The organism is Bacillus sp. ILBB4 (assembly GCF_035064545.1).
Taxonomy (GTDB): Bacteria; Bacillota; Bacilli; order Bacillales; family Bacillaceae_H; genus Priestia.
In genome coordinates, this window is record NZ_JAIQVD010000018.1 from 1 (window position 1) to 49,409 (window position 49,409).

At 37.7% G+C, this 49,409-nt stretch carries 51 protein-coding genes and 2 tRNA genes; 50 read left to right on the plus strand and 3 right to left on the minus strand.

Going from position 1 to position 49,409, the window contains the following annotated elements; genetic code table 11:
* Positions 1 to 177 precede the first annotated feature (177 nt).
* From LAV82_RS29635 to rsmI, 10 genes are all read left to right on the plus strand, one after another.
* The gene (locus LAV82_RS29635) at positions 178 to 360 is read left to right on the plus strand and encodes a sigma factor G inhibitor Gin (RefSeq protein ID WP_013054842.1); all 183 of its coding nucleotides are present in this window, start codon (positions 178 to 180) and stop codon (positions 358 to 360) included.
* Between the two features lie 158 nt (positions 361 to 518).
* Positions 519 to 1,943, plus strand: a complete 1,425-nt coding sequence (locus LAV82_RS29640) for an aminotransferase class I/II-fold pyridoxal phosphate-dependent enzyme (RefSeq protein ID WP_211079542.1) — start codon at positions 519 to 521, stop codon at positions 1,941 to 1,943.
* Between the two features lie 16 nt (positions 1,944 to 1,959).
* A complete protein-coding gene (tmk, locus tag LAV82_RS29645) occupies positions 1,960 to 2,586 on the plus strand; it encodes a dTMP kinase (RefSeq protein ID WP_013054844.1) in 627 nt (208 codons plus the stop codon).
* A 63-nt stretch (positions 2,587 to 2,649) separates the two neighbouring features.
* Positions 2,650 to 2,979, plus strand: coding sequence for a cyclic di-AMP receptor DarA (darA, locus tag LAV82_RS29650; RefSeq protein WP_211079543.1), 330 nt, complete (start codon positions 2,650 to 2,652; stop codon positions 2,977 to 2,979).
* Positions 2,980 to 3,012: 33 nt separating this feature from the next.
* Positions 3,013 to 4,005 (plus strand): DNA polymerase III subunit delta', encoded by a 993-nt coding sequence (gene holB, locus LAV82_RS29655; RefSeq protein WP_499717511.1) that lies wholly within the window; start codon positions 3,013 to 3,015, stop codon positions 4,003 to 4,005.
* Positions 4,006 to 4,009: 4 nt separating this feature from the next.
* Positions 4,010 to 4,837, plus strand: coding sequence for a PSP1 domain-containing protein (locus LAV82_RS29660; protein ID WP_013054847.1), 828 nt, complete (start codon positions 4,010 to 4,012; stop codon positions 4,835 to 4,837).
* A gap of 14 nt (positions 4,838 to 4,851) precedes the next feature.
* Complete coding sequence (gene yabA / locus LAV82_RS29665) at positions 4,852 to 5,217, plus strand: DNA replication initiation control protein YabA (protein ID WP_013054848.1); 366 nt, start codon at positions 4,852 to 4,854, stop codon at positions 5,215 to 5,217.
* 78 nt (positions 5,218 to 5,295) lie between these two features.
* Positions 5,296 to 6,042, plus strand: coding sequence for a tRNA1(Val) (adenine(37)-N6)-methyltransferase (locus LAV82_RS29670; protein ID WP_499717512.1), 747 nt, complete (start codon positions 5,296 to 5,298; stop codon positions 6,040 to 6,042).
* Positions 6,029 to 6,316: a GIY-YIG nuclease family protein gene (locus LAV82_RS29675; RefSeq protein ID WP_013054850.1), complete on the plus strand. Its 288-nt coding sequence runs from the start codon at positions 6,029 to 6,031 to the stop codon at positions 6,314 to 6,316. Before LAV82_RS29670 ends, LAV82_RS29675 begins: the two co-directional genes overlap by 14 nt.
* Positions 6,294 to 7,166, plus strand: coding sequence for a 16S rRNA (cytidine(1402)-2'-O)-methyltransferase (gene rsmI, locus LAV82_RS29680; RefSeq protein ID WP_499717513.1), 873 nt, complete (start codon positions 6,294 to 6,296; stop codon positions 7,164 to 7,166). The genes LAV82_RS29675 and rsmI overlap by 23 nt, the downstream gene beginning before the upstream one ends.
* A gap of 32 nt (positions 7,167 to 7,198) precedes the next feature.
* On the opposite strand, the gene abrB is transcribed toward rsmI, so the two are convergent.
* A complete protein-coding gene (gene abrB / locus LAV82_RS29685) occupies positions 7,199 to 7,489 on the minus strand; it encodes a transition state genes transcriptional regulator AbrB (RefSeq protein WP_170836841.1) in 291 nt (96 codons plus the stop codon).
* A gap of 565 nt (positions 7,490 to 8,054) precedes the next feature.
* On the opposite strand from abrB, the gene metG reads away from it, so the two are divergent.
* From metG to LAV82_RS29810, 25 genes are all read left to right on the plus strand, one after another.
* Positions 8,055 to 10,037, plus strand: coding sequence for a methionine--tRNA ligase (gene metG, locus LAV82_RS29690; RefSeq protein WP_211079545.1), 1,983 nt, complete (start codon positions 8,055 to 8,057; stop codon positions 10,035 to 10,037).
* A gap of 71 nt (positions 10,038 to 10,108) precedes the next feature.
* Positions 10,109 to 10,879 (plus strand): TatD family hydrolase, encoded by a 771-nt coding sequence (locus LAV82_RS29695; protein ID WP_013054854.1) that lies wholly within the window; start codon positions 10,109 to 10,111, stop codon positions 10,877 to 10,879.
* 223 nt (positions 10,880 to 11,102) lie between these two features.
* On the plus strand, positions 11,103 to 11,666 hold the full coding sequence (gene rnmV / locus LAV82_RS29700) for a ribonuclease M5 (RefSeq protein WP_013054855.1): 564 nt from the start codon (positions 11,103 to 11,105) through the stop codon (positions 11,664 to 11,666).
* Positions 11,660 to 12,538: a 16S rRNA (adenine(1518)-N(6)/adenine(1519)-N(6))-dimethyltransferase RsmA gene (gene rsmA, locus LAV82_RS29705; protein WP_013054856.1), complete on the plus strand. Its 879-nt coding sequence runs from the start codon at positions 11,660 to 11,662 to the stop codon at positions 12,536 to 12,538. Before rnmV ends, rsmA begins: the two co-directional genes overlap by 7 nt.
* A gap of 77 nt (positions 12,539 to 12,615) precedes the next feature.
* Positions 12,616 to 13,488: a sporulation peptidase YabG gene (gene yabG, locus LAV82_RS29710; RefSeq protein ID WP_013054857.1), complete on the plus strand. Its 873-nt coding sequence runs from the start codon at positions 12,616 to 12,618 to the stop codon at positions 13,486 to 13,488.
* 273 nt (positions 13,489 to 13,761) lie between these two features.
* Positions 13,762 to 13,995: a biofilm formation stimulator Veg gene (gene veg, locus LAV82_RS29715; RefSeq protein ID WP_013054859.1), complete on the plus strand. Its 234-nt coding sequence runs from the start codon at positions 13,762 to 13,764 to the stop codon at positions 13,993 to 13,995.
* 194 nt (positions 13,996 to 14,189) lie between these two features.
* Positions 14,190 to 14,360: a small, acid-soluble spore protein, alpha/beta type gene (locus tag LAV82_RS29720; protein ID WP_013054860.1), complete on the plus strand. Its 171-nt coding sequence runs from the start codon at positions 14,190 to 14,192 to the stop codon at positions 14,358 to 14,360.
* 198 nt (positions 14,361 to 14,558) lie between these two features.
* Entirely contained in the window at positions 14,559 to 15,428 is an 870-nt protein-coding gene (gene ispE / locus LAV82_RS29725) for a 4-(cytidine 5'-diphospho)-2-C-methyl-D-erythritol kinase (RefSeq protein WP_013054861.1), read from the plus strand.
* Positions 15,429 to 15,484: 56 nt separating this feature from the next.
* A complete protein-coding gene (purR, locus tag LAV82_RS29730) occupies positions 15,485 to 16,306 on the plus strand; it encodes a pur operon repressor (RefSeq protein WP_013054862.1) in 822 nt (273 codons plus the stop codon).
* Positions 16,307 to 16,327: 21 nt separating this feature from the next.
* Entirely contained in the window at positions 16,328 to 16,705 is a 378-nt protein-coding gene (locus LAV82_RS29735; protein ID WP_013054863.1) for a RidA family protein, read from the plus strand.
* Positions 16,706 to 16,860: 155 nt separating this feature from the next.
* Positions 16,861 to 17,151, plus strand: a complete 291-nt coding sequence (gene spoVG, locus LAV82_RS29740; RefSeq protein ID WP_013054864.1) for a septation regulator SpoVG — start codon at positions 16,861 to 16,863, stop codon at positions 17,149 to 17,151.
* A 195-nt stretch (positions 17,152 to 17,346) separates the two neighbouring features.
* Positions 17,347 to 18,726, plus strand: coding sequence for a bifunctional UDP-N-acetylglucosamine diphosphorylase/glucosamine-1-phosphate N-acetyltransferase GlmU (gene glmU, locus LAV82_RS29745; RefSeq protein ID WP_013054865.1), 1,380 nt, complete (start codon positions 17,347 to 17,349; stop codon positions 18,724 to 18,726).
* A gap of 18 nt (positions 18,727 to 18,744) precedes the next feature.
* Positions 18,745 to 19,698 carry a ribose-phosphate diphosphokinase gene (locus LAV82_RS29750; RefSeq protein ID WP_013054866.1) on the plus strand — a complete coding sequence of 318 codons (954 nt, stop codon included), beginning with the start codon at positions 18,745 to 18,747 and terminating at the stop codon, positions 19,696 to 19,698.
* Between the two features lie 186 nt (positions 19,699 to 19,884).
* Complete coding sequence (locus tag LAV82_RS29755) at positions 19,885 to 20,514, plus strand: 50S ribosomal protein L25/general stress protein Ctc (protein ID WP_211079548.1); 630 nt, start codon at positions 19,885 to 19,887, stop codon at positions 20,512 to 20,514.
* Positions 20,515 to 20,653: 139 nt separating this feature from the next.
* Complete coding sequence (gene pth, locus LAV82_RS29760; protein WP_052500310.1) at positions 20,654 to 21,211, plus strand: aminoacyl-tRNA hydrolase; 558 nt, start codon at positions 20,654 to 20,656, stop codon at positions 21,209 to 21,211.
* 59 nt (positions 21,212 to 21,270) lie between these two features.
* A complete protein-coding gene (gene fin, locus LAV82_RS29765) occupies positions 21,271 to 21,501 on the plus strand; it encodes an anti-sigma-F factor Fin (protein WP_013054869.1) in 231 nt (76 codons plus the stop codon).
* A 69-nt stretch (positions 21,502 to 21,570) separates the two neighbouring features.
* Positions 21,571 to 25,101, plus strand: coding sequence for a transcription-repair coupling factor (gene mfd, locus LAV82_RS29770; protein ID WP_013054870.1), 3,531 nt, complete (start codon positions 21,571 to 21,573; stop codon positions 25,099 to 25,101).
* A gap of 436 nt (positions 25,102 to 25,537) precedes the next feature.
* On the plus strand, positions 25,538 to 26,074 hold the full coding sequence (spoVT, locus tag LAV82_RS29775; RefSeq protein ID WP_013054872.1) for a stage V sporulation protein T: 537 nt from the start codon (positions 25,538 to 25,540) through the stop codon (positions 26,072 to 26,074).
* Between the two features lie 229 nt (positions 26,075 to 26,303).
* Positions 26,304 to 27,917 carry a putative polysaccharide biosynthesis protein gene (locus tag LAV82_RS29780; protein ID WP_211079549.1) on the plus strand — a complete coding sequence of 538 codons (1,614 nt, stop codon included), beginning with the start codon at positions 26,304 to 26,306 and terminating at the stop codon, positions 27,915 to 27,917.
* Positions 27,918 to 27,921: 4 nt separating this feature from the next.
* The gene (gene yabN, locus LAV82_RS29785) at positions 27,922 to 29,382 is read left to right on the plus strand and encodes a bifunctional methyltransferase/pyrophosphohydrolase YabN (protein WP_499717514.1); all 1,461 of its coding nucleotides are present in this window, start codon (positions 27,922 to 27,924) and stop codon (positions 29,380 to 29,382) included.
* A gap of 20 nt (positions 29,383 to 29,402) precedes the next feature.
* Positions 29,403 to 29,669 carry an RNA-binding S4 domain-containing protein gene (locus tag LAV82_RS29790; RefSeq protein ID WP_323619467.1) on the plus strand — a complete coding sequence of 89 codons (267 nt, stop codon included), beginning with the start codon at positions 29,403 to 29,405 and terminating at the stop codon, positions 29,667 to 29,669.
* Between the two features lie 99 nt (positions 29,670 to 29,768).
* A complete protein-coding gene (yabP, locus tag LAV82_RS29795; RefSeq protein WP_013054876.1) occupies positions 29,769 to 30,074 on the plus strand; it encodes a sporulation protein YabP in 306 nt (101 codons plus the stop codon).
* A complete protein-coding gene (gene yabQ, locus LAV82_RS29800) occupies positions 30,071 to 30,694 on the plus strand; it encodes a spore cortex biosynthesis protein YabQ (protein WP_029325203.1) in 624 nt (207 codons plus the stop codon). Before yabP ends, yabQ begins: the two co-directional genes overlap by 4 nt.
* A 4-nt stretch (positions 30,695 to 30,698) precedes the next feature.
* The gene (locus LAV82_RS29805) at positions 30,699 to 31,070 is read left to right on the plus strand and encodes an FtsB family cell division protein (RefSeq protein ID WP_013054878.1); all 372 of its coding nucleotides are present in this window, start codon (positions 30,699 to 30,701) and stop codon (positions 31,068 to 31,070) included.
* A gap of 88 nt (positions 31,071 to 31,158) precedes the next feature.
* Positions 31,159 to 31,626 (plus strand): S1 domain-containing RNA-binding protein, encoded by a 468-nt coding sequence (locus LAV82_RS29810; RefSeq protein WP_013054879.1) that lies wholly within the window; start codon positions 31,159 to 31,161, stop codon positions 31,624 to 31,626.
* A 120-nt stretch (positions 31,627 to 31,746) separates the two neighbouring features.
* Here LAV82_RS29810 and LAV82_RS29815 read toward each other — a convergent pair.
* Together LAV82_RS29815 and LAV82_RS29820 are read right to left on the minus strand one after the other, a co-directional pair.
* Positions 31,747 to 31,818: transfer RNA gene (locus LAV82_RS29815), tRNA-Glu, on the minus strand.
* A gap of 10 nt (positions 31,819 to 31,828) precedes the next feature.
* Positions 31,829 to 31,902, minus strand: a tRNA-Met gene (locus tag LAV82_RS29820).
* A gap of 312 nt (positions 31,903 to 32,214) precedes the next feature.
* Here LAV82_RS29820 and spoIIE point away from each other — a divergent pair.
* The 15 genes from spoIIE (at position 32,215) to lysS (ending at position 49,147) form a co-directional block, all read left to right on the plus strand.
* Entirely contained in the window at positions 32,215 to 34,692 is a 2,478-nt protein-coding gene (spoIIE, locus tag LAV82_RS29825; protein ID WP_013054880.1) for a stage II sporulation protein E, read from the plus strand.
* 71 nt (positions 34,693 to 34,763) lie between these two features.
* Positions 34,764 to 35,504 (plus strand): VWA domain-containing protein, encoded by a 741-nt coding sequence (locus LAV82_RS29830; RefSeq protein WP_013054881.1) that lies wholly within the window; start codon positions 34,764 to 34,766, stop codon positions 35,502 to 35,504.
* Positions 35,473 to 36,438: a serine/threonine protein kinase PrkT gene (gene prkT, locus LAV82_RS29835; RefSeq protein WP_211079553.1), complete on the plus strand. Its 966-nt coding sequence runs from the start codon at positions 35,473 to 35,475 to the stop codon at positions 36,436 to 36,438. Before LAV82_RS29830 ends, prkT begins: the two co-directional genes overlap by 32 nt.
* Positions 36,439 to 36,534: 96 nt before the next feature.
* Positions 36,535 to 37,911, plus strand: coding sequence for a tRNA lysidine(34) synthetase TilS (tilS, locus tag LAV82_RS29840; RefSeq protein WP_013054883.1), 1,377 nt, complete (start codon positions 36,535 to 36,537; stop codon positions 37,909 to 37,911).
* A gap of 27 nt (positions 37,912 to 37,938) precedes the next feature.
* Positions 37,939 to 38,478 carry a hypoxanthine phosphoribosyltransferase gene (hpt, locus tag LAV82_RS29845; protein ID WP_013054884.1) on the plus strand — a complete coding sequence of 180 codons (540 nt, stop codon included), beginning with the start codon at positions 37,939 to 37,941 and terminating at the stop codon, positions 38,476 to 38,478.
* A gap of 93 nt (positions 38,479 to 38,571) precedes the next feature.
* The gene (gene ftsH, locus LAV82_RS29850; protein ID WP_013054885.1) at positions 38,572 to 40,482 is read left to right on the plus strand and encodes an ATP-dependent zinc metalloprotease FtsH; all 1,911 of its coding nucleotides are present in this window, start codon (positions 38,572 to 38,574) and stop codon (positions 40,480 to 40,482) included.
* A gap of 217 nt (positions 40,483 to 40,699) precedes the next feature.
* Positions 40,700 to 41,467 carry a type III pantothenate kinase gene (locus LAV82_RS29855; protein WP_013054886.1) on the plus strand — a complete coding sequence of 256 codons (768 nt, stop codon included), beginning with the start codon at positions 40,700 to 40,702 and terminating at the stop codon, positions 41,465 to 41,467.
* Between the two features lie 12 nt (positions 41,468 to 41,479).
* A complete protein-coding gene (gene hslO, locus LAV82_RS29860; RefSeq protein ID WP_013054887.1) occupies positions 41,480 to 42,358 on the plus strand; it encodes an Hsp33 family molecular chaperone HslO in 879 nt (292 codons plus the stop codon).
* A 201-nt stretch (positions 42,359 to 42,559) separates the two neighbouring features.
* Positions 42,560 to 43,498: a cysteine synthase A gene (gene cysK / locus LAV82_RS29865; protein ID WP_499717515.1), complete on the plus strand. Its 939-nt coding sequence runs from the start codon at positions 42,560 to 42,562 to the stop codon at positions 43,496 to 43,498.
* Positions 43,499 to 43,595: 97 nt separating this feature from the next.
* Positions 43,596 to 45,011 carry an aminodeoxychorismate synthase component I gene (pabB, locus tag LAV82_RS29870; protein WP_211079554.1) on the plus strand — a complete coding sequence of 472 codons (1,416 nt, stop codon included), beginning with the start codon at positions 43,596 to 43,598 and terminating at the stop codon, positions 45,009 to 45,011.
* Between the two features lie 2 nt (positions 45,012 to 45,013).
* Positions 45,014 to 45,595: an aminodeoxychorismate/anthranilate synthase component II gene (pabA, locus tag LAV82_RS29875; RefSeq protein ID WP_013054890.1), complete on the plus strand. Its 582-nt coding sequence runs from the start codon at positions 45,014 to 45,016 to the stop codon at positions 45,593 to 45,595.
* A gap of 4 nt (positions 45,596 to 45,599) precedes the next feature.
* Positions 45,600 to 46,463: an aminodeoxychorismate lyase gene (gene pabC, locus LAV82_RS29880; protein ID WP_499717516.1), complete on the plus strand. Its 864-nt coding sequence runs from the start codon at positions 45,600 to 45,602 to the stop codon at positions 46,461 to 46,463.
* Between the two features lie 21 nt (positions 46,464 to 46,484).
* The gene (gene folB, locus LAV82_RS29885; RefSeq protein ID WP_013054892.1) at positions 46,485 to 46,844 is read left to right on the plus strand and encodes a dihydroneopterin aldolase; all 360 of its coding nucleotides are present in this window, start codon (positions 46,485 to 46,487) and stop codon (positions 46,842 to 46,844) included.
* Positions 46,845 to 47,390 carry a 2-amino-4-hydroxy-6-hydroxymethyldihydropteridine diphosphokinase gene (gene folK, locus LAV82_RS29890; protein WP_013054893.1) on the plus strand — a complete coding sequence of 182 codons (546 nt, stop codon included), beginning with the start codon at positions 46,845 to 46,847 and terminating at the stop codon, positions 47,388 to 47,390. It abuts the gene before it with no gap.
* Positions 47,391 to 47,662: 272 nt separating this feature from the next.
* Entirely contained in the window at positions 47,663 to 49,147 is a 1,485-nt protein-coding gene (gene lysS / locus LAV82_RS29895) for a lysine--tRNA ligase (RefSeq protein ID WP_013054894.1), read from the plus strand.
* The last annotated feature ends 262 nt before the right edge of the window (positions 49,148 to 49,409 follow it).

Below are 49,409 nucleotides of genomic sequence, written 5' to 3' on the forward strand. Positions count from 1 at the left end.
TGGGACTTTGTCCCTGTGAGAGTAGGACGTTGCCAGGCACCTGAAAAAGGACTAGCTATTTTAGCTAGTCCTTTTTTTATTATTCACAGAGTATAAGCTATCTACATAAAATGGGTTAAATGAACTGCATAAAGAAGTTGCATCTTGTCGATACTTATTTAGTGGAGGTGGAGAGTAATGGAAAAACAAATTAAAACATGTTCCGTTTGTCATGAACAGCATACAAAGGGTATTGAGGTGTTTTCCAGCTTTATATGCCAACACTGCGAGGTAGAGATTGTAGAGGTGGATTCATCGCATTTTCGTTATCAATTGTTAGTAGATCAATTAAAGAGAATATCAGGAGCGTTTTCTTACTAAAAGCCCTTTTTTATAAGGGCTTCTTTATATGGTTCAAAAAAATCATCTAAGTTTGTTATAATGAAAGAAAAATGAATTTTGATAGGAAAAATACTTACATATTATATTCTTTTATCAAGTTACCAATGTTATATTTACAAAAAGTAAGGAATGGATGTATGGATACATATTTACCTTTATATAACTGTTTAGTAAGGCACAGCGAAAAGAGGTCACTCTCTTATCACGTGCCCGGCCATAAAAATGGTCAAATTCTACCTTCACATATTCAATCTTTTTACGCAGACTTTTTGCAATACGATCTAACAGAAATTAGCGGATTAGATGATTTACATGAAGCAGAATCTGTTATTAAAGAAGCACAAGAGTTAACGGCAAAGTTGTATGGAGTAGATGAAAGCTTTTTTTTAGTTAATGGTTCTACTGTAGGCAATCTCGCAGCAATTTTATCTCTTTGTCAAGAAGGAGATAAAATTGCTGTCCAAAGAGATTCTCATAAATCTATTTTTAATGCTATTGCTTTATCAAAGGCATCACCTATTTTTTTAGCTCCTGAAATAGATTCAAAAACACATCTTAGTACAGGTGTATCCATTAAAACAATTAAGGCGGCTTTAGAGCATTCTGAGGATATAAAAGCATTTGTGTTAACAAATCCTACTTACTACGGGGTGGCGCGAGATTTAAAGGAGATCATTGACTTTATTCATGGCTACAATATTCCTATAATTATTGATGAAGCTCATGGAGCCCATTTTATTTTAGGCAATCCTTTTCCTTCTTCAGCTGTTACGTATGGAGCCGACCTTGTCGTTCAGTCAGCACATAAAACGCTGCCAGCTATGACAATGGGTTCTTATTTACATATGCAAGGAACATTAGTAAATAAGCAAGCCGTGCGGCATTATCTACAAGTACTGCAGTCAAGCAGTCCTTCATACCCTATTATGGCTTCTCTCGATTTGGCACGGTATTATCTTCAGCAGTTTACACAGCATGATATCGATAGAATGACTGACAATATTCATTCGTTTGCTGAAAAAATTAATGAGATTGATACACTTTCAACTATCGATGTGGAAACAGATCAAACTGCTACCGACCTTTTGAAAATGACGTTGACTTGTTCGGCGGCAACAGGATATCATTTGCAAAAGGAACTGGAAAAGCAAAATATTTATACAGAACTAGCTGACGTTAACTATGTATTGTTTGTTCTACCGTTAAGCAGCAGTTGGGATTTTAATGATACAATTAAGCGGGTTAGACAAGCAGTAGAGAATATACAGCGTAAGTCATATGAAAAACCACTAATCAAACCATTTCGTTTTTCAAGAGCAACCGTTCTCCTGTCTATGGAAGAAAGAAAACTAAGATCAAAGCATATGTGTTCGTTTGAAGAAGCGATTGGGTGTGTAAGCGCACAATCTGTTATTCCATATCCTCCTGGAATTCCTATTTTAATGGAGGGAGAAACGATTACGAGCAATCATATTGACTATATTTTGCATATTCAAAGGTTAAACGGTCATATTCAAGGCGGCTCTTGTATGGAAAAAGGAAAGATAGAAGTATTTAAATAGAGAAAGGAATTTATACATGTCAGGAACGTTTATTACATTCGAAGGGCCAGAGGGTGCTGGTAAGACGACCATCATCCATATGGTTCAACAAAAATTAATACAAGAGGGCTATACCATTGTATTAACAAGAGAGCCTGGAGGCATACGAATTGCTGAACAAATTCGTGAAATCATCTTAAATCCATCTAACACGGAAATGGATGCCAGAACCGAAGCACTTCTTTACGCTGCGGCTAGAAGACAACATCTTGTGGAAAAAGTGATTCCTGAGCTAAATAAAGGGAATATAGTATTATGTGACCGTTTTATTGATAGCTCACTTGCTTATCAAGGAAATGCGCGGGGTATAGGCGTAGAAGATATTTTTGCTATCAATCAATTTGCTATTGAGCAAACGATGCCACAGGCCACTTTATATTTTGATATTGAGCCTGAGGTAGGGTTAGAAAGAATTAATAATGGTCGAAAAGATGAGATTAATCGATTAGATTTAGAATCCTTAGACTTTCATTACAAAGTACGAGATGGATATTTATCTCTTTTGAGTGAATTTCCAGAGCGTATTCGACGAATTGATGCAAATCAATCCGTTGAAAAAGTCTGTGAAGAAGCTTATAAACAAATAAAATTGATTTTAAAATAAATACAGATGATCGTTATTCTTGCTATACTATTCTTAACAAAAAAGTAAAATGAGGTGTTATTCATGAAATTAGTAATGGCCGTTATTCAAGATTCAGATAGCTCAAAGCTTTTAAATGCACTTGTAGAAAGAGGGTTTCGTTCAACCAAATTATCAAGTACGGGCGGATTTTTAAAATCAGGGAATACAACAATTATGATTGGTACAGATGATCATAAAGTAGATGAAGTACTTGATATTATTAAGGGCCAATGTGAAAACCGCAGACAGATGATTTCTCCTGTGGCACCGATGGGCGGTAATGCAGATTCATACATTCCGTATCCTGTTGAAGTTGAAGTGGGCGGAGCTACAGTATTCGTACTACCAGTAGATCGATTTCATCAATTTTGAGAGAGAAGATTTTAAATAGAAAGTGATGATTGAATGGGAAATACATGGGAACAGCTTGAAGCTCTTCAGCCGAACGTATTAAAGATTTTGCAAAACAGCTTACTTAAAGAGCGAGTTGCTCATGCTTATTTATTTGAAGGAAGCAAAGGAACAGGTAAAAAACAAATTAGTTTTTTGTTTGCTAAAGCGCTGTTTTGCCAAAATCCAGTTAATCATAGGCCATGTCATGAGTGCAGTAACTGCCGGCGAATTGATTCAGGTAATCATCCAGATATTCACTTGATTGAGCCAGCTGGTCTATCGATTAAAAAAGAGCAAATTCAATTCTTGCAATCAGAATTCACAAAAACTGGTGTTGAATCTAATAAAAAGTTATATATTGTGAATCATGTTGATAAAATGACAGTAAGCGCAGCAAATAGTTTACTGAAATTTTTAGAAGAGCCTGGCAACGGAACTTATGCAATTTTATTAACAGAAAATATACAGCGCTTATTAGATACGATTATCTCACGTTGCCAAGTAATATCATTTCGATCTCTTACACCAGAACAGTTAGCTGAAAAACTAGTAGAAAATGGCCTTTCGGCAGTAGATGCGTCCATCTTGTCTAATTTAACAAACAGCATTGATGAAGCAATTGAATTAAGTAAAGATGAATGGTTTGGACTTGCAATAAAGTTAGTGATACAATTATATGAAGTGTTAACAACGAGACCTCAACAAACTCTTCTTTTTATTCATGAAAAGTGGGTAACACATTTTAAAGAAAAAGAACAAGCTCATATTGGTTTAACTTTATTGATGCTTCTTTATCGTGATTTGTTGACGCTGCAAGTTGGACAAGAGTCTAAAATCGTCTATCGTCATAAAATAGAAGAATTAAAACAGCAAGCTCTTCAGACAACGCAGGAAAAAGCGATTTATCGCTTAGAGGTTATCTTGAAGGCCAAAAATAAATTAAATTCAAATATGAATCTACAGTTATTAATGGAACAGCTGGTGTTGGATTTGCAGGAGGGATAAAAGCTTGTATGATGTAGTAGGCGTTCGCTTTAAAAAAGCGGGAAAAATATATTATTTTGACCCTGGAGAACTTACAATTCCAGATGGTGAGTTTGTTATTGTAGAAACAGTTCGTGGTGTTGAATTTGGCAGAGTGGTTATTAATAAAAAGCAAGTAAGTGAACATGATGTCGTACTTCCTTTAAAAAAAGTAATCCGCATTGCCGAACAAAAAGACAGGCTGATTGTGGATGAAAATAAACAAGCTGCTAGAGAAGCGTATGACGTATGCGTGCAAAAAATTCAATCACACGATTTAGATATGAAGTTAGTAGATGTAGAATATACGTTTGATCGTAATAAAGTCATTTTTTATTTTACAGCAGACGGCCGTATTGATTTTAGAGAGTTAGTTAAAGATTTAGCTGCTATTTTCCGTACGCGAATTGAGCTTCGTCAAATCGGTGTACGAGACGAGGCAAAGCTGTTGGGCGGGATAGGTCCTTGTGGACGTATGCTATGTTGCTCAACGTTTTTAGGTGATTTTGAGCCGGTTTCTATTAAAATGGCCAAAGACCAAAACCTATCGCTTAATCCAACGAAAATTTCTGGTTTATGCGGACGTTTAATGTGTTGTTTAAAATATGAAAATGATGAGTATGAAACGGCAAAAGAACAGCTTCCTGATATAGGCTCAACAATTAAAACTTCAGATGGTTCAGGACGTGTAGTGGGGTTGAATATTTTGGAAAGAATTATTCAAGTGGAACTGTCAGATCACGAACAAATTTTAGAGTATACTCTGGATGAGATCAATAATGAAGGTGCTGTTTCGTTTCAAGCCACAGATTAACGAGGTGGGCAAAGGTGGATAAAAAAGAGATTTTTGATTCGGTGACAAACATGGAGGAACAAATTGGTCATTTATATAAGCAGTTAGGTGAGTTGAAAGAGCATCTTGCTGAGCTAATTGAAGAAAATCATCACCTGCAAATAGAAAATGATCATTTGCGCCGTCGCCTTGACCAGACAAACTTCGAAACGAAGCTGAAAAATAGACATTCAAAAGCAAGCGCTCAAACAAAAGAGCAAAAACAAATTGATATCGGAGAAGGATATGACAATTTGGCTCGCCTTTACCAAGAGGGTTTTCATATTTGTAACATTCATTATGGAAGTGTGCGTAAAGATGGAGACTGTTTGTTTTGCTTGTCATTTTTAAATAAAAAGTAACAACACCTCTCCCTTTTGGAGAGGTTCTTTTTATGAGTGAAAGATATAAATAATAGATGTACAAGGAGAAGAACGACTATGGTTGAGTTATATGGAGATGAACGTTTAGATTATCTATTAGCCGATGAGGAGATGCGCATTATTCAAAGTCCGTCTGTCTTTTCCTTTTCATTGGATGCTGTGCTTTTATCTCACTTTGCTTATGTCCCAATTCGTAAAGGTAGCTTGGTTGATTTATGTTCAGGAAACGGTGTAATCCCACTGTTTTTATCTAAACGAACAAAGGGAAAAATCATTGGTGTAGAAATTCAAGAGCGGCTACACAGTATGGCGCAAAGAAGTATTGTGTATAATCAGCTGGACGGACAGATTAAAATGATACATGGCGATTTAAAAAATGCGCCTCAAGAACTGGGTTATGGAAAATATGATGTTGTAACATGTAATCCTCCTTATTTCACCACATCCAATAAAGAAGAGATAAATGAAAACGAACACTTTGCAATCGCTCGCCACGAAATTCATTGTTCGTTGGAAGATGTGATTAGAGCCAGCAGTCAACTAGTGAAGCAAGGCGGAAAAGTGGCATTAGTTCACCGTCCAGGAAGACTATTAGATATCGTTACGTTAATGAGGCAGTACCGTTTAGAGCCAAAGAGACTTCAGTTTGTCTATCCTAAAGATGGGAAAGAAGCAAATACACTTTTAATTGAAGGTACGAAGGATGGAAGTCCAGATTTAAAGATTCTTCCTCCGCTTGTGGTCTACCAAGATAATGATGAATACACGGACGAATTAAAAAGGATTTTATATGGAACAAAATAATCATTATTTTTATGTAGTTGAATGCAAGGACTGTACGTATTACGCTGGTTACACGAATAATTTGCAAAAACGTATTTCTGTCCATAATGAAGGAAAAGGGGCAAAATATACGAGAGCAAGAAGGCCTGTTTCACTAATTTGGCATGAGGTGTTTACTTCTAAAACAGAAGCTATGCAAAAAGAATATTGGTTCAAACAGTTAAGCAGAGTGCAAAAACAGGCTTACATTCGAAGGGAGCAAGAAAAGCAGAATGAAATCACAAAAAAGCTATGATGTATCAAATGAACGAGGCGTTTTATATTTAGTTCCCACTCCTATTGGAAACTTAGAGGATATGACATTTCGTGCGATTCGAATTTTAAAAGAAGTTGATTATATTGCCGCAGAAGATACGAGACAAACGAAAAAACTATGTAACCACTTTGAGATCGATACGCCTATTACAAGTTATCATGAACATAATAAACATACAAAAAGTGAACAGCTGTTAAGCGACTTAGACGGTGAAAAAAATATTGCTTTAGTAAGCGACGCGGGCATGCCTTGTATTTCAGATCCCGGTTATGAGTTAGTGGTAGCTGCCGTTAAAAAAGGGTATGCGGTTGTTCCGCTGCCGGGGCCTAACGCAGCATTAACAGCTTTAATTGCTTCGGGACTACCTACAGGGCAGTTTTATTTTTATGGATTTTTAAACAGAAATAAAAAACAGCGTAAAGAACAGCTTCAAGAGCTTCAGTATATTAAGGAAAGCATGATATTTTATGAAGCCCCTCATCGATTAAAAGAAACACTAAAGAGTATAGAAGAAATTTTAGGGAACCGATCTATTGTGTTATGTAGAGAGTTAACAAAACGCTATGAAGAATTTTTAAGAGGAAGCGTATTAGAAGCAATTGAATGGACGAATGCCACAGATATTAGAGGCGAATTCTGCTTAATTCTTGAAGGGACAAATGAAGAAGCGCCAGATGAAAGTAATCTATGGTGGGAACAGCTCACCATTATCGAGCATGTTGATCACTATGTAGAAGAAGGACTTTCAAACAAAGAAGCTATTAAGCAAGTGGCAAAAGACCGAGATGTGTCAAAGCGAGACATTTATAGTGAATATCACGTACATTAAAAAAAGCTGTCTATCATAGACAGCTTTTCGTTTTATTTAGAAGCTTGTAAAGAATCTTGAAGTTCTTTCATGATTTGTTCTGCACCTTCACGGCTTAGAATTAATTTGCCGCTAGCAAGTTGAATGTTATCATCAGATACTTCACCTGTTACTTGGCAAGTCATGTTTGGTTTGTATTTTTTTAAGATGATGCGCTCTTCATCTACATAGATTTCTAGAGCATCTTTCTCTGCAATTCCTAATGTACGACGTAATTCAATTGGAATTACTACGCGTCCTAATTCATCAACTTTACGAACAATACCTGTAGATTTCATGTTCATCGTTCTCCTCTCAGTAATCATTTTTCTATGTTATTACTTTCGTCATTATTCGACAATTTCAACGTACTTTCATAATACCAGCGTTTCCAAAACTAGTCAATCATTTTATATGTAAAAAAATGTAGCTGGTAAAAAAATTTTTTTCGACTTGTTTACAAGCTAATTGTGACCGTCAGTCAAGGAATGACAAGGGGTTTCATTGGAAAAAAGATTAATCGTCTAAATAGCTTGATATTAACTATTTTGAAGATAGGGTAAATATAATTCGACATAAAACGACAAAATTAGACCTATTTGTCGTTTTCATCAAAGTGACTTTTTGAATGAGGGTATATTTTATATAAAAATAGGGCGAAGCTGATACAATTAACAGGATTATTTTTTGGAAAAATAACGATTATTTAAAAATGAAGTGAATCAGTCATATTCCCGTGTATATAGGAAGAGAATGTTTTGAAATTATCATGTAAAATAGTATGATAGATAGTAGAATAAGAAGACAGGGTTTATATGATTACATACATATAAATCAAAATGTTGAAATGGAATGTTGGAGGTTATGAACATGGCAGATGGAAATAATACATTTTATATTACTACGCCGATTTATTATCCGAGTGGTAAATTACATATAGGGCATGCATACACGACGGTAGCGGGAGATGCAATGGCTCGTTATAAACGTTTGAGAGGGTTTGACGTACGTTATTTAACAGGTACAGATGAACATGGTCAAAAAATTCAGCGAAAAGCAGAAGAGAAAAACGTGACACCTCAGCAATACGTAGATGATATTGTATCTGGAATCAAAGAGCTGTGGGATAAGATGGATATTTCGTATGATGATTTTATCCGTACAACGGAACCAAGACATAAAGAAATCGTGGAAAAGATTTTCGCACGCCTTTTAGAACAAGGTGATATTTATCTTGATGAATATGAAGGCTGGTATTCAGTTCCCGATGAGACGTACTATACAGAGCATCAGCTAGTAGATCCAATCGTTGAAAATGGAAAAGTTGTAGGCGGAAAAAGCCCGGATAGCGGACACCCTGTAGAGCTCGTTCGAGAAGAGTCCTATTTCTTTAAAATGGGGAAATACGTAGATCGTTTACTAGCTTTTTATGAAGAAAACCCTTCATTTATTCAACCAGAGTCCCGTAAAAACGAAATGATCAATAATTTTATTAAGCCTGGCCTTGAAGACTTAGCTGTTTCTCGCACGACGTTTGATTGGGGGGTAAAAGTTCCAGGTAACCCAAAACACGTTATTTACGTATGGATTGATGCGCTTTCTAACTATATCACCTCTCTTGGGTATGATACAGAGAACGATGAAAACTATCGAAAATATTGGCCGGCTAACGTACATTTAGTAGGAAAAGAAATCGTACGTTTCCATACTATTTATTGGCCAATCATGTTGATGGCACTTGATTTGCCACTTCCTAAGAAAGTATTTGCTCACGGCTGGTTATTAATGAAAGATGGAAAAATGTCGAAGTCAAAAGGGAATGTAGTAGACCCAGTGACATTGATTGACCGCTATGGATTAGATGCCCTTCGTTACTACTTACTTCGTGAAGTTCCATTCGGTTCAGACGGTGTATTCACACCAGAAGCGTTTGTTGAACGTATTAACTTTGACTTAGCAAATGATCTTGGCAACCTAGTTAATCGTACAGTGGCGATGATCAATAAGTATTTTGATGGTGTTATTCCGACTTATGAAGGCAATGTAACAGAGTTTGATGCACTTATCGTCCAAGCTCAAAAAGATACAGTGAATAAATATGAAGAAGCGATGGAAGATATGGAGTTTTCAGTGGCTCTTGCTTCTATCTGGCAATATGTAAGCCGCACGAATAAATACATTGATGAAACGCAGCCTTGGGCGTTAGCAAAAGATGAGAATAAGCGTGCAGAACTTGCTTCCGTTATGACACATCTAGCTGAATCAATTCGTCACATTGCGGTATTACTGCAGCCATTCTTAACGCGTACGCCTGAGAAAATTTTTGCTCAGATTGGTGTAAAAGAAGATGTATTAAAAACGTGGGAAAGCACGACGCGTTTTAATATGCTTAAAGAAGGCACAAAAGTAGAAAAAGGTGAGCCAATGTTCCCTCGTCTAGATCGAGAAGAAGAGGTAGCGTTTATTAAAGAGCAGATGCAAGGGAGTGCTCCAAAGGAAGAAAAACCTGTTGTGAAGGAAGAGCCTTCTGAAGAGATTATGATTGATGATTTCATGAAAGTAGAGCTTCGTGTAGCGCAAGTTACGGAAGTAGAACCAGTTAAAAAGGCAGATAAACTATTAAAGCTGCAGCTTGATCTTGGCTATGAAAAACGCCAGGTTGTATCAGGTATTGCCAAGTTTTATAAGCCTGAAGAATTAGTAGGTCGAAAAGTAATTTGTGTAACCAACTTAAAACCTGTGAAACTGCGCGGTGAACTATCACAAGGAATGATTTTAGCGGGGGAAGATGAGAATGGTCTTTCACTAGCAAGCGTAGATCAAAACTTAGCAAACGGCACGAAGATAAAATAAGTATAGGTAAAAGGGGTGTTTCACGTGTAACATGCGAGGACCCCCTTTTATTCATGGAAAGGATCGATTAGATGTTATTTGATACACATGTTCATTTAAACGCAGAACAGTATGAAGATGATTTGCAAGAAGTAATTAATCGTGCGTTAGAAAAAGGTGTTCAAAACATGGTAGTTGTTGGATTCGATGAACCTACCATCAAAAAGGCTATTCAAATAGCTGAAACGTATGACTTTATCTATGCTAGTGTAGGATGGCATCCAGTAGATGCAGTTGATATGACGGATGAGCACTTAGCTTGGATTGAAGAGTTAGCTCAGCATCCGAAAGTTGTTGCTTTAGGAGAAATGGGATTAGACTACCATTGGGATAAATCACCTAAAGAAGTTCAAAAAGACGTATTTCGCCGTCAAATTCGCTTAGCTCGCAAAGTGAATTTACCTATCATTATTCATAATCGTGATGCAACGGAAGACGTGGTAACCATTTTAAAAGAAGAGCACGTAGAAGAAGTAGGCGGGATTATGCATTGCTTCACGGGCAGTATTGAAGTAGCGAAGCAGTGTATGGATATGAATATGTATATTTCTTTTGGCGGACCTGTTACTTTTAAAAATGCGAAAAAGCCAAAAGAAGTTGCTACAGAGCTTCCTTTAGACAAACTATTAATTGAAACAGACTGTCCTTATCTAACTCCTCATCCATTCCGCGGCAAGCGCAATGAACCTGGTTATGTTTCATACGTAGCAGAGCAAATTGCAGAGTTAAAAGGTATAACGTATGAAGAATTAGCTGCTATTACAACAGCTAACGCCAAAAAGCTATTTGGCATTAATGATTAAAACTTTTTCTCATATAACAATCATTTTCGTGTTAAAGTAAAGATAGGCGCAGAGGAGAATGTTATCCTCTGCCTTTTTCAGTTAAAATAACAGGTAGATGTTTTTTAATTTAGTTGATAATAAGATAAAACGTTGATTTCATAGAAGAAAAATGATGTGCGTAACGAGCATTTCATTTTTACTGAAAAGCAAATGAACAAAACTGAATGTTTTGGAGGAAGCAATGAAGATTAAAGAAATTATTGTAGTAGAAGGCCGAGATGACACTGTAGCGATTAAACGTGCAGTGGATGCGGATACCATCGAGACAAATGGATCAGCTGTAAATGAAGAAACCATTGAGAAAGTAAAATTAGCTCAAAAAACAAGAGGCGTGATTATTTTTACAGATCCAGATTATCCAGGACAGCGAATTCGAAATATTGTTTCAGAACGTGTTCCCGGATGTAAACATGCATTCTTAGATAAAGAAGAGGCTCGCCCTAAAAATGGCAAAGGTATTGGAGTTGAACATGCTTCTATTGCATCTATTCAAAAAGCACTAGAAGATGTGAAGCAAGAGTGGATGGGGGCAGCTATGGAGATTTCTCAAGAGGATTTAATCGTAGCTCGTTTGATAGGAGATAGTAAAGCCAAGTCTCGACGTGAAAGAATAGGGAAGTTATTAAAAATTGGTTATGCCAACGGAAAGCAGCTCCATAAACGATTACAGATGTTCCAAATTTCAAAAGAGGACTTTATCAGAGCTGTTGAGCAGATAAATAAGGAGGAAAAGGGATCGTGTTAAAAGATATTGCAACGCCTAATCGAACCAAGGAAATTTTAAAGAAATACGGTTTTACATTTAAAAAGAGTTTGGGACAAAATTTTTTAATTGATACGAACATTTTACATCGTATTGTTGATCATGCGGAAATAACAGAAGAAACGGGAGCTATTGAAATTGGACCTGGTATCGGTGCCTTAACTGAACAGCTAGCAAAGCGCGCAAAAAAAGTGCTGGCATTTGAAATCGATCAGCGTTTGCTTCCGATTTTAGCTGATACTCTTTCTCCTTACTCAAATGCAAAAGTTATTCATCAAGATGTGTTAAAAGCGGATTTAAAAGGGACGCTCGAACAAGAATTTGAAAACATAGAAGATTTAATGGTCGTTGCGAATTTACCGTATTACGTGACGACACCCATTTTGATGAAATTATTAGAAGAGCAAATTCCGGTACGTGGAATCGTCGTTATGCTTCAAAAAGAAGTTGCCGACCGTATAGCAGCTAAACCGGGAACAAAAGAGTACGGTTCACTTTCTATTGCGATTCAATACTATACAGAGGCTGAGACGGTTATGATCGTGCCTAAAACAGTGTTTAATCCGCAGCCTAATGTAGATTCAGCTGTTATTCGATTGTTGAGAAGACCAAAGCCCGCGGTAGAAGTACAGGATGAAGCATTCTTCTTCCAAGTTGTACGAGCAAGTTTTGGACAGCGTCGAAAAACAATTTTAAACAATCTAGTGAACAACTTGCCAAATGGTAAGCAGAAAAAAGCGGACATTGAGCAAGCACTTTCAACTGCTGAAATTGATCCGAAACGAAGAGGCGAAACTTTATCTATTCAAGAATTTGGAAAACTAAGTGATCAACTTTTAAAATCATTTCGCTAAATCATCACATTTTTATCATGAAGTCATAGGCTATGAAGAGAATTTATTTTTGAAGTAGCAAAGACGGAGTGAAGCATATGAACATCAAAATTGGTGATATAGTTACACGACCTTCTTATCAAAGAGATTTGCTTTTTCGTGTTATAGCTATTAATGACAGCGAAGCGGGGAAATATGCGACTTTAATAGGGGAAGACGTTCGGTTGATCGCCGACGCTCCTTGTACAGATCTAGAGGTTGTGGATGCTAAAGAACAGGATCAAAGAAAAAAACAAGAAGAAGAACTTTTAGAAAGATCTTTGGAGCTTATTCAACAGGATTATCGGCTCGTTCGAGAGAAAACTGAATATAGCATGACAAATGGATACAGCCATTCACATCGCTTATTTCAAATTCCAGGAAAGGTCCTGCACGTAGACGGAGACCCTAATTATTTACGTAAATGTTTGTTGGTTTACGAAAAAATTGGTGTTCCTGTTTATGGTGTTCATTGCGTCGAGCCAGAAATGCCGGAGAAAGTTGGAAAGCTAATTGAGGATGTAAGACCCGATATTCTGGTGCTGACAGGCCATGATGCCTATTCCAAAGGAAAAGGAAATAAAGATGATCTCCTTGCTTATAGACATTCCAAGCACTATATTCAAACAGTCCAAGAAGCAAGAAAAAGAGTTGGTAATTTAGATCAGCTGGTGATTTTTGCAGGTGCCTGTCAATCGCATTTTGAATTATTGATTCAAGCTGGAGCAAACTTTGCTAGTTCACCTTCACGTGTAAATATTCATGCGCTTGACCCTGTGTATGTAGTAGCAAAACTAAGTTTTACTCCTTTCACGGATCGTATTAATGTATGGGACGTCTTACGTAATACATTAACGGGTGCTAAAGGTTTAGGAGGAGTAGAAACAAAAGGGCTGCTTCGCACGGGCATGCCTTATGAAAGCGATGAGTAGAAATAAAAACAACTGGTTACAGCATGTACACGCATGATGTGCAACCAGTTGTTTTTTCGTATGAAGCCAAAGTATACGCTTAATTATACAAAATCATTTTCAATATTTGCTAAAGATATACATATTTCGTTGAAAAACGAGCATACTAACAGCGAAATGTAGATTCATGTTGAAAATTATTTATTGACACAATTAGAGATAGATTGTTATAATTTTATGTTTTTGACTATTTTTCTAACATGTGTTACACTATACATAGTGAGGTGGACCAATATGGCGAAAACTTTGTCTGATATTAAGCAAGCGCTGGATTTGCACCTAGGCCAACGATTAACTTTAAAAGCAAACGGTGGTCGTAGAAAAACAGTAGAACGTTCAGGTGTATTAACAGAAACGTACCCATCTGTTTTTATCGTTGAATTAGATCAAGAGGAAAACTCTTTGGAGCGCGTTTCGTATAGTTACGCAGATGTGTTAACGGAAACAGTGCAACTAAAATTTTTCTAAGAATGACATAGGCAATATAGCAAGTGGTGATGAGCAGTGGACATTGGTTTACTGCTTTTTTATTGGTCTTTTTTTCAAATTATATATGCATTATTTTTTATACATACTATACATATCGTCCTCGCGTTTCTTATGTAAAAGAGCGAGGAGATTCAGGTTGAAATTTCATTTTATACGTAAAGGAGCCATGTGCAATGTCAAGGCGTAGAGGAATTATGTCATCGAAGCTGAAAGAAGAACTGGCTAAAGAACTTGGTTTTTACGATACTGTACAAGCAGAAGGCTGGGGCGCTATTCGGGCAAAAGACGCAGGCAATATGGTGAAGCGAGCTGTAGAGCTTGCACAGCAGCAGCTAAAGCAATAGCATAGTGAAAATCAATGCTTATACGACTATTTAAAGTGAAATGAGGAAAACCGAAGTGTATAACCGCTTCGGTTTTTTTGTCCCAAAATGAAAGATAAAACAGAGGATTAAACAAAGATGTTTAAATGAACAGCTATATCTTGTTCATTTTATGATAAAATAGCGTTAAACTCGATAAGATGAAGTAGGTGAAGTAAGTTGAAATTAATGGTGAAAGCACCGGCTAAAATAAATTTGTCACTTGATGTGTTACATAAACGTCCAGATGGTTACCATGAAGTTAAGATGATTATGACAACAATTGATTTAGCGGACAGAATTGAACTTTCTGACCGTGAAGATGGACGAATTGTTATCTATTCTCATAATCGCTTTGTTCCAGATGACCAGCGAAATCTCGCTTATCAGGCAGCGCAGATTTTGAAGCGACGTTATAACATTTCAAAAGGTGTAAATATATTAATTGATAAACATATTCCAGTAGCTGCTGGATTAGCTGGAGGCAGCAGTGACGCGGCTGCTACATTACGCGGTTTAAATACGTTATGGGAATTAGGGTTATCATTAGACACACTTGCAGAAATAGGGGCTGAGATTGGCTCTGACGTATCTTTTTGCGTGTACGGAGGGACAGCTCTTGCTACAGGGCGCGGAGAGATTGTAGAGCATATTGAGGCACCTCCAAGCTGCTGGGTGATTTTGGCTAAGCCTGAAATAGGTGTTTCTACAGCAGATGTATATCGAAACTTAAAAATTGAAGAGATGGATCATCCTAAAGTAGATGAGATGGTTCACGCCATACAATCAGGAAATTATGATCAAATGTGTAGCCTTGTAGGAAATGTATTGGAAGCAGTAACGCTGAAAATGCATCCGGAAGTAGCTCTCATTAAAGAACAAATAAAGCGTTTTGGCGCCGATGCTGTGCTCATGAGCGGCAGTGGGCCAACTGTATTTGGACTTGTACAGCATGATTCACGTATGCATCGCATTTATAATGGATTACGTGGCTTTTGTGATAAAGTTTATGCAGTTAGGCTACTAGGTGAACGAATAACGCTTGAATAAATCCGTATGTTAATGTTATATTTACATTACAATATTCGGATTTTCAGGAGGATGTTATGAAGTTTCGACGTAGTGGACGATTAATTGATATGACCAACTATTTCATTCAAAACCCTCAGCGCCTTATCCCTCTTACGTATTTTGCAGATAAATATGATTCCGCAAAATCATCTATTAGCGAAGATATGGCGATTATTAAACAAACTTTTGAACAGCAGGGTATCGGAACTTTGGTTACGCTACCAGGGGCTGCCGGCGGAGTTAAATTCATTCCAAAGATGACGAATGAAGAAGCCGGTCAGCTTGTTCAAGAATTATGTGGGTTGATTGAAAAACCTGAGCGTTTACTGCCAGGTGGATATTTATATTTAACTGATATTTTAGGGAACCCCCGCGTTGTGAATAAAATCGGTCGCTTGTATGCATCGCTTTTTGCTAACCGCAAAATCGATGTGGTGATGACTGTAGCAACAAAAGGTATTCCTATTGCGTATGCGGTTGCTCAGTATTTAGACGTGCCCGTTGTTATTGTGCGCAGAGACAGTAAAGTAACTGAAGGATCGACGGTTAGTATTAACTACGTGTCGGGTTCATCTAAGCGCATTCAAACGATGCTGTTAGCTAAAAGAAGTTTAGCGGTGGGGTCAAATGTACTCATCATTGATGATTTCATGAAAGCTGGCGGTACTGTAAATGGAATGGTTAGCTTGCTTGAAGAGTTCGATGCAACTGTTGCTGGTATTGGAGTTTTAGTAGAATCAGAAGATATTGAAGAACGTTTAGTGGATGAGTATGTGTCCCTTGTACAATTAACAGATGTAAATATCAAAGATAAACAAATTCGTGTACAAGAAGGCAATTACTTAAAATATATTTGATCAAGTAAGGGAGAGGAACATATGTTACAGGTTCAAACAAAAAATGCACCGCAAGCTATTGGTCCATATTCACAGGGAATTGTTGTGAATAACTTGTTTTACAGTTCAGGTCAAATTCCACTTCGTCCAGATGGTACGTTGGTCGAAGGAGATGTTCAAGTACAAGCTACTCAAGTATTTGAAAATCTAAAAGCAGTTCTTGAAGAAGCTGGAGCTTCTCTAAATACAGTTGTAAAGGCAACCGTGTTCATTAAAGATATGAACGACTTCGCAGCGTTAAATGAAGTCTATGGCGACTACTTTGGCGACCATAAGCCGGCACGTTCATGTGTAGAGGTAGCGAGACTACCTAAAGATGTACTTGTTGAAATCGAAGTTATTGCGCTCGTTAAAGGGTAATTAAATTAACAAATTTCTAACAAAAAGCAAGTAACTTCCAATTGTTCACTTTTTTTGCGAAAATTTTCTAAAAATTTTTTCTGAATAGCAGGAAAACACAAAATTCTGTGGAATTAAGTATGTAAAGCTTCGCATAGAAAAAGGTGGTGAACAAGATGGAAGTAACTGACGTAAGATTACGCCGCGTGAACACTGAAGGACGTATGAGAGCGATTGCTTCAATCACATTAGATGGTGAATTTGTTGTTCATGATATTCGTGTGATTGATGGTAATAATGGCTTATTTGTAGCCATGCCAAGTAAACGTACACCGGATGGTGAGTTCCGTGATATTGCACATCCAATCAATTCAAATACTCGCGGAAAGATTCAAGATGCTGTTTTAGCAGAATATCATCGTTTAGGTGAGGTAGAAGTTGAATTTGAAGAAGCGGGTGCTTCGTAAACATATGATACATTAAGAGTCTACTGAAAAGTAGGCTCTTTTCTTTTTGATTACCACTTATATAATTTCACACCTTTGTAAAACTTTAGCATTACCAAAAAAATAAAATTCATGACTTATAAATGATTCCTTGAAATGCTGTCATTTTTGATATAATATTCTTAATGGATAAAAAGGTAAAATTGGAGGCCTGTTATGTCAAAAAGATATGCAGTCATATTGGCAGCTGGTCAGGGTACACGTATGAAGTCATCTTTATATAAAGTGTTACACCCTGTGTGTGGCAAACCGATGGTGCAACACGTAATTGATCAGTTATCACGTTTGGATTTAACAAATTTAATTACAGTTGTAGGTCACGGTGCCGAAAAAGTGAAATCACATGTTGGAGATAAAAGCTTATTTGCTTTACAAGAAGAGCAGTTAGGAACAGCTCATGCAGTAATGCAAGCAGAATCTTTACTTGCACATGAAAAAGGTACGACAATTGTTGTATGTGGAGATACTCCGCTTATTACAGCTGAAACAATTGAATCTTTATTAAAGCATCATGAAGCAACAAATGCAATGGCAACTATTTTAACAGCTCATGCAGAAGATCCAACAGGATATGGACGCATCATTCGAAATGAACAAGGGTCTGTTGAAAAGATTGTTGAGCATAAAGATGCCACGGAACAAGAACGTCTTGTACAGGAAATTAATACTGGTACGTATTGTTTTGATAATGAGAAATTATTTGAGACACTTTCAAAAGTTTCAAATGATAATGTACAGGGAGAGTATTATTTACCTGATGTTATCGAAATTCTAAAAAATGAAGGTCAAATTATTTCTGCATATCAAACATCCGATTTTGCTGAAACATTGGGCGTTAATGATCGATTTGCTCTGTCTCAAGCAGAAGAAACAATGAAAAAGCGCATCAACAAGCAGCATATGTTAAATGGAGTGACGATTGTGGATCCTTCTAACACGTACATTTCAGCAGATGCTGTCATTGGCAGAGATACGTTTATTTATCCTGGTACGGTTATTCAAGGAACAGTTGTAATTGGAGAGAATTGTGAAGTAGGACCTAACAGTGAAATTAAAGACTGCAAAATAGGTAATAATACTTCTATTCGCCATTCTGTTGCTCACGATAGTGAAATTGGTCACGAAGTCACAATTGGCCCATTTGCACATATTCGTCCTCAATCATTAATTGGAGATGAAGTGCGCGTAGGAAACTTTGTAGAAATTAAAAAAGCATCTTTTGGCAAAGGTAGCAAAGCTTCTCATTTAAGTTATATTGGAGACGCAGAGGTCGGAAAAGGTGTAAACTTAGGGTGCGGATCTATTACAGTTAACTACGATGGGAAAAATAAATTTTTAACAAAGATTGAAGATGGGGCATTCGTAGGATGTAACTCAAACTTAATTGCACCTGTAACAATTGGTGAAGGCGCCTATGTTGCAGCTGGTTCAACCGTAACGGATGATGTGCCAGGAAAAGCATTATCAATTGCTCGTGCGAAACAAGTAAATAAAGAAAACTATGCTGAAAAGCTTGATATTAATAAAAAATCCTGACGGAGGTTTCACAATAAAATGTCAAATGTATATGCTGATGAAAATTTAAAGTTATTTACGCTAAATTCAAACAAGGCTTTAGCTGAAGAGATCGCAAAAGTAATTGGTGTGGAATTAGGTAAATGTTCGGTTGATCGTTTCAGTGACGGTGAAATTCAAATTAACATTGAAGAAAGTATCCGTGGTTGTGATGTATTTATCATTCAATCAACAAGTGCTCCAGTTAATGAACACTTAATGGAATTATTAATTATGATTGATGCATTAAAACGTGCATCAGCTAAAACAATTAACATCGTTATGCCTTACTATGGCTATGCTCGTCAGGATCGTAAAGCTCGTGCACGTGAACCAATCACTGCCAAATTAGCAGCAAATATCATTGAAAAAGCGGGAGCTACTCGTATTATCACATTAGATTTACATGCTCCTCAAATTCAAGGTTTCTTCGATATTCCAATTGACCATTTAGTAGGTGTTCCAATTTTAGGTGAATACTTCAAGAGTAAAAACCTTGATGACGTTGTTGTTGTATCTCCGGACCACGGTGGCGTAACGCGTGCTCGCCGTTTAGCGGAACGTCTAAAAGCGCCGATCGCTATCATTGACAAACGTCGCCCACGTCCAAACGTAGCAGAAGTTATGAACATTGTTGGACAAGTGGAAGGAAAAACAGCAATCTTGATTGATGACATGATTGATACAGCTGGTACAATTACAATTGGTGCAAGTGCATTAATTGAAGCAGGTGCAAAAGAAGTATATGCTTGTTGTACACACCCAGTGCTTTCAGGCCCTGCGATTGAGCGTATTCAAAACTCTACAATCAAAGAGCTAGCTGTAACAAACTCTATTGCTTTAACAGAAGATAAGAAAATTGATAAAGTAACAGAACTTTCAGTAGCTCCGTTAATCGGTGAAGCGATTATTCGTGTTCACGAAGAGCAATCAGTTAGTACATTATTTGATTGATAAACAGAACCTCTTTCCATTTGGAAAGAGGTTTTTTGAAAAAAATTTAAATGTGCTAACCCTTGATTTTAAAGCGCTTTGGACGGAATGAACAAAGATATATTACTGTTCAAACTGGGTTTCATGTTTAGCAACCTTCTAAAAAGGGTACATTTTAAGTAGAAAACATACTGGAAGGTGAATAAAATGAGTATTTCAATTCAAGCAAATAAAAGAACGGATTTCAAAAATTCTACAAATAGAAAGATTCGCGACGAAGGAAACTTCCTAGCGGTTGTTTACGGAAATAAAACAGAATCCACACCTATTTACTTAAACAGTGCTGATTTTATTAAGACTATTCGTGAAGCAGGACGCAATGGAGTGTTAACATTACAAGTGGATAAGCAAAAATATTCCGTAATGTTACATGATATTCAAACTGATCCATTAAAAAACGAAATTGTCCACGCCGATTTCCAAGTGGTCGACATGAAGAAAGAAATTGATACTGAAGTTTCTTTATCTCTAGTAGGAGAAGCAAAAGGAACAAAAGAAGGCGGCGTATTACAGCAGTCTCTATATGAAATTTCATTAAAAGGCTTGCCGCAGGATATCCCATCGTCTATTGATGTAGATGTATCAGATTTAGGAATTAATGATACAATCACAGTAGCGGATATTAAGGTAGATAAAAAGCTAGAAATTACGCATGATGCAGAAGATACAGTTGCTTCTGTGCTACCTCCTCGACAGGAAGAAGAGCCGGACAGCGGCGAAGTTCAGGATGCTGAAGGCGATGTTGAAGCAACAAAAGAAAAAGATAACGAAGAATAATATAAAAAGACGTAACCAAAAGGTTACGTCTTTTTGTGTGAATTGATTATAATAAAAGTGATACTATATAGTAATGTAAAACATTAAAGACATTTACCTATTATGTACAACTTACATAGAGTGGAAAGGAGTATCTATTTTGAAATTAATCGTTGGTTTAGGGAATCCTGGAAAAGAATATGATCGTACCCGTCATAACATAGGATTTATGGCAATTGATAAAATTGCTGAACAGTTTATGATTTCATTAGATAAAACAAAGTTTAACGGAATATATGGAACAGGTATAATAAAAGGAGAAAAAGTCATATTATTAAAGCCTCTAACATATATGAATTTATCAGGAGAAAGTATTCGCCCGTTAATGGACTATTTTGATATAGACGTCGAAGACTTGCTTGTTATTTACGATGACTTAGATTTACCGTGCGGAAAAGTAAGATTGCGTACAAAAGGAAGTCCGGGCGGCCATAACGGAATAAAATCAATTATTCAGCATTTAAAAACCCAAGAGTTTAACCGAATTCGTATTGGAATTGATCGTCCGAAAAACGGTATGAAAGTAGTTGATTACGTACTAGGGCGCTTTACAGAAGATGAAATGGTTCATATGGAAGAAGCGATGAAAACGTCTGTACACGCGAGTGAAGATTTTTTAGGTAAACCGTTTTTAGAAGTAATGAATCGCTATAATTAAGTAGAATAAAATTTCTCTCAATCGTCCATACTAACACTAAAAGATTTGGGAGGATTTGTATGTCTATTCATTATTTCTGTAGACATTGTGGCGCAAAAGTCGGTATGATAGAAAAGACAGCTCACAATACAGAAGCACTCGGTTTTAATCACCTAACCGCAGATGAACGAAAAGACTTTATTCACTACCATAATAGTGGAGATATCGTGGTTAAAATTATTTGTGAAGACTGTCAAGAAGCGCTAGAACGAAATCCAGACTATCATCAGTACGAAACATTTATACAATAAAAAGCTTTGGTCTCAAACCAAAGCGTTTTTCTGTTTAGTTTAGACATATCATGGGAGGAGGGAATTCCTTTGCGAGGGATTAGACAGCAATTTGAAGAAAATAAAGAAATTGGAGCTGTTGTCAGCAGTTTAGAAGAAGGTTTGAAAGAACAGTTAGTAACGGGAATTTCCGGTTCAGCTCGATCTGTATTAATGGCACTCTTAAATGAGGATAAAAAATACCCCTTATTAGTAGTGACTCATAATTTATATCAAGCTCAAAAAGTGTATGAAGACCTTTTGCATCTTTTACCGGAAAAAGACGTTTTCTTATACCCTGTTAACGATTTAGTTGCTACAGAAGTGGGGATTGCAAGTCCAGAATTAAAGGCTCAGCGAATTGAAGTACTCAATTATTGGAGTCAACATACAGGTGGAGTAGTTGTAACACCGCTTGCAGGAATTCGAAAGCTGCTGCCTCCTAAAGCAAGATGGGAGCAAACGCAGCTGCCTTTTCAAATGGGAATTGACATCGACGTTGATCATTATTTAAAAAGGTTAGTTGAGTTGGGTTATGAGCGGGCATCGATGGTTTCAGCTCCGGGTGAGTTTAGTGTGCGCGGAGGAATCATTGACATTTATCCGTTAACAGAAGAGCTACCTGTCCGAATTGAACTATTTGATACGGAGATTGATTCCATTCGTACTTTTACAATCGAGGATCAACGCTCTCAAGAGCAGTTAAAAGAAATTTCAATCGGCCCTGCTACGGAAATCATTGTGAACCGAAATGAAGTGGCCCAAGGAATTGAAGAACTAGAAGCACAGCTGGCTTCGACGCTGCAACAAGTGAAAAACGCAGCGCTAAAAGCTACCTTAACAGAAAATATTAAAGGTGAAATTGAACAGCTGCGTCAAGGTCAACTTCTTGAAAATATGTTCAAGTATTTATCATTCTTCTACGAATCGCCTGCTAGTTTACTAGATTATTTACCAGAAGGCGGCCTTGTCATCTTTGATGAGACAACTCGAATTCAAGAAACGTCTGATCAGCTTGAAACAGAGGAAGCTGAATGGATAACAGAATTATTAGGACAGGGGCAAATTGTTCGAGACGTTCAATTATCTCATAAGCTCCCATCTCTTATTCAGCGAGCAAAACATCAGTTTTTATACTTATCGTTATTTTTGAAGCACGTATCGTATACGAGTCCGCAAAATATTATTAATATTTCATGTAAGCAGATGCAGCAGTTTTACGGCCAAATGAACTTATTAAAAAATGAAATTGAACGTTGGAAAAATGCTAATTATACGGTAGTCCTCTTAGGAGCAGATAAAGAGCGCGTGAAAAAACTCGAAGGTGTGCTAGCAGATTATGATATTGATTCATCTATTTTAGATGGAAATGGTCAGCTTGTGCCAGGTCTTGTTCAAATTATTGAAGGCGATTTACAAATGGGCTTTGAACTGCCGATGCAAAAATTAGCTGTTTTAACCGAGGAAGAATTGTTTAAAAAACGGGTAAAGAAATCAAAGCGTCGTCAAAAGCTTTCCAATGCAGAGCGTATTAAAAGCTATTCAGAGTTAAACGTAGGTGACTATGTCGTTCACGTGAACCACGGTATTGGCCGTTATTTAGGAATGGAAACGTTAGAGATTAACGGTAATCATAAAGATTATATCCATATCAAATATGAAGGCTCTGACAAGCTGTACGTTCCTGTTGAACAGATTGATCAAGTACAAAAATATGTAGGCTCTGAAGGGAAAGAGCCAAAAGTATATAAACTTGGCGGAAATGATTGGAAGAAAGTGAAACGAAAAGTTGAGTCTTCTGTTCAAGACATCGCTGATGACTTAATTAAACTGTATGCAGAGCGTGAAGCAAGTAAAGGTTATGCATTTTCCCCAGATGGCGATTTACAGAGAGAATTTGAAACAGCTTTCCCTTATCAAGAAACCGAAGATCAGCTTCGTTCTGTACAAGAAATTAAAAAGGATATGGAACATGAAAGACCAATGGATCGTCTGCTTTGTGGAGACGTTGGATATGGAAAAACAGAAGTAGCCATTCGTGCTGCGTTTAAAGCTGTGACAGATGGAAAACAAGTGGCTATTTTAGTGCCAACCACTATTTTAGCTCAGCAGCACTATGAAACCATCCGTGAGCGTTTTCAAGACTATCCAATCAACATTGGGCTATTGAGCCGCTTTCGCAGCCGTAAACAGCAGCAAGAAACAATTAAAGGGCTAAAAAACGGGACCGTAGATGTAGTGATTGGTACACATCGTTTACTATCTAAAGACGTGATTTATAAAGATTTAGGATTGTTAGTTATCGATGAAGAGCAGCGTTTTGGTGTAACGCACAAGGAAAAAATCAAACAAATGAAAGCAAACGTTGATGTCCTTACACTCACAGCAACACCTATTCCACGAACATTACATATGTCTATGTTGGGCGTAAGGGATTTGTCTGTTATTGAAACGCCGCCTGAAAATCGTTTTCCGGTTCAAACATATGTAGTGGAGTATAATCCGGTTTTAGTTCGTGAAGCGATTGAGCGTGAGTTAGCGCGTGATGGCCAAGTTTACTTTTTATATAATCGCGTAGAAGATATTGAACGAAAAGCAGAAGAAATTTCGATGCTCGTGCCTGATGCTAGGGTAACGTATGCCCACGGAAAAATGAATGAAACCGAACTCGAAGCGGTTATCTTAAGCTTTTTAGAAGGCGAATATGACGTGATTGTGAGTACAACCATTATCGAAACAGGAGTAGATATTCCCAATGTAAATACGCTTATTGTTAATAATGCTGATAAGATGGGATTATCACAACTGTATCAATTAAGAGGGCGTGTAGGTCGTTCAAATCGCGTGGCATATGCGTACTTTACGTATCACAAAGACAAAGTACTGACAGAAGTAGCTGAAAAGCGTCTGCAAGCTATTAAAGAATTCACCGAATTAGGTTCTGGTTTTAAAATTGCTATGCGTGATCTTTCAATACGTGGTGCCGGAAACTTACTGGGTGCTCAGCAGCATGGATTTATCGATTCTGTCGGTTTCGATCTCTACTCACAAATGCTTAAAGAAGCGATAGAGGAAAGACGCGGGTCTGACGGAGAAAGTGTGAAATTTAATGTGGAAATGAATCTAGATTTAGACGCGTATATTCCTGATCAGTACATTACAGACGGCCGCTTGAAAATTGAGATGTATAAGCGCTTTAGAGGAATTGAAGGACTAGAGGATATTCAAGAATTGCAGGATGAAATGATTGATCGTTTTGGAGAGTATCCGGCTGAGGTTGAGTATTTGTTTAAAGTAGCTGAAACAAAAGTATATGCAACGCAGAACTTAGTAGAATCTATTCTTCAGTCAAAACAAGAAATTTCTATTCTGCTGTCTGAAGAAGCGAGCTCAACGGTAGACGGCCAAAAATTATTCATGCTAGGTGATCAATTTGGCAGAATGGTCAGCTTAGGTATGGAAGGCAAGAAAGTAAAATTAGTGGTTAATGTAAAAGGACTTGCTCAAAAAGAATGGCTCAATATTGTGTATCAGTTAGTAAAAGGAGTAGCCACTGTTAAAAAAGAACAAGTTACCAATTAAAACAGGCAAGACAAAAGTATTTTAGTTAAAGGAAAATCCGAACGATGAATTGAGGTTCTTGATAAAGAATCCAACTCGTTCGGATTTTTTTATTGATAAGGTGAACGCAGGTTTCATGTATGTGGCTGCTTCTAGCTGGTGTCTCAAGCGGTTCACCTCATTTCTCCTATTTGTTCGTCTTTAGGCGAGATAGGTTTAGTTATGTCTCAGCCTCTTTTGTATAGTCAAATAAAAATATCCAAATCCCCATGTTTTGGCGATTTTTTGGACATTTTTTTAATAAAAGCACACTTTTTAACAAAAAAAGAGATGGTTGGTGAATAGAAGTTGTAGAGTGAAGAATACTAACCTCAATAAAGGTGAACCTTTTATCATATAGCCATCAGTGATATTCACCAACTATTTTAATCATCATATGAAAGAGAGGCTTCAATGAATGAAAGCAACAGGTATTGTTCGTCGTATTGATGATTTGGGTCGCGTTGTGATTCCAAAAGAAATTAGAAGAACGCTTCGTATCCGAGAGGGAGATCCGCTAGAGATTTTCGTCGATCGCGATGGAGAAGTTATTTTAAAGAAATATTCGCCAATTAGTGAATTAGGAGACTTTGCAAAAGAGTATGGCGAAGCGCTATACGATAGCTTAGGTCATCCTGTACTTATTTGTGACCGCGATGTATTTATTGCGGTAGCAGGAAGTTCTAAAAAAGAATACTTAAATAAAAACATTAGTTCGTTAGTGGAATCTGTTATGGAAAGCCGCAGTTCTTCTTTAGTAACTGATGGGAAAAACCTGGAATTTGTCGATGGATACGAAGAAAATATTTCTTCTTACACAATCGGTCCGATTATTGCAAATGGAGATCCGATTGGAGCTGTTGTCATTTTCTCAAAAGATAAGTCTCTTGGTGAAGTAGAGCATAAAGCAGCCGAAACAGCAGCTAGCTTCTTATCTCGTCAAATGGAGCAGTAAGCGTAATTATCTTTATTTTACATTATTTACTGAAAAGGTAGCAGTTTCTGCTGCCTTTTTTCATGCTGTCTTACCTTAGAAATAAAGAGAACATGATATAATGGTACGGTATTTTATTTATTGGAAAGTGCAGGATGTTTTATAAGAACAAAGCTCTATTCTATTGCGGTTAGAGGCTAGTAAAAAGAGTTGTTCATATCATTACAAGCTGCAGGTGAAAGGTGTATGAATGCAGAAACAATCAAAGCTCTATTCTATTTTTAACGGCGCCGTTATTTTAACGCTCGCAGGTTTATTTACGAAAATCTTAAGTGCCACTTATCGTATTCCATATCATCATATCGCGGGAGATATAGGGTTTTATATCTATCAGCAAGTTTATCCACTATATGGAATTGCGCTACAGCTAGGTACATATGGTTTCCCTGTAATTATTTCAAAGTTAGTAGCTGAGTATGCAGTAACAAATCGGAGAAAGGAAATCCGAGGAATACTTCAAGTTTCGTTTGCTTTTTTATTTGTAGTAGGCTGCACGATATTTGCGTTCGAATATATTTTCGCAGAAACGATTGCCGAATGGATGGGAGATCGTAAGTTAACAGTTCTCATTCAAATTATTTCATTTTCCTTTTTACTTATTCCGTTTATTGCTGTTATTCGTGGTTATTATCAAGGGTTACATAATATGTTTCCTACAGCGTTGTCTCAAATTGCAGAACAAGTTGTACGGGTAGGGACTATTTTGTATCTGTCTATTTTCTTGATCCAACATGGTTATGATTTATATACTGCAGGGGCGGGAGCTATTTTTGGTTCTATAACAGGCGGTATAACATCCCTTGTTATTTTATTTTTATTTGTTTTTAGAACAAAGACAAATTCTAAGGGAGTATTTCAACGCATAAAAAAAGCAGACATCAAGAGAATATTTAAAATCCTTGTTATTCAAGGCTTATTAATTTGTATTAGCGGTATGGGTCTGCTGTTTATCCAGCTTATTGACTCCTTTACTTTATATTCTAGTCTAACGGCGCACGGCATGGCTGAAGAAGCAGCACAAATTTTAAAAGGTATTTACGACCGTGGTCTTCCGTTGATTCAATTAGGTACAGTAGTAGGTACAGCTTTTTCGCTTTCGCTTGTACCTGTTATTTCTTCAGCCATTGCGAAAAAGAACCTGTCATTTGTGGTTGAAAAAGTTCAGCTGTCTCTCCGTCTATCGCTTGTAGTCGGAGTTGGAGCAGCTTTTGGCTTGATTGCGCTGATGAAACCCATTAATATGCTTTTATACGGTGACTCCCACGGAACGGACGTTTTACAAATTTTGAGCTTGTTAGTTATATTTACAACAGTAGCAGCAACTGCTGGAGCTGTGCTGCAGGGGATGGGCGCTGTTTTCGCGCCTGTAATAGCTGTCATCGCTGGCATGGCAGTCAAACTGATATTGAATCTTTGGCTAATACCAGATTTTCAAACCATAGGAGCAGCCATTGCTTCCTCAACTGGATTCGCTATCGTTGCAGCAATCAATCTATTTTGTCTGTATAAAAAGCTAGCTGTACTTCTTGTTCCGAAAAAGGCGAGTGGAGGTATTTTTATAACGGGCATAGCAATGGTCGTTCTTTTGCAAAGCTATTTATTTTGTTTACATCACTTTGCATGGTCTAATGGTTTAGATATAAGCAAACAAGTGGTTGAAACAGGAGCTGGTGTTTTAATAGGCGGTTTGTTTTATTTGTTTATCATTATGAAACAACATATTTTTACCGAAGAAGAATTACGTTTACTTCCAATGGGAAGTGTTTTAGCTAAATACGTATTAAAAAATCAATTAAGAAGGTGAAGCAATGACAGGTAAAGTAACAGTTATTGGTTTAGGAGCAGGCGATTTAGAACAGCTACCTGTAGGCATTTATCGCTTGCTACAGCAGGAAAAGCATATTTATATGCGCACAAAAGAACATCCTGTAATCAAAGAATTAGAAAGTGAAGGCTTGACGTATGTATCCTATGATGACGTATACGAATCTTATGATGCATTTGAACAGGTATATGAACATATATCAAGTGATTTAATCGATAAAGCTTCAATAGAAGAAGTGGTGTATGCCGTTCCCGGCCACCCTTTAGTGGCAGAACGTACGGTTCAATTACTTTTACAAAAAGGAAAAGAACGAGGCATTCCTGTTGAAATTAAAGGAGGACAAAGCTTCTTAGACCCAATTTTTGGTGCGCTAAAGATCGATCCTATCGAAGGGTTTCAGCTACTAGACGGAACAGATTTAAAGCGAAGCGAAATAGAGTTAACCGGTCATGTTCTAATTGCTCAAGTGTACGATCAGTTCGTTGCCTCAGAGGTAAAGCTAACGCTGATGGAACATGTTCCTGATGATTACCTCGTTTACATTGTAACAGCAGCGGGAAGCAGCGAAGAAAAAATCCAGCCGGTCAAGCTGTATGAATTGGATAGAGAAATGTCGCTCAATAACTTAACGACTATTTATGTCCCTCCAGTAGCAGATGAAACAATTTTATACCATCAATTTGACGCATTCAGAAGGATTATTGCCACGCTCAGAGGACCAAACGGATGTCCTTGGGATCAAAAACAAACGCATGAATCGCTCAAGCGCTATTTGTTAGAAGAGTCTTATGAGTTATTAGATGCAATTGACCGTCAAGATGACGATAATATGATTGAAGAGCTTGGTGATGTATTGCTACAGGTATTGCTTCATGCACAAATCGGTGAAGATGAAGGAATGTTTTCAATTGATGATGTCATTCGCAGTGTTGCAGAGAAAATGGTAAGGCGCCATCCGCATGTATTTGGTGAAGTAAGCGTAAATGATGCAGACGAGGTCTTAAAAAATTGGGATGAAATCAAAAAAGAAGAAAAAGGAGAGGAACCTTCTTCTCTGTTAGCTTCTGTACCTGGGGCTATGCCTTCTTTAATGAAAGCGCATGGATACCAAAAACAAGCTGCAAAAGTTGGTTTCGATTGGTCAGAAGTTGGACCAATGTGGGAAAAAGTACAGGAAGAACTTGCTGAATTCCAAGAGGAAGTACAGCATGCTGATAAAGAAAAAATGAGCGATGAATTTGGAGATATTTTATTTGCTTTAGTGAATATTGCAAGATTCTATAAAATCGACTCTGAAGCTGCATTAGCCAAAACGAATACAAAATTTTTAAATCGATTTCAATATATTGAAGAAAAAGTGAGAGCTTCTGAAAAACCATTTGAATCTTTTTCGTTAGAAGAGTTAGATGAATTTTGGGAAGAAGCAAAAAAAACAGGTTTGTAAAACAGAAAGGTGAGGGAATTATGAGGTTAGATAAATTTTTAAAAGTATCACGTTTAATTAAGCGCCGTACATTAGCAAAAGAAGTATCAGACAAGGGCCGTATTACCATTAATGGAATCGTTGCAAAAGCAAGCACAAATGTGAAAGTAGGAGATGAATTAGCGATCACATTTGGCACGAAGAAAATTACCGTTAAAATAGAGGTTCTTCAAGAAGCAGCTAAAAAAGAAGAAGCAGCTAATTTGTACTCAATTGTCAAAGAAGAGCGTATTTCATCTGAAGTATAACTGATGAAGGCTTGTTCTAAATCACCTTTCTCATTCATATGTTTTAAACAACAGATAACAAGAGCGAATGCTCTTAATGAATGAGGTGGGGATGAAGATATGAGCCAATTTTACGAAACAAGCAATTCAAACAAAGACCATACTCCAAATCATGATTTAGTGATGAAGGGTCGGCGTCTCTTAGATATCACGGGTGTGAAGCAGGTAGAGAGCTTTGACAATGAGGAATTTTTGCTTGAAACAGTGATGGGTTTCTTGTCAGTTAGAGGGCAAAATCTGCAAATGAAAAATTTAGACGTTGATCAAGGAATTGTATCGATAAAAGGAAAAATCTTTGATATAGTTTACTTAGATGAGAACCAATCGGAGAAGGCTAAAGGATTCTTTAGTAAGTTGTTTCGATGAGTTTAAACATTCAGCTCTATACAATGCTTGCGATGGTATCGATGGGAAGCGGTTTAGGTGCTTCTCTCGATACTTATCGTTACTTTGTTAATCGCTCTAAATCACGCCCATGGTTTGTATTTGTGAATGACGTATTGTTTTGGATGGTGCAAGCTCTTCTCATTTTTTATGTGTTGTTTTTAGTGAATGAAGGAGAACTGCGTTTGTATGCATTTCTTGCTTTGTTTTGCGGCTTTGCCGCGTATCAAAGCTTATTTCAATCACTGTATTTAAAAGTATTAACATTTACTGTCTCGAGCGTATTAAGTTTATATCGAGGTGTTTTAACGCTTAGTAATATTTTTTTGGTCAAGCCTATCCGCTTCTTTATTCATATTTTAGTTGTAGTCGCTTTAGGGATCTACCGAGCTGTTCATAAGCTGCTCGTATTCTGTCTAAAGCTTATTTACGTACCGACCAGGTGGGTTCTTTTCGTATTTTGGAGAATGATGCCTAAACCTGTAAAACGATTTTTACATATGGGTTTTCGGTATATAGAAGGAATTTACAATCGTGCAAAGAATATGATAATGAGAATCGTTGCATGGGTGAACACTTTAAAAAACAAGGGGGACGACTAATTCAATGAGTGCGGTACGAAAAAAAAAGGTCGCGAAGTTAAATACTGATTATAGCCATAAACAAGAGCAAATTAAACAAAATACAGATCGAAAGCGTATCGGTTTAATTAGGCGTTTGACTGTTTTCGGAGTGTTGGCCTTAATCATTGGTGGATTGATGGTATCAGCTTTAATTACGCAAACCTCAGCTATTGAGAACAAAAAAGCTGAGAAGGTGAAATTAGAACAGCAGCTGACAAAATTACAAAGCAAGCAAAAACAGTTAAAAGGTGAAATCGTCAAGTTAAATGACGATGATTATATTAAAAAGATTGCCCGCAGAGATTATTTTTTATCAGAAGACGGGGAAATTATCTTTAATGTAAAAAAAGACTAAACGTATGGTTCGTTGACAGTGTATTTTTGCTTTTTGTATAATATAATAAATTGATTTCTTTTATCATTTAAGGAGGAGCATTTTTTTTATGTCAATCGAAGTAGGCAGCAAGTTACAGGGAAAGGTAACAGGTATTACGAACTTTGGAGCTTTTGTTGAGTTACCAGGAGGTTCAACAGGCTTGGTTCATATCAGTGAAGTAGCTGATAATTACGTAAAGGACATTAACGACCATTTAAAAGTGGGCGACGAAGTTGAAGTCAAAGTAATTAACGTTGAGAAAGATGGTAAAATTGGTCTTTCAATTAAGAAAGCGGTAGACAAACCAGAACGTCCAGAAAGACCAGAGCGTCCTGCAAGAGCGCCACGCTCAGACCGTCCACGTGATTCACGCCCACAACGTAATAATAATCGTGGTGGCGGTAATGATTTCCGTACAAAAGAAACATTCGAACAAAAAATGAATCGTTTCTTAAAAGACAGTGAAGAACGTTTATCTTCCCTAAAACGCCATACCGAATCAAAACGCGGTGGACGCGGTGCAAAACGCGGTTAACTTGCTGCTTATATCAAATAGATAGCGAGTTTTTGGAAAGTACCTTTTATTTAAAAGGTGCTTTTTTTATATGGAAAAAAGAGTAGAAAAAAAGCATGTACTGTTGTACATGCTTTTTGATGACCCGTACGGGATTCGAACCCGTGTTACCGCCGTGAAAGGGCGGTGTCTTAACCGCTTGACCAACGGGCCGTTATTCGAGTAGCGGCGGAGGGGATCGAACCCCCGACCTCACGGGTATGAACCGTACGCTCTAGCCAGCTGAGCTACACCGCCATTATACGTTCTCTAAAAGACATTTATAATAATATAAAAAAGCAGGGTTATTGTCAATAACTTTTTTGTTATTTTTATAGACTTTTATTTGCTTTTAAAAAAGAATGATGAGCATAGGCTTTCTCTGAGGCAAACAGTATCTCTGATATTTTTTAAATTGCCATGTAAGATTGTACATCTTTTTGTATAGTTTTCAATATAATACTAGAAAATAGTCGAACGATTATAGGTATTTTGCTAGTCCGTTTGACAAAATTTCACCTTTCGCCGCGATATAATAATGAATAAGTATAATTAGCGGGTGGTGGGAGAATGCAAAAGACGGAAAGAGATTTTGCAAGTCCAACAACAGAGGCGGTATTTAACCGAACTAGATTAGAAATGTCCCGTGTGTTTACAAAGGCGGGTATGAAAACGGAAAAGGTGTTATTTCAATGGGGATTGTTGCTGCTAGTCGTAGGTTTTTTATTAGGACGAGCGTTAATTTTAATGAAAATCATGCCATTTGCTTTGCCATTCTTTGCAGCTGTAATGGCTATAAAGAAAGAAAAAGCACCGCTAGCAAGTTTAGCCGTATTGGCAGGGGCATTTAGTGTTTCCATTCAAAATGGAGGTACCGTATTTGCTACACTATTTGTTTTCTTACTAATTCATCGATTTAGCGGCATACTGACAATGGATCCGTTAAAGAAGCTGCCGTTCACTGTATTTAGCGCGATGTTACTTACAAAACTAACTATTTTTTATGTGTTTACCAAGGAATTCACCATGTATGATTTTACATTTGTGGCAGTAGAAGCAGGGTTGAGCTTTATCTTAACAATGATTTTCTTACAAAGCGTGCCTTTAATTTCATACCGAAAGCGAAAACAATCATTAAAAACAGAAGAAGTGATTTCTCTAATTATTTTGTTGGCATCTGTTATGACGGGGACAATAGGGTGGATGATTTACGGGCTTTCTGCCGAACATATATTATCTCGTTACTTAGTATTAGTTTTTGCGTTTGTATCTGGCCCCACGATAGGAGCTACGGTAGGGGTCGTAACCGGTTTAATTTTAAGTTTCGCGAATGTTTCTAGTTTGTACGAAATGAGTTTACTCGCTTTTTCAGGCTTGCTTGGAGGACTTTTAAAAGACGGTAAAAAGCTAGGCGCAGCTCTTGGGCTGGTTGTTGGTTCATTGCTAATTGGCCTATATGCTCAGGCAGATCAAGGATTGACGACTAATTTGTATGAATCACTGACGGCCGTTGTCCTATTTTTATTAACCCCATCTTTTGTTTTGAAAAACTTAAGTAAACTCGTACCAGGGACATCTGAAAACATGCTTGAACAACAGCAGTACGTGCGCAAGATCCGAGATGTAACAGCGAATCGCGTAGAACAGTTCTCAAATGTTTTTCAAGCACTTTCCAAAAGCTTCACGCAAAATGGATTTTATGATGAAAAGCCAAGCGCGGATAAAGAAGTCGATTATTTCTTAAGCAGCGTTACCGAAAGGACGTGCCAATTTTGTTTTAAAAAAGAACAATGTTGGGCACAGCAGTTTGATACAACCTATGAATATATGAAGGAAATTATGCTTGAAGTTGATAATGGCACTCTTGAACAAAATCCAAGACTAATCCGAGAAATGGACAAACATTGTGTGAAATCGAAAAAAGTCATCGATGTGATTGAGCATGAACTTACGTATTTTAAAGCCAATCAGCACTTAAAAGCCCAAATTCAAGAAAGTAGAAGGATTGTAGCAGAACAGCTTCACGGTGTTTCTGAAGTCATGGGGAATTTTGCAAAAGAAATTAAGCGGGAGCGCGAAAATTTAAATGTACAAGAAGAACAGATTTTAGAAGCTCTTCGTAACTTTGGGATGGAAATCAATCAAATTGAAATTTATAGCTTAGAACCTGGAAATGTAGATATTGAAATGTGGGTGCCATATTGTCACGGAAGAGGAGAATGCGAGAAGATTATTGCGCCAATGCTTACAGATATTTTAGGTGAAAGTATTGTAGTAAAGAACGAAGAATGTGCTAAATATCCTCAAGGCTATTGCCACGTTTCGTTTGGCTGTACAAAAGCGTACGTTGTTGATACAGGCGTAGCACATGCTGCTAAAGGCGGAGGGTTTGTATCCGGTGACAGCTACTCCATGATTGAGCTAAACGCCGGTAAGTATGCACTAGCTATTAGCGATGGTATGGGGAATGGAGAGCGTGCCCACTATGAAAGCAGCGAAACGCTTCAGCTGTTAAAACAAATTTTACAAACAGGAATAGAAGAGACAATTGCAATTAAATCGATTAACTCTATTTTATCGCTGCGTACAAACGATGAGATCTTTTCTACGTTAGATTTAGCGATGATCGACTTACAAGATGCCAATGTAAACTTCTTGAAAATCGGTTCTACGCCAAGCTTCATCAAACGCGGAGATAAGGTGATTAAAATACAGGCAAGCAATTTGCCAATGGGCATTATTGAAGAATTTGAAGTGGATGTTGTGAATGAACAAATGAAGGCGGAAGATTTATTAATTATGATGAGTGACGGCGTATTTGAAGGACCGAAGCACGTTGAGAACTACGAAATGTGGATGAAGCGAAAAATTGGCGAGCTTCAAACAAACGATCCACAAGAAATTGCAGACTTAATTATGGAAGAAGTTATTCGAACAAAATCAGGTTTAATTGAAGATGATATGACGGTAGTTGTGGCAAAACTTCAGCACAATACCCCGAAATGGTCATCGATTCCTTCTTACGCTTATCGTAAAAAAGCACAATAGTTAGATAGAAGTATATTTTATCTCCTCCTCGTCTATCATGTTAATACTGATAATGAGGAGGGGATTTTTTTATGAAAAAAGGTACATTGAAACAGATGTTGGTCATTACGGACGGTGGTTCGAATACAGGTGAAGATCCAGTAGCAATGGCAGCACTGGCTAAAGAACAAGGGATTAGTGTAAACGTTATTGGTGTGATGGAAGAGGACACAATTGATGAGCAAAGCACGAATGAAATAGAAGGCATTGCCATGTCAGGCGGTGGCGTGAGTCAAATTGTTTACGTAAAACAGCTGTCTCAAACTGTTCAAATGGTTACAAGGCAGGCAATGACGCAAACACTTCAAGGCGTTGTAAATAAAGAACTTCAGCAAATTCTAGGTTCCTCTAATTCAAGATTAGAAGAGTTATCTCCTGAGAAGCGAGGAGAAATCATGGAAGTTGTTGATGAACTTGGGGAAACGGTTGACTTAGAGATTCTTATTTTAGTTGACATGAGCGGAAGTATGAAAAATAAGCTTCCTACTGTAAAGGAGTCGCTGTTAGATTTATCGTTAAGCTTGAATGCTCGCATGGGGCATAATCAATTTTCAATCTTTTTATTTCCTGGGAAAAAGAAAGACGTAGAGAAGCTAATGGACTGGAATCCAAGGTTAGAGTCGCTTTCAACGATTTTTCCGAAACTAACAGCAGGAGGTATTACGCCTACTGGACCGGCTATCAAAGAGGCTACTCATTATTTCACCAAAAAGCGCTCATTGAGAGGGTTGTTAAAAAATAATGAACAATACATTGAAGAATCAGGTATGTAACCTATCTCCGGGAACAGAAATTCAAGGAAAATGGCATCACGTCCATTATAAAATTCTTGAGAAATTAGGCGTGGGGGCAACTGGAGTTGTCTATTTAGTTCAATTAGTAAACGGAACGCTAGCGGCGTTAAAAATAAGCTTTTCCAACATGTCCGTTACAGCAGAAGTGAATGTATTAAAAAAGCTCTCTCAAGTCAAAGACAAAGTGCTAGGACCGCGCTTACTTGATGTAGATGATTGGAGCTATGGTTCTCACGCTCTTTCTTTTTATGTAATGGAATATGTGAAAGGGCAGCCTCTCCTTTCCTTTATCTCAACAAGAGGGACAGAATGGCTGCAAGTATTTGCAAGTCAGCTCTTAACAGACTTAGAAAACCTTCATGAAGAAGGGTGGATATTTGGCGATTTAAAACCAGAAAACCTGGTCGTAACATCTAACCCCGTAAAAGTTCGGTGGATTGACGTCGGGGGAACAACTCTACAAGGGCGGTCAATAAAAGAATTTACCGACTTTTATGATCGAGCGCACTGGGGGCTTGGCTCCCGAAAAGCAGAACCAACCTATGATTTGTTTGCTGTATCTATGGTTTTGATTCACGCAGCTTATGGCAAGCGAATTAATAAAACAGACAAACCAGCTGAACAATTAAAACAATTTATATTAACAACAAAGCAGTTAGAACCTTTCGGAGACGTTTTGTATCAAGCGGTTACGGGAAAGTATAAGTCAGCTAAAGAAATGAAAACAGAGGTGTTATCGGTCGAAAAAAGAAGAGGGGCAAAAAGTAAGGGAACAAAGCCTCAAAACGTTCGTCAACCGTCTGCCCCTCGTGTTAAAGTAAAGAAGAAGCGTTCTCACGTGTTAGAGACGCTACTACTTTGTACGTCTGTAATGTTGATTTATATTTTGTATCTATTTATTCAAGTGCTATAAAGTTTGGAGAAATTGTGAAACTTTCCTTATAGTCATTCGTATAAAGTAAATTAATGATACATTATTGCGTGTACATTATAAGGATGAGTCATTCCTATGGAAAAGCAAGTGAACAATTTTATGACAAAACATCAGTTATTATCCGCAGGCTCTACAGTGGTTGTAGGTATTTCTGGTGGTCCTGATTCTTTAGCACTGCTGCATTTCTTATGGAGTCTGAAAGAGCAAAAATCTCTCACGATTATTGCTGCTCATGTTGATCATATGTTCCGGGGCAAAGAGTCAAAGCAAGATATGGAATATGTGCAGAACTACTGCAAACAATTGAATATTAAATGTGAGGCGAAGCAGATTGATGTTACTGCCTATCAGAAGGAAAGAAAGTTATCTTCTCAAGTAGCAGCCAGAGAATGCCGCTATACATTCTTTAATCATGTTATGAAGAAGCACAAAGCAAATCTTCTTGCATTAGGACATCACGGAGATGATCAGATTGAAACGATGTTAATGCGAATGGTCCGAGGCAGTACGATGAATGGATACGCAGGGATGCAGCCCAAGCGGCCATATGCGGATGGATTTATTATTAGGCCGTTCCTAGCCGTAACGAAAGAAGAAATCAATCGCTACTGTAAGCTACATGGCCTTACCCCTCGGATTGATCCGAGTAATGAGAAAGACTCGTACACAAGAAATCGGTTTCGTCATTACGTTTTGCCATTTTTAAAGCAAGAAAACGCAGCTGTACATGAAAAATTTCAACAATTTAGCGAGAACTTGCATGAAGATCAAGCATACTTAGAGGAATTAACGACCGGTGTGATGAATAAAGTAATGAGAAAGAAATTGCAAAATGAAATTCTCATTGATAGAGATTGTTTTCTAAGGATACGCAAGCCTTTACAAAGGCGTGGTATTCAACTAATATTAAACTATCTCTATAAAGAAATTCCTCCAACCCTTTCCTCAGCGCATATTGACATGTTAGTAGGATTTTGTGAAAGTGAAAAACCGTCTGGTACGCTTGACTTTCCAAATGGTTTGCGCATTATCCGATCTTACAACGACTGTCTTTTCACCTTTAATGAGGGGAACATCGAGCCATATGAATTTATTGTTCCGATTCCAGGGGTCGTCGAGCTTCCAAATGGTCACCAGCTTATTTGTGAAATACATAATAAAGTCGAAGATATAAAAGGAAACGATGTTTTTCTTTTAGATGAAGCTCACGATTTACAATCATTAAAGGTAAGGACACGAAAAAATGGCGATAAAATGCGAGTAAAGGGCATGAAGGGACATAAAAAAGTAAAGGATATTTTTATCGATGAAAAAATCCCTTTACAATTCAGAGATCATTGGCCGGTAGTGGAAGATAGCCAAGGAACTATTTTGTGGCTACCTGGTTTGAAAAAATCTGCTTATGAACTGCATACACATAAGTCCAGATATGTTATTTTATACTATAAGTAGCGAAAACTTCTAGGAGGCAAGTAAGGAATGAAGCAGGATATTCAAGAAATTTTGATTTCAGAAGAAGAAATACAACAGAAAGTAAAAGAATTGGGTAAGCTATTATCTGAGGAATACGCTGACCGTTTTCCCTTGGTAATCGGTGTATTAAAAGGCGCTATGCCTTTTATGTCTGATCTAATTAAGCGTGTTGATACATATTTAGAAATGGATTTTATGGATGTATCAAGTTATGGCAATGCGATGGTTTCTTCTGGTGAAGTAAAAATCCTAAAAGATTTAGATACATCAGTTGAAGGTCGAGACATTCTTATCTTAGAGGATATTATCGACAGCGGCTTAACGCTTAGCTATCTTGTAGAGTTATTCAAGTACCGTAAAGCTAAGTCAATTAAGATTGTCACACTCTTAGACAAACCAACAGGTCGTAAAGCATCTATTAAAGCAGATTACGTTGGATTTGAAGTACCTGATGCATTCGTAGTAGGGTATGGGTTAGATTATCAAGAAAAATATCGTAACCTGCCGTATATTGGGGTTCTTAAACCGCAAGTATACAGCAATTAATAAGCACATATCCAAGTGCAATTTATTGGATAGGATAAATGTTCTATGTTAGTATTGAATACAGTATTTGTTTATCGTGGGAGGAGGTAAGAAATGAATCGGATCTTCCGTAATACCATCTTTTATTTACTTATATTTTTAGTCATTATTGGCGTGGTAAGCTTCTTTAGTGGCTCTAATCAAAAAGCAGAACCAATGAGATACGATACATTTGTTCAACACTTAGACAAAGGTGATGTAAAATCACTCTCTATGAAGCCTGAAAGAGGCGTGTATGTTGTGCAAGGGAAGTTAGATTCTTATAAAAAGGATCAAACGTTCCAAACTTACATCGTAGATGGTGACAAAGCACTTGATCGTATTGACGCTGCTTCAGAAAATAATCAAGTAGAAGTTGATTTTAAACCTGCTGATGAAACAAGCGGCTGGGTAACGTTCTTTACGTCAATCATTCCGTTTGTTATTATTTTCATCCTATTCTTCTTCTTACTGAACCAAGCTCAAGGTGGCGGAAGCCGCGTTATGAACTTCGGTAAAAGTAAGGCTAAGCTTTACAGTGAAGAAAAGAAAAAGGTTAAATTTAAAGACGTAGCTGGTGCAGACGAAGAAAAGCAAGAACTTGTGGAAGTTGTTGAGTTCTTAAAAGATCCTCGTAAATTCGCAGAGCTAGGTGCAAGAATTCCGAAGGGTGTCTTACTTGTGGGACCTCCTGGTACTGGTAAAACATTATTAGCAAGAGCTGTTGCTGGTGAAGCAGGCGTTCCTTTCTTCTCTATCAGTGGTTCAGACTTTGTTGAAATGTTTGTTGGGGTCGGTGCTTCTCGTGTTCGTGATCTATTCGAAAATGCGAAGAAGAATGCTCCATGTATTATCTTTATTGATGAAATCGATGCTGTAGGTCGTCAACGTGGCGCAGGTCTTGGTGGCGGACACGATGAGCGTGAACAAACATTGAACCAATTGCTTGTTGAGATGGATGGTTTTGGTGCTAACGAAGGTATCATTATCATTGCAGCAACAAACCGCCCGGATATCTTAGATCCAGCGTTATTACGTCCAGGCCGCTTCGACCGTCAAATTACGGTAGATCGTCCAGATGTAAATGGCCGTGAAGCAGTGCTTAAAGTACATGCTCGCAATAAGCCTTTAGATGAATCAGTAAACTTAAAAGCAATTGCTATGCGTACGCCAGGTTTCTCAGGTGCAGATCTCGAAAACTTGTTAAACGAAGCTGCCTTAGTAGCTGCTAGACAGGACAAAAAGAAAATTGAAATGGTTGACATTGACGAAGCAACAGACCGCGTAATTGCAGGTCCAGCTAAGAAAAGTCGAGTTATTTCTAAAAAAGAACGCAATATTGTTGCTTATCATGAAGCAGGACATACAATTATCGGTGTCGTATTAGACGAAGCTGATATGGTACATAAAGTAACCATTGTTCCACGTGGGCAAGCTGGTGGATATGCTGTTATGTTACCAAAAGAAGATCGCTACTTTATGACGAAGCCAGAGCTGCTGGATAAAATTGTTGGATTGCTTGGTGGTCGCGTAGCTGAGGAAATTATTTTCGGCGAAGTGAGTACAGGTGCTCACAATGACTTCCAGCGTGCAACAAGCATCGCTCGTAAAATGGTAACAGAATACGGTATGAGTGAAAAGTTAGGACCAATGCAATTCGGTCAATCACAACAAGGCCAAGTATTCTTAGGTCGTGATTTACACAGTGAACAAAACTACAGTGATGCGATTGCTCATGAAATTGATAATGAAATCCAACGTTTCATTAAAGAAAGCTATGAGCGTGCGAAGCAGATCTTAACGGAAAACCGTGACAAGTTAGAGCTTGTAGCTCAAACATTGTTAGAAGTAGAAACGTTAGACGCTGAGCAAATCAACCACTTAGTAGATCATGGAACTCTTCCAGACCGTTCTAGTCACGTAACAGATGAAGATGTTAAAGTAAACATCCAAACAAAGACAGACGATGAAGAGCCAAAAGCATAAGACAATAAAAATCAGTGGAGATATTCTCCACTGATTTTTTTATGAGCAAAAGTTAGATTTGATAAAAGGTTTTCGTATATATGGTGGATAAGTAGGATATCCACTAGAGAATCGTGTCATTATATTCCTATTTTATCTAGAATATACACGTCTATTTACCAGTTATGGTATGATGGTTTCAGTGTGAATACTGAATTTATATAAAGTGGTGATTGAAATGATTTTTGTATTAGATGTTGGAAATACGAATACGGTATTAGGTGTATACGATGGAGATGAATTAAAGTATCATTGGCGTGTAGAAACAAGCCGTAATAAAACAGAAGACGAGTATGGCATGACAATCAAAGCCTTGCTTGAGCACGTTAGTTTATCTTTTAAAGATATTCATGGTATTATTATTTCCTCTGTTGTTCCTCCTATTATGTTTGCATTGGAGAGAATGTGTCAAAAGTATTTTCATTTAAAGCCGCTTGTTGTTGGTCCTGGAATTAAGACGGGTTTAAATATTAAATATGAAAATCCGCGTGAAGTGGGAGCAGACCGTATTGTAAATGCTGTTGCTGGAATTCAGCTATACGGAAGCCCTTTAATTATCGTTGATTTTGGTACCGCAACCACGTATTGCTATATTGATGAAAATAAGCAATATATGGGTGGTGCGATTGCCCCTGGTATTAATATTTCGACAGAAGCTCTTTATTCAAGAGCATCTAAGCTTCCGCGAATTGAAATTGCGCGACCAAATAGCATTGTGGGAAAAAATACAGTATCTGCGATGCAAGCAGGTATTTTATATGGATACGTTGGACAAGTAGAAGGAATTGTAGCAAGAATGAAAGAGCAAGCAACAGTAAATCCTAAAGTTATTGCTACTGGAGGACTCGCAACATTGATTGCTAAAGAGTCGGATATTATTGATATTGTGGATCCATTTTTGACTTTAAAAGGATTGCAAATAATTTATACAAAAAATATGGAGTAAGAGGTGTATATTATGGGTGACTATTTAGTAAAAGCACTAGCCTACAATAGTCAAGTTCGCGCTTATGCAGTAAAAACAACGGATACAGTTGGAGAAGCGCAGCGCCGTCACTATACATGGCCTACAGCCTCTGCAGCATTGGGACGTTCAATGACTGCGGGAGTCATGATGGGGGCTATGCTAAAGGGTGAGCAAAAGCTAACAATTAAAATTGAAGGCCGCGGCCCAATTGGCGTTATTTTAGTAGACAGCAATGCTAAAGGGGAAGTGCGCGGATATGTAACGAATCCACAAACGCACTTCGATTTAAATCAGCATGGAAAATTAGATGTAGCACGTGCTGTAGGTACAGATGGCACGCTAAGTGTCGTAAAAGATATCGGAATGCGTGATCAATTTAACGGACAAGTACCTATTGTATCGGGAGAATTAGGAGAGGATTTCACGTATTATTTTGTGACATCTGAACAAGTCCCATCTTCAGTAGGTGTAGGTGTACTTGTTAACCCTGATAACACGATCTTAGCTGCGGGCGGATTTATCATTCAGCTTCTGCCAGGAACAGATGATAAAACGATTACAGCTATTGAACAACGCTTACAGACGATTGAACCAATTTCAAAACTGATTCAAAAAGGTCTTTCTCCTGAAGAAATCTTAGAAGAAGTTCTTGGAAAAGAAAATGTAAAGTTTCTGGAGACAATGCCTGTAGAGTTCAAATGTCAGTGCTCAGAAGAAAGAATTGCCAATGCTATTATCAGCTTAGGACAAGAAGAGATTCAATCGATGATTGAGGAAGACGGCCAAGCTGAAGCCCAGTGTCATTTCTGTAATGAGACCTATCGTTTTGATAAAAAGCAGCTTGAAGAAATGAAAGAACAAGCAATTTAAATGAAATAAAAGATTCTTAAAAGGCGTCATTTTATAAATGAGCGCCTTTTTTTATAGATAATAAGTTCTATTTCTGTATATATTGATCTAAAAATATAACAAAATTAGGTAAATAGAAAGACAAAATGATTGACAATTTAGAAAACATCTGATAAATTGTATACAAAATCAATAAAATTAGTTGGTATTAGGAGTGGTCATATGGCACGTATTGCAAATTCAATTACAGAGTTAATTGGTCAAACACCAATCGTAAAACTAAACCGTCTAGTTGAAGAAGATATGGCGGATGTATATTTAAAATTAGAATTTATGAACCCGGGGAGCAGCGTAAAAGATCGTATAGCATTAGCGATGATCGAAGATGCGGAAGCAAAAGGTGTGTTAAAACCTGGCGACACAATCATTGAACCAACAAGTGGTAACACAGGAATTGGCTTAGCAATGGTAGCTGCAGCAAAAGGATACCGTGCTATTTTAACAATGCCTGAAACGATGAGTATTGAGCGTCGTAATCTGCTTCGTGCGTACGGTGCAGAGTTAGTGTTAACACCAGGTCCAGAAGGAATGAAAGGGGCGGTTAATAAAGCAACTGAGCTTGCAAAAGAGCACGGCTACTTTATTCCTCAGCAGTTCCAAAACGAGGCGAACCCAGAAGTGCACCGTCAAACAACGGCTAAAGAAATTATCGAGCAGTTTGGCGATCAGCTAGATGGATTTGTGGCAGGTATCGGTACTGGCGGTACTATTACAGGTGCTGGTGAAGTGTTAAAAGAAAAGTACCCAAATATCAAAATTTATGCGGTAGAGCCAGCTGATTCTCCGATTTTAAGCGGTGGTCAACCAGGACCTCATAAAATTCAAGGAATTGGTGCAAACTTTGTTCCGGATACGCTTAACACGGAAGTATATGACGAAGTTGTCGCTGTTCAAAACGAACAAGCTTTTGAATATGCCCGTAAAGTAGCAAAAACAGAAGGTGTACTAGTAGGTATCTCTTCTGGGGCTGCGATTTATGCTGCGTTAAAAGCTGCAAAACAGCTTGGAAAAGGTAAAAAAGTGTTAGCGATTATTCCAAGTAACGGTGAGCGTTACCTAAGTACTCCATTGTTCCAATTCGAGGAACAAACACAAGCATAAAAACGATAAAAAAACAGCTTCTATATGAAGCTGTTTTTTTTCATCTAAGAATCATGTAAAATGAAAGCAGGTGATTTATTTTTAGGAGAGTGAACAAATGCAGCAAAGAATGACTTGGGGCGAATCTATTTCTATCTCTAAAAACCAATGGTTCAAAAAATATCAAGAGTTGTCAAAAGAAGAACCGAATCATATCCTGCTTGAAAGCGGTCGAGGCGGAAAGTTTCAAATGATGGGATTAAAATCTGTAGCCATTTTGCGAGGCGAACAAAACGAGCTTCATATCAAAACGGATGACCAAGCTACTGTTCAAAAAGGTAATCCGCTTCATCTTATGCGAGACTGGATGAAGAAGTTTGAATCAGAGGTGAATCCAGATCTTCCTCCTTTTCAAGGTGGAGCAATTGGCTTTATTAGCTATGATTATATCCGCTATGTAGAAACCATACCTGACCTTGCTGAAGATTCATTGAAAACGCCGGACGTTTATTTCCTTATTTTCGATGACGTATTTGTATACGATCAAGAAAAGGAAAAGCTCTGGATTATCGTTAATGACGAAGCAGATTGTAAAGAGCAGGCACATAAGCGTATTGATCAATACAAAAAGGACTGGATGGAGGCAAGTGCTGAAGGACTCTCATATGAGCGGATTCATCGTGTTGCCGAAAAGAGTGAGGTTTCGATGTCTGAAGCTGCTTTTTCAGATGCCACAACTCGCGTACATGAGTACATTGGGCAAGGCGATGTGTTTCAAGTGAACTTATCTGTTCGACAGTCTCAACAGCTTCAAACTCATCCTATGCATATCTACGAACAGGTACGAAAAATCAACCCGTCTCCTTACATGTCTTATATGCAGACAGAAGAATTTTACATTGTGAGCTGTTCACCAGAACTATTAGTGAAAAAAGCCGGTGATGAAATCAGTACGAGACCGATTGCGGGAACGCGCTCTCGCGGTAAGGATGATCAAGAAGACCAACAGTTAGCGGATGAGCTTATTCATAACGAAAAAGAGCGTGCAGAGCATGTGATGCTTGTTGACCTGGAGCGTAATGATCTTGGTAGAGTAAGCGAATATGGTACCGTACATGTTGACGAGTTTATGGTTATTGAAAAATATTCACATGTCATGCATATTGTGTCTAATGTAAAAGGCAAGCTCGCGCGCAGCAAAGATTTTGTAGATATCGTAGATGCGGTTTTTCCTGGAGGGACGATTACTGGAGCACCTAAAGTTCGTACAATGGAAATCATTGAAGAACTTGAACCAGTTCGACGAGGAATTTATACAGGATCGATTGGTTGGATTGGGTTTAATGGAGATATGGAATTAAATATTGCGATTCGCACTATGATTATTCAAGACGGCCAAGCTTATGTGCAGGCTGGTGCGGGTGTTGTGATTGATTCAAATCCGAAACACGAATACAAAGAATCACTGAAAAAAGCAATTGCACTATGGAAAGCAAAAGAGCAGAGCGAAAATGAGCTGAGTGAGGGTGAGTAAAGATGATATTAATGATTGATAATTATGATTCTTTTACGTTTAATTTAGTACAGTATTTAGGTGAGCTAGGGCATGAGCTTCTTGTAAAAAGAAATGATGAAATTACACTTTCTGAAATTGAAGTGCTAAATCCAGATTTCTTGATGATCTCCCCGGGACCATGCAGTCCTAACGAAGCGGGAATCAGTCTAGAAGCCATCGAGTATTTTGCAGGTAAGATTCCAATATTCGGCGTATGCTTAGGGCATCAGTCGATTGGGCAAGCTTTTGGAGGGAATGTGATTCGTGCGGATAAATTAATGCACGGTAAAACATCTGAAATGCATCATGATGGCCGTACTATCTTTAAAGGTCTTGATAATCCGTTCACGGCAACGAGATATCATTCTTTGATTGTAGAAAAAAGTTCACTGCCGGATTGCTTTGAGATTTCAGCGTGGACAGCAGAAGATGAAATTATGGCGATTCGCCATAAATCATTACCTATTGAAGGAGTACAGTTCCATCCTGAATCTATCATGACTTCTTACGGTAAAGAAATGCTGAAGAATTTTATTGAAACTTACGAAAAAAAGCGAGTGTAATGATATGTATATATACGTAAATGGCGAAGTAAAGCCTGCGTCTGAAGCCACTATTTCTCCGTTTGATCACGGATATATGTATGGCCTAGGGCTGTTTGAAACGTTACGAGTTTATGAAGGTCATCCATTTTTAGTGGAAGACCATCTGGATCGACTGTGTAGCAGCTTACGTGAATTAAATATTGTATGGGACTACTCTACACAGGACGTGTTGGGAATCATTAATAGTCTGTTAATGAAAAACAATGAGAGAAATGCGTATGTTCGATTAAATGTCTCAGCAGGAAATGGCGGAATTGGCTTGCAGGTGGAAGAATACGACAAGCCATCTACAATCGTATATATGAAATCAATGCCTCATCCATCGAGCCCCCTTGTAAAAGAGGGGCTTATTCTTGAGACGAAGCGAAATACGCCCGAAGGAACCATGAGATTAAAGTCTCATCATTATTTAAACAATGTACTAGCTAAGCGAGAAGTTGGTTCAGACTTAAATAAAGAGGGTATCTTTTTAACAAAAGAAGGGTTCTTAGCCGAAGGTATTGTGTCAAATTTATTTTTTGTAAAAGGTGATTGTGTATATACGCCGTCTCTTGAAACAGGTATCTTAAATGGAATTACGAGACAGTTTATCTTTACGCTTTTACAAAAGAAAAACATAGAGGTTGTAGAAGGCTTATTTACGGTGGAACAGCTCTTGGAGGGTGATGAAGCTTTCGTTACAAATTCCATTCAAGAAATCGTACCTCTTCGAAGTATAAAGGATAAGCAGTTTTCAGTAGGAGACCATACGCTGACAGCTCAGTTGCAAAAAGAGTATCGCTCTTACACTCTGTCGCTAATGAGTCGACACGAGCTACATGTATAAAAGCGAAAGGAGAGGCTAAAGATGGATAAAATTTATGTGAATGATATGCGTTTCTATGGATATCATGGCGTATTTCCAGAAGAAAATAAATTAGGGCAGCGTTTTCACGTGGATTTAGCTGTAGAACTGGATTTAAAGCAAGCCGGTACTACGGATAATTTAGAATACTCGGTGAGCTATGCAGATTTATACCAAACATGCCAGGAAGTCGTAGAGAAGCGCACGTTCAAGTTAGTTGAAACGGTGGCCGAAACGATTGCATCTGAATTGCTTGCTAATTACGAACTCGTGCAGGCTTGTACAGTAAAGGTATATAAGCCCGATCCGCCAATTCCCGGTTATTATCAATCGGTAGCAATTGAAATTAAAAGGAGCCGTTGAATGACAACAGAAGCATATATTGCATTAGGATCAAATATTGAAAATCGAATGGAACATTTGAAGTCAGGAGTTACTGGCTTGATGAAACACTCTGAGGTTAAGGTAGTGGCTGTTTCATCTGTTTATGAAACGGCCCCGGTCGGGTATACGAATCAAGCAAGCTTTTTAAACATGGTAGTAAAAATACAAACAACGTATTCGTCAGAGCAACTTTTAGATTGTTTGCAAGCCATTGAACAAGCGGCAGGTCGAAAAAGAGAGATTGTATGGGGGCCTAGAACCCTTGATTTAGATATCTTACTTTATAGTAATGAAATCATTCATACGGATAGATTGAGCGTCCCTCATCCCCGAATGTTTGAACGGGCGTTTGTGATGGTTCCTCTAAACGAGCTAGCTCCATCTCTTATTCTCCCTGTAGCAGAAGAAAAAGTTGAAACCATCACAACACGTTTATCGGATTTAAAAGATGTAAAATTATTTCGAGAGCAAACAACTGGTATAATAGATATGTTCGAAAATAATAGTAATGATTTACATAAGTAAAAACGAATCTTATTAGTTGATTCATTTTTATATTGGCGTAAAGTAGAGTTCAGAGTAAAAAGTTTAAGGTTTGGGTTCGCAGGTTGTTGGTTTATTCGGTAGCTTGTTAGAGAAATCGAAGAAAAAGAGAAGCGAAGCAAGAATAAAGCGATTTGACATAGAGAAACGACTGAACCTATAATAATTTTAAAGAAACGTAGTAGTTGCCAGTAAACATGCTGGCCTTTTTTCTGTTTCGGAAAACTTAATTATACGATGGAGATGAGTAAACGATGAGTCATGAAGAATTAAATGATCAATTTCTCGTTCGTCGCGAAAAAATGAGCAACCTACGAGATCAGGGTATTGATCCGTTTGGTCAACGTTTTGAACGTACACATACATCACAGCAATTAATTAGTGAGTATGACGAGTTAACAAAAGAACAGTTAGAAGAAAATGAAGTGCCTGTGTCACTAGCTGGTCGTATTATGACAAAGCGTGGAAAAGGAAAAGCAGGTTTCGCTCACGTTCAAGATTTAACAGGACAAATTCAGCTTTATGTACGTAAAGATGCAATTGGCGAAGAACAGTACGAAATCTTCAGCAGCGTAGATATCGGTGACTTGGTAGGGGTTGAAGGTGTTTTATTCAAAACAAAAGTTGGCGAACTTTCTATTAAAGTAAAAGATTTTACGTTACTAACAAAAGCGCTTCGTCCACTTCCAGATAAATATCATGGTTTAAAAGATATTGAACAGCGCTACCGTCAACGTTACTTAGATTTAATTACAAACCCAGAAAGTAAACAAACATTTATCTCAAGAAGCCGCATTATTCAATCGATGCGCCGTTACTTAGATAATCATGGATACTTAGAAGTTGAAACACCGATGATGCATTCAATCGCAGGTGGAGCAGCAGCTCGTCCGTTTGTGACACACCACAATGCGCTTGATATGGAACTTTATATGCGTATTGCGATTGAACTTCATTTAAAACGTTTAATCGTAGGTGGATTAGAAAAAGTATATGAAATTGGCCGTGTATTCCGTAATGAAGGTGTATCTACACGTCACAACCCTGAATTTACAATGATCGAATTGTACGAAGCGTATGCGGACTACAAAGATATCATGGCTTTAACAGAGAACTTAATTGCACACATTGCGCAAGAAGTGCTTGGTACAACAAAGATTCAGTACGGCGACCAAGAGGTGGATTTAACTCCAGAGTGGACAAGACTTCATATGGTCGATGCTATTAAACAATATACGGGCGTAGACTTCTGGGGAGAAACATCTGTTGAAGAAGCTCGTGCTTTAGCGAAAGAACACGGGGTAGAAATCACTGAACACATGCAATATGGACATATTGTAAATGAATTCTTTGAACAAAAAGTAGAAGAGCAGTTAATTCAACCAACGTTCATTTACGGACATCCTGTAGAAATCTCTCCATTGGCTAAGAAAAATGCGGAAGATCCGCGTTTTACTGACCGTTTTGAGCTGTTTATCGTTGCGCGTGAACACGCGAACGCATTTACAGAGCTAAATGATCCAATTGACCAACGTGAGCGCTTTGAAGCTCAGTTGAAAGAGAAAGAACAAGGAAATGATGAAGCGCATGAGATGGATGATGACTTCATTGAGGCATTAGAATATGGTATGCCACCTACAGGTGGTCTAGGAATCGGTATTGACCGCCTTGTTATGTTACTAACAAATGCACCGTCAATCCGTGATGTACTATTATTCCCACACATGCGTCAGCGCTAAAAAAGAGATGGCTACGGCCATCTTTTTTTAGTTGATAATATTAGAAAATTTAAACTTTTAATTTACCTCTTGTTTTTATGAAAATGATTTGGTATATTTATATCTGTTGCTAACGCAGACAAGCGAAAACAACAAAAAGAAATAAAAAAGTTGTTGACATTACGTTAATAACTTGATAAGATAGTAAAGTCGCTCAAGAGCGGCGGTTGAACTTTGAAAACTGAACAAAGCGACAAACGTCAACGTTAATTTTTATTTTTTA

What these genes read in the sequence shown, in the direction of transcription:
- prkT (WP_211079553.1), top strand. Translation starts at nt 35,473, where the DNA reads ATGAACAATACATTGAAGAATCAGGTATGTAACCTATCTCCGGGAACA.
- hslO (WP_013054887.1), top strand. Translation starts at nt 41,480, where the DNA reads ATGGGTGACTATTTAGTAAAAGCACTAGCCTACAATAGTCAAGTTCGC.
- LAV82_RS29855 (WP_013054886.1), top strand. Translation starts at nt 40,700, where the DNA reads ATGATTTTTGTATTAGATGTTGGAAATACGAATACGGTATTAGGTGTA.
- LAV82_RS29750 (WP_013054866.1), top strand. Translation starts at nt 18,745, where the DNA reads ATGTCAAATGTATATGCTGATGAAAATTTAAAGTTATTTACGCTAAAT.
- LAV82_RS29640 (WP_211079542.1), top strand. Translation starts at nt 519, where the DNA reads ATGGATACATATTTACCTTTATATAACTGTTTAGTAAGGCACAGCGAA.
- pabA (WP_013054890.1), top strand. Translation starts at nt 45,014, where the DNA reads ATGATATTAATGATTGATAATTATGATTCTTTTACGTTTAATTTAGTA.
- pabC (WP_499717516.1), top strand. Translation starts at nt 45,600, where the DNA reads ATGTATATATACGTAAATGGCGAAGTAAAGCCTGCGTCTGAAGCCACT.
- LAV82_RS29695 (WP_013054854.1), top strand. Translation starts at nt 10,109, where the DNA reads ATGTTATTTGATACACATGTTCATTTAAACGCAGAACAGTATGAAGAT.
- LAV82_RS29720 (WP_013054860.1), top strand. Translation starts at nt 14,190, where the DNA reads ATGTCAAGGCGTAGAGGAATTATGTCATCGAAGCTGAAAGAAGAACTG.
- LAV82_RS29670 (WP_499717512.1), top strand. Translation starts at nt 5,296, where the DNA reads ATGGTTGAGTTATATGGAGATGAACGTTTAGATTATCTATTAGCCGAT.
- LAV82_RS29635 (WP_013054842.1), top strand. Translation starts at nt 178, where the DNA reads ATGGAAAAACAAATTAAAACATGTTCCGTTTGTCATGAACAGCATACA.
- LAV82_RS29780 (WP_211079549.1), top strand. Translation starts at nt 26,304, where the DNA reads ATGCAGAAACAATCAAAGCTCTATTCTATTTTTAACGGCGCCGTTATT.
- yabQ (WP_029325203.1), top strand. Translation starts at nt 30,071, where the DNA reads ATGAGTTTAAACATTCAGCTCTATACAATGCTTGCGATGGTATCGATG.
- spoVG (WP_013054864.1), top strand. Translation starts at nt 16,861, where the DNA reads ATGGAAGTAACTGACGTAAGATTACGCCGCGTGAACACTGAAGGACGT.
- yabP (WP_013054876.1), top strand. Translation starts at nt 29,769, where the DNA reads ATGAGCCAATTTTACGAAACAAGCAATTCAAACAAAGACCATACTCCA.
- purR (WP_013054862.1), top strand. Translation starts at nt 15,485, where the DNA reads ATGAAGTTTCGACGTAGTGGACGATTAATTGATATGACCAACTATTTC.
- rsmI (WP_499717513.1), top strand. Translation starts at nt 6,294, where the DNA reads ATGAAATCACAAAAAAGCTATGATGTATCAAATGAACGAGGCGTTTTA.
- lysS (WP_013054894.1), top strand. Translation starts at nt 47,663, where the DNA reads ATGAGTCATGAAGAATTAAATGATCAATTTCTCGTTCGTCGCGAAAAA.
- folK (WP_013054893.1), top strand. Translation starts at nt 46,845, where the DNA reads ATGACAACAGAAGCATATATTGCATTAGGATCAAATATTGAAAATCGA.
- yabG (WP_013054857.1), top strand. Translation starts at nt 12,616, where the DNA reads ATGAACATCAAAATTGGTGATATAGTTACACGACCTTCTTATCAAAGA.
- hpt (WP_013054884.1), top strand. Translation starts at nt 37,939, where the DNA reads ATGAAGCAGGATATTCAAGAAATTTTGATTTCAGAAGAAGAAATACAA.
- darA (WP_211079543.1), top strand. Translation starts at nt 2,650, where the DNA reads ATGAAATTAGTAATGGCCGTTATTCAAGATTCAGATAGCTCAAAGCTT.
- holB (WP_499717511.1), top strand. Translation starts at nt 3,013, where the DNA reads ATGGGAAATACATGGGAACAGCTTGAAGCTCTTCAGCCGAACGTATTA.
- LAV82_RS29805 (WP_013054878.1), top strand. Translation starts at nt 30,699, where the DNA reads ATGAGTGCGGTACGAAAAAAAAAGGTCGCGAAGTTAAATACTGATTAT.
- rnmV (WP_013054855.1), top strand. Translation starts at nt 11,103, where the DNA reads ATGAAGATTAAAGAAATTATTGTAGTAGAAGGCCGAGATGACACTGTA.
- LAV82_RS29790 (WP_323619467.1), top strand. Translation starts at nt 29,403, where the DNA reads ATGAGGTTAGATAAATTTTTAAAAGTATCACGTTTAATTAAGCGCCGT.
- LAV82_RS29755 (WP_211079548.1), top strand. Translation starts at nt 19,885, where the DNA reads ATGAGTATTTCAATTCAAGCAAATAAAAGAACGGATTTCAAAAATTCT.
- folB (WP_013054892.1), top strand. Translation starts at nt 46,485, where the DNA reads ATGGATAAAATTTATGTGAATGATATGCGTTTCTATGGATATCATGGC.
- tmk (WP_013054844.1), top strand. Translation starts at nt 1,960, where the DNA reads ATGTCAGGAACGTTTATTACATTCGAAGGGCCAGAGGGTGCTGGTAAG.
- cysK (WP_499717515.1), top strand. Translation starts at nt 42,560, where the DNA reads ATGGCACGTATTGCAAATTCAATTACAGAGTTAATTGGTCAAACACCA.
- spoIIE (WP_013054880.1), top strand. Translation starts at nt 32,215, where the DNA reads ATGCAAAAGACGGAAAGAGATTTTGCAAGTCCAACAACAGAGGCGGTA.
- tilS (WP_013054883.1), top strand. Translation starts at nt 36,535, where the DNA reads ATGGAAAAGCAAGTGAACAATTTTATGACAAAACATCAGTTATTATCC.
- LAV82_RS29735 (WP_013054863.1), top strand. Translation starts at nt 16,328, where the DNA reads ATGTTACAGGTTCAAACAAAAAATGCACCGCAAGCTATTGGTCCATAT.
- abrB (WP_170836841.1), bottom strand. Translation starts at nt 7,489, where the DNA reads ATGAACATGAAATCTACAGGTATTGTTCGTAAAGTTGATGAATTAGGA.
- pabB (WP_211079554.1), top strand. Translation starts at nt 43,596, where the DNA reads ATGCAGCAAAGAATGACTTGGGGCGAATCTATTTCTATCTCTAAAAAC.
- fin (WP_013054869.1), top strand. Translation starts at nt 21,271, where the DNA reads ATGTCTATTCATTATTTCTGTAGACATTGTGGCGCAAAAGTCGGTATG.
- ftsH (WP_013054885.1), top strand. Translation starts at nt 38,572, where the DNA reads ATGAATCGGATCTTCCGTAATACCATCTTTTATTTACTTATATTTTTA.
- LAV82_RS29830 (WP_013054881.1), top strand. Translation starts at nt 34,764, where the DNA reads ATGAAAAAAGGTACATTGAAACAGATGTTGGTCATTACGGACGGTGGT.
- LAV82_RS29810 (WP_013054879.1), top strand. Translation starts at nt 31,159, where the DNA reads ATGTCAATCGAAGTAGGCAGCAAGTTACAGGGAAAGGTAACAGGTATT.
- yabN (WP_499717514.1), top strand. Translation starts at nt 27,922, where the DNA reads ATGACAGGTAAAGTAACAGTTATTGGTTTAGGAGCAGGCGATTTAGAA.
- metG (WP_211079545.1), top strand. Translation starts at nt 8,055, where the DNA reads ATGGCAGATGGAAATAATACATTTTATATTACTACGCCGATTTATTAT.
- veg (WP_013054859.1), top strand. Translation starts at nt 13,762, where the DNA reads ATGGCGAAAACTTTGTCTGATATTAAGCAAGCGCTGGATTTGCACCTA.
- glmU (WP_013054865.1), top strand. Translation starts at nt 17,347, where the DNA reads ATGTCAAAAAGATATGCAGTCATATTGGCAGCTGGTCAGGGTACACGT.
- LAV82_RS29675 (WP_013054850.1), top strand. Translation starts at nt 6,029, where the DNA reads ATGGAACAAAATAATCATTATTTTTATGTAGTTGAATGCAAGGACTGT.
- spoVT (WP_013054872.1), top strand. Translation starts at nt 25,538, where the DNA reads ATGAAAGCAACAGGTATTGTTCGTCGTATTGATGATTTGGGTCGCGTT.